A 57,671-nucleotide genomic window follows, 5' to 3' on the forward strand; every position below is an offset into this window, starting at 1 on the left:
CCCGAACAGGACCGTGAAACGACTTTGCGCCGATGATAGTGCTGCAACCAGTGTGAAAGTAGGTTATCGTCAGGCTAGTTATATGAAAAACCCCGCAGGGTGATCTCTGCGGGGTTTTTTTGCTTTGCGGTCAGATAATCATCTTCGCGGGTAGGGAAGTTAGCAAACGTAACTTTGGTTGAAAAGACACTCCCCCGGGCTAGACTGAATTGAAGTTTCCCATCAGAGGGCCTTGATCATGCTTACGCAAAGCGCAGTATTGTTGAAACGGTGTGCCGCCGTATTGCTGCTGGCAGCGGGACTTGGCGGCTGTGCCGTCTATGGTCCGCCTTACGCCGGATATGATCCCTACTACGGAGGCAACGGCTACTCCAGCTACGTCGGCCCTCCGGTCGAACTCAACCTTGGCTTGGGCTACTACAGCAGTCCGCGCTATTACCGAGGCGACCATGGTTGGCGAGACGGACGTGGATACCATCCACGCCGTGACTGGCGTGACGGCCGGGGGCGCGGCCGACATTGAAGTGCCCTCAGCTTTTCACCAGCCCGCTCTGCGGGCTTTTTCTTTATACAATTGTTTTATACTGCACAGTTTCCTACTTCAGGCACGCCCATGCGTTACCTCGCCGCTGTCGTCTTTGCCTTGGTTCCACCCTACGCTTGCGCCGCCGACACGCCCGCTGCAGCCGTGGCCGAGCTATGGCGGGCATCTAGTCACGCACCAGGTGTGGCGGCCGACGCCGACCGCCTGCAACGCCTGTTTCGTCCAGACGCGGTGGTAGCCGGTGGTGTCTATCGCCAGGACAAGCCGGTGTTCACTGCCATGAAGGCGACCGATTTCGTGGCCGGCCAGCGCCAGCCACGGCCGCACGGTTTCTACGAATGCGAAGTCGTGCGTGAAGTCAGGCAATACGACCGCTTCGCAACCGTGTACAGCGTCGTCGAAACGCGCCGCGATCCGCAGGCGGAAAAGGCCGACTACACGGGCGTGAACAGCATCCAGCTGTACCGTGACGAAGAAGGCTGGAAGATCGTGTCGCTCTATTACCATGTCGAGAAACCGGGCGTCCCGATTCCGCTGGACGCGGGCAAGAGCGGGGCCTGCCTGGCAGCGTGATGCTTCACACGCCTTCGCTGGTGACCGGCTCTGCTTCCTTGGCCTTGACCTGACCGCGGCTGATGCTGTCCCCGTCGTTGCTGCGCAGACGCCAGAAGATCCCCGAGGAGAGCAGGGTCAGCGCTGCCAGCGTCGCGAAGCCATGGTGCAGGGCTTGCGCCACCGCTTCCCGGTTGTCCTGCGCCACCGGTCCCAGGAACCAGGCGGTGACGATCGAACCGGCGGCCAGGCCGAAGCTCATCGACAGCTGCTGGAAGGAGCTCGACATCGTGCTGGCCATGCTCGAGTCGCCAGGCTCGATGTCGGCGTAGGCCAGGGTGTTCATGCTGGAGAACTGCAGCGAATTGAAGAAGCCCTGCGCCAGGCTGATCGCGACGATCACGTAGAAGGGCGTACCCGGCCCGACCAGCATGAACATGGCGATCGTCAGGCCGATGCAGACCGTGTTCGCGGTCAGGATGTTGCGGTAGCCGAAGCGGGCCAGCAGCCGCGGCGCGAACATCTTCATGCCCATCGCGGCCAGCGCGGCGGGCATCATCAAGAGACCCGACTGCCAGGCCGGCAGGCCCAGGCCCAGCTGGTAGAGCAGGGGCAGGAGGAAGGGCAGGCCGCCCACGCCCAGGCGCGTCAGGAAGCCGCCGGCCACCGAAATGCGGAAGGTGCGCACCTTGAACAGCGTCAGGCGCAGCAGCGGATGGCGGATACGCAGTGCGTGCCAGGCATACGCACCCAGCAGCCCGACCGAGAGCGCCAGCAGCAGCCCGGCCGTCAGCAGGTCGAGCGAATGCTCGCCGAACACTTCCAGCAGCCAGGAAAGGATGGCCGTGCCGCTGCTGAACAGGAGCAGGCCGAGCACGTCGAGCGGACGTCTTTCATGTCCCTGGTAATCCGGCATGTGCTTCCAGACCAGGTAGAGCGCGCCCAGGCCAACCGGTACGTTGACGAAGAAGATCACGCGCCAGGATGTCCAGTGGACGATCAGCCCGCCGACCGTCGGCCCCAGCAGCGGCCCGATCAACGCCGGAATGATCACGAAGTTCATCGCTCCCAGCAGCTCGTTCTTGGGAAAGGTGCGCACGATCGCCAGGCGGCCGACCGGCATCATCATGGCGCCGCCCAGCCCCTGCAGCAAACGCGCGGCGGTCATCATCTGCGCATCCAGCGACAGGCCGCACAGCACCGAGGCGATGGTAAAGACGGTGATGGCGATGAAGAAGACGCGCCGCGTGCCGAAGCGGTCCGCCATCCAGCCGCTGAGGGGGATGCCGACCGCCAGGCCGAGGATGTAGCTGGTGACCACCGATTTCAGGCTCAGCGGCGTGACCTGCAGGCTGGCCGCGATACTGGGAATGGCGGTGTTGACGATGGTGGCGTCGAGCTGCTCCATGAACAGGGCAGTCGCGACAAGCCACGGCAGATAGCGTTTGATGGTACTGGGATCGGTCAATCGTGCCTCATGAAACCGGCAGGCCAGGCGACCTGCCCTGGCCCGATTGTGTCATAAATCGCCACCATGCCACGCCCGGCACGAGGCGGTCAGAAGCGGTAAGCCGCCTTGGCCACGATCCAGTTGGCGCCCGCGTTCGGACTCTTGATGCTGGCGTTCGAATAATGCTGGAACTTCAGGCCGAAGTCCCACTTGGCGGTGGTGTAGCCGACACCGATGTGGTCGCCGAACTGGAAGGCGGTGGATAGTACCTTGTCCTCGTTCTTGTACAGGGTGGACAAGAGGTTGACGCCGACGCCGATCTCGCCGTACAGGCCGAGCTTGCTGTCGCTCTGGTAGCGGAACACCGGCGTAAAGCCGAGCACGACAATGTTCTTGTGGCGGCCCGGGACGTTCTCGTAGGCGCGCAGGCGCCACAGGGCCAGGTTGGTTTCCCAGTAGCCCGACAGGTGGTGGCCATTGCCGGCGAACCAGCGCCGCTCCCAGTCCTTCTGGACCGCGAGACGCAGCATGCGCTGCTGGGGATTGGTGCCGAACTCGAAGGACGCGGAATCGGCCCAGCCGCCAAGGGCCTGCGAGTGGGCGGCCGGGGCGCAGAAAACGGTCGCAAGCATAGTGGCAATGCCAGCAATGTTTTTCACAGTGGACATGTTGTTCTTTCTTAACAAAACCGAAATATTGTGCGGTGCGTTATTGTACTAGCGAGTACACATGGGCGTTGTTCGCCACCTTGCGCTGCCGCGACGGTATGATAGATGCCCCGCAGTGCGCACTTCCTATTCCACGATCCGCATGACCGAACCGACCAGCACCCCCTTGTACCCACTTGCCGCCCCGACCCAGCAGCAAGTGGCCCCCACCGTCTTGCCGCATGATCCTGTTGCCGAGCACATTGCCGCCCACCTCGGCCGGATCGACACCGTGTTCCACGACACGGTCGCGGATCCGGTGCAGGTCGATATCCATGTGATCCCGGCCAATGCGCACACGCCCTTCACGCGGCTGGTGACCTCGGGCATGAGCAGCCGTCCGATGCGCGTGCCGGAAGGCGCGCCGCCCTTCGCCGAACTGATGATGGCACTGCCCGCCGACTGGAAACTGGACGAGGCTTCGGTGCGCGACGAGCGCTGGTTCTGGCCGGTGGCCCTGCTGCGCCACCTGGCCCACTACCCGCACCAGCACGCGACCTGGCTCGGCCTTGGCCACACGCTGCCAAACGGCCATCCGGCCAAGCCGTATGCGCAGGGCGTCGGCTTCACCGGGGCCATCCTGCTGCCACCGGCGTCGGCGCCGGAAGCCTTCGCCGCCCTCGAACAGGAAGGCAAGGACATCTATTTCCATTGCGTGGTGCCGCTCTACGAAGCCGAGCTGGCCCTGGTCAAGCGCAAGGGCTTCCCGGCCCTGCTCGACGGCTTCAACGCCAAGGGGGTGACCGACCTGGTCGTCCCGGGCCGCAAGAACACCGTCAAGAAGTTCCTCGGCCTGTTCTGATGCACACGCTGGCCTTCCTCGGCATCGGCCTGATGGGAAGGCCAATGGCCACGCGCCTGGCCCAGGCCGGCTTCGGCCTGCGCGCCTGGAACCGCAACCCCGCCAGGGCGGAGGCGCTGCGCGCCAGCGGAGTGCAGCCGGTGGCGGACCTGGCCCAGGCGGTGCAGGGCGCGCAGTGCGTTCTCTCCATGCTCGAAGCGGGACCCGCGGTGGGAGAGGTGATGCGCGCCGCGCTGCCAGCACTGACGCCGGGTACGCTCTGGATCGACATGAGCTCGACGCGCCAGGACGAGGCGCTGGCTTTCCAGGCGCTGCTGGCGGAGGGCGGCTGCCGCTTCATCGATGCGCCGGTTTCGGGCGGCGTCGGCGGGGCCGAGGCCGGTACCCTGGCGATCATGGCGGGCGCCGCATCCGAGGATTTTGACCAAGTGGTCAACATCCTGGAGGCGCTGGGCCGGCCTCAGCGCGTCGGCCCCGTGGGCAGCGGCCAGGTGGCCAAGCTGTGCAACCAGCTGATCGTCGGCGCCACCCTGAACGTGGTGGCGGAAGCCCTGCTGCTGGCCCAGGCCGCCGGCGCCGACCCGGCGGCCGTGCGCGAAGCGATCCGCGGCGGCTTTGCCGGCAGCCGGATCCTGGACGTGCATGGGCAGCGCATGTTGGAGCGCAATTTCGTGCCGGGCGGCCAGGTCAAGACCCAGCTCAAGGACCTGCGCAACGTGCTGGCGGCCGCCGCCGGCGCTGGCCTGCATTTGCCGGTAACCGAACTGGTGACGCGGCAGTACGAGACGATCGAGGATGTGGTGCCAGCGGCGGACCATGCGGCCGCGCTGCTGGCACTGGAAGGGATGAATCCGGGCATCCGGCTCGGAAACATGACAGACCAGCTCCCGTAGGGTGGGCAGGTTCCTTGCCCACGCGTTCAGCCAGCAGCCAAACACCCGTCCACGCTACAAGGTCACGCCATCGGCAGGCGCATCTCCACCAGCCGCACCCAGTAGCTCGCCCCGATCGGCAGCAGCTTGTCGTTGAAGTCATAGCTCGTGTTGTGCAGCTGGCACGGCCCGAGCCCATGTCCGCCGCTGCGGTGCGCCCCATCGCCATTGCCGATGAAGACATAGCAGCCCGGCTTCTCGTGCAGCATGAAGGCGAAATCTTCCGCCCCCATGGTCGGCTCCACGTTCGTATCCACGCGCTCGGCCCCGGCCACCGCCCGCATCGCCTCGATGGCGAACGCAGTCTGCTCCGGATGGTTGACCAGCGGCGGGTAGTTGCGCTTGAAGCCGAAGTCCACCGAGGCATTGAACGCCGCCGCCACGCCCGTGGCGATTTCTTCCATGCGGCGCTGGATCAGGTCTAGCACGGCGGTCGAGAAGGTGCGCACGGTGCCCACCAGTTCCGCCGTGTCTGGAATGACATTGGTGGCGCTGCCCGCGTGGATCTGGGTGATCGACAGCACCGCCGATTCGAGCGGGTTCTTTTCGCGTGACACGATGGTCTGCCAGGCCTGCGCGATCTGTACCGCCACCATCACCGGGTCGATGCCGCGGTGCGGCTGGGCCGCGTGCGCCCCCTTGCCGCGCACCGTCACGCGAAACTCGTTACTGGAAGCCATCATCGGCCCCGGCACGACGCCGAAATGTCCTTCCGGGATGCCCGGCCAGTTGTGCATGCCGTACACCGCCTCCATCGGGAACTGGGTGAACAGGCCATCGTCCATCATGCGCCGTGCGCCGCCACCGCCTTCCTCGGCGGGCTGGAAGATCAGGTAGACGGTGCCGTCGAAGTTGCGGTGCTGCGCCAGGTGGCGGGCGGCGCCGAGCAGCATGGCCGTATGGCCGTCGTGGCCGCAGGCGTGCATCTTGCCCGGATGGCGCGAAGCATGGTCGAAGCCGTTGATCTCCTGCATGGGCAAGGCGTCCATGTCGGCGCGCAGCCCGATCGCGCGCGGCGAAGCACCGTTCTTGACAATGCCGACCACGCCGGTCACGCCCAGTCCACGCACGACCGGAATGCCCCATTCCGTCAGGCGCGCCGCGACCACGTCGGCGGTGCGCTGCTCTTCGTAGCACAGTTCCGGATGCGCATGCAGGTCGCGCCGGATCGCTTGCAGTTCCGCTTGATGCGAAAGGATCGGTTCCACGAGTTTCATCTGTCTCTCCCTTTTTTGTCATGCTTGCATTGCAGGCTTTGAATCATTGTAGCCTGCCTTAAACAGTCGATGAAAGAGGGGGCACGAAGGGCGGCGGAATCGGATAAAGTATTGGTTTGACGAAGTATTTTCCCCATTTTTTCCCGCCCATGCCAGTCACACAAGTCCGCGCCGCCTGCCCCCACGATTGCCCCGATACCTGCGCCATCCTCGTCACCGTCGACGATGGCGTGGCCACGGAAGTGAAAGGCGATCCGGAGCATCCGACCACCGCCGGCGTGCTGTGTACCAAGGTCTCGCGCTATGTCGAGCGTACCTACCACCCGGACCGGGTGCTGTACCCGATGCGCCGCGTCGGCCGCAAGGGAGAAGGGAAGTTCGAACGCATCAGCTGGAGCGAAGCGATCGACGAGATCGCCACGCGCCTGGGCGGCATCGCCGCGCGCGATCCGCAGGCCATCCTGCCCTACAGCTATGCCGGGACGATGGGCCTGGTGCAGGGCGATTCGATGTCCCTGCGCTTCTTCAACAAGCTGGGCGCTTCGCTGCTGGACCGCACCATCTGCGCCACGGCCGGCGCCACCGGCTACAGGTACACGGTGGGCGGCGCGATCGGCACCGACATCGAGCATTTCCAGGATGCCAAGCTGATCCTGATCTGGGGCGGCAATCCGATCGCGTCCAACCTGCACCTGTGGATGCGCGTGCAGGAAGCGAAGCGCCGCGGCGCGACACTGGTCGCGATCGATCCCTACCGCTCCCTGACGGCCGAGAAGTGCCACCAGCACATCGCCCTGCTGCCCGGCACCGACGCCGCGCTGGCGCTGGGCCTGATGCACGTGCTGATCCAGGAAGACCTGGTCGACCACGACTACGTGTCCAGGTACACGCTGGGCTACGAGGAGCTGCGGGAGCGCGCTCTGGAATGGACGCCCGAGCGCACCGCCGCGACCTGCGGCATCACGACGGACGAAGTGGTGGCGCTGGCGCGCCTCTACGGCCAGACGGCAAGGAGCGGCGAAGGTGCGGTGATCCGCATGAACTACGGCCTGCAGCGCGTGCACGGCGGCGGAATGGCGGTGCGCAACATCGCCTGCCTGCCGGCCCTGGTCGGGGCCTGGCGCCACAAGGCGGGCGGCGTGCAGCTGTCCACCTCCGGCTCGTTCCCGGCCAACCGGACGGCCCTGCAGCGACCGGACCTGCTGGGTGGGCGCAATGTGCGCACCATCAACATGACCACCATCGGCGATGACCTGCTCAGGGAGTCGTCGCCGGACTTCGGCCCGAAGATCGAAGCCGTGATCGTGTACAACGCCAACCCGCTGGCGATCGCTCCCGATTCCGCCAAAGTACAGCAGGGCTTCGAACGCGAAGACCTGTTCACCGTAGTGCTGGAACACTTCCAGACCGACAGCGCCGACTATGCCGACATCCTGCTGCCGGCCACCACCCAGCTCGAGCACGTCGATGCGCACCTGGCCTATGGCCACCTGTACATGATGGCCAACAATGCGGCGATCGCGCCGGTGGGCGAAGCCAAGCCGAATACCGAAGTCTTCCGCCTGCTGGCCGCGCGCATGGGTTTCGACGATCCCTGTTTCAGGGAGACCGACGATGAACTGGCTGCCCAGGCTTTTGATCGGCGCCACGAGCGCGCGGTGCACTTCGACTGGGAGTCGCTGAAGAAGCGGGGCTGGCAGAAACTGGAGATGCCGGAGGCGCCGTTCGCCGAAGGCGGCTTCCCGACCCCGTCCGGCAAGTGCGAGTTCTATTCGAGCAGCATGGCACGTGACGGGCTGGACCCGGTGCCCGCCTATATTCCTCCTTATGAATCGGCCGCTTCCAATCCCGAGCTGGCCAGGAAATATCCGCTGGCGATGATTTCTCCTCCGGCGAGGAACTTCCTCAACTCAACCTTTGTCAACGTACAAAGTTTGCGCGCAACAGAGGGCGAGCCGCACCTCGACATGCACCCGAACGATGCCGCCCGCCGCGGCATCCGGCACGGCGACATGGCGCGTATCTTCAACGACCGCGGCTCGTTCGTCGCCCGTGCACGCGTCACCGACAAGGCGCGCGAAGGGCTGGTGGTGGGCTTGTCGATCTGGTGGAAGAAACTCGCCAGCGACGGCAAGAACGCGAACGAAGTGACCAGCCAGCGCTTGACCGACATGGGCCGGGCGCCCACTTTCTACGACACCCTGGTGCAGGTCGAACAGGCCGCACCGCCGATGCGAGATGAACTCCACCACTAGACTGTCCCGGACCCTGGGGTCCATGTCCCTGCGCCACATCGTGGCCGCCGCTAGCGCGGCCCTGATGTTGTCAAGCTGCTCATCCCTTTCCTACTACACCCAGGCCGCCCAGGGCCAGCTCGAACTGCTGACGGATTCCCGTCCGATCGATGACTGGCTGGCCGATCCCGCAACGAAGCCGACCCTGCGCCACCGCCTGGAGGCGGCGCGCCAGATCCGCCGCTACGCGATCCAGGAGCTGAAGCTGCCCGACAATGGCAGCTATACCAATTTCACCAACCTGAAGCGCCCCTACGTGCTGTGGAACGTGGTGGCCACGCCCGAGCTGTCGCTGAAACCCATGCAGTGGTGCTTCCCGGTGGCCGGCTGCGTGAACTACCGCGGCTACTACAGCAAGGACCAGGCCCAGGCCTATGCGCGCGAGCTGCGCGCCCAGGGCCACGACGTGGAAGTCGGCGGCGTCAGCGCGTATTCGACCCTGGGCTGGTTCAGCGATCCCTTGATCTCGACCTTCATCCACTATCCGGATGCCGAGCTGGCGCGCCTGATCTTCCACGAACTGGCGCACCAGGTCGTGTACGCGCCGGGCGATTCGAAGTTCAACGAATCCTTCGCCACCGCGGTGGAGCAGGCCGGCGTCGAGGGCTGGCTGGAGCGCTTCGGCAACCCGGCCATGGTCGAGGCCTTTGAACGCTACACGGCGCGCAAGAAGGATTTCATGGCGCTGCTGGTACGCTACCGCGGCGAGCTGGAGAAACTCTATGCCGGCGCCGCCAGCCGCGAGGACAAGCGCGCGACCAAGGCACGCCTGTTCATTGCGCTGAAGGACGACTATCAGGTGCTCAAGGCGAACTGGGGCGGCTATGCGGGCTATGACCGCTTCTTTGCCGAGCCCTTGTCGAACGCCCACCTGGCCTCGATCGCCACCTATAACGACTTCGTGCCGGCCTTTCGCGCCCTGTTGCGCAAGGAGCGCAGCTGGCCCGCCTTTTACAAGGCCGTGAACCAGCTGGCCAGTCTGGACAAGGCCGACCGCCACCGTGTATTGACCAGGCTGGCGGCGCCGGCGCCGAGCGCGCCGCTGGTGGTGCAGCGCACCATGGGCGAGGTCGCCGATTTGGGGAAATAAGCCCGGATAGAGGACACGTTCCAATCGACTTAAAAGAACTTGCGCGCATTGCCGCTGCCCGATAGCATCACAAAAGGCGATAGCAAAGGCGCAAGCTTCGCGCGCCCCCACAACGATAACATTCGAGACAAAAAGGGCATCCGATGGACAAAATCTGGCTGAAGTCGTACCCCCCGAACGTACCAACCGAGATCAACCCGGACCAGTACGCGTCACTGGTGCACCTGCTGGAGGAATCCTTCAGCAAATATGCCAGCCGCAACGCCTACGTCTGCATGGACAAGTTCCTGACCTATGGCGAGCTGGATGCCTACTCGAAGAAGCTGGCCGGCTGGCTGCAGAGCCGTGGCATGGCGCGCGGCGCGCGCGTGGCGATCATGATGCCGAACGTGCTGCAGTACCCGATCGCGATCGCGGCCGTGCTGCGTGCCGGCTACACGGTGGTCAACGTCAATCCGCTGTACACGCCGCGCGAGCTCGAGCACCAGATCAAGGACTCGGGCAGCGAGGCGATTATCGTGCTCGAGAACTTCGCGCACACGGTGCAGCAGGTGATGGGCAAGACCCCGCTCAAGCATGTGGTGGTGGCGAGCATGGGCGAGATGCTCGGCGGCGCCAAGGGCATGCTGGTCAACTTCGTGGTGCGTAGCGTCAAGAAGATGGTGCCGGAATACTCGCTGCCGAACATGGTGCGCTTCAAGGACGCCCTGGCGCAGGGCGCGAAGATGCCGTTCAGCCGGGTCGAGCCGGCCTCGTCGGATGTCGCCTTCCTGCAGTACACCGGCGGCACCACCGGGGTATCGAAGGGCGCGACCCTGACGCACCGCAACGTGATCGCCAACGTGCTGCAGACCGAGGAATGGTCGAAACCGGCGATGGGGCAGTCCAGCGAACAGACCGTGATCGTGTGCGCGCTGCCGCTGTACCACATCTTCGCGCTGACGGCCTGCGCCATGTGGGGCATGCGTACCGGGGCGCTGAACATCCTGATCGTGAACCCGCGCGACATCCCAGGCTTCATCAAGGAGCTGCGCAAGTACAAGATCAACATGCTGCCGGCGGTGAACACGCTGTACAACGCCCTGGTGAACCACCCGGACATCGGCAGCGTGGACTTCTCGGGCCTGAAGGTCTCGAACGGCGGCGGCATGGCGGTGCAGAAGGCGGTCAACGACAAATGGAAGCAGGTCACGGGCACCGCGATCATCGAGGGCTACGGCCTGTCGGAGACCGCGCCGGTGGCTACCTGCAACCGCGCCGACGTGAAGGAATTCACCGGCACCATCGGCCTGCCGATCCCGTCCACCGACATCGCGATCCTGGACGACGAAGGCAAGCCGATGGGCATTGGCCAGATCGGCGAGATCGCGATCCGCGGCCCGCAGGTGATGGCCGGCTACTGGAACCGCCCGGACGAAACGGCCAAGGTCATGACGCCGGACGGTTTCTTCAAGTCGGGCGACGTCGGCATCATGGACGAGAACGGCTACGTGAAGATCGTCGACCGCAAGAAGGACATGATCCTGGTCTCGGGTTTCAACGTTTATCCGAACGAGCTGGAAGGCGTGATCGCCGGCCACCCGGGCGTGCTGGAATGCGCCGTGATCGGCGTGCCGGACGAGCATTCCGGCGAAGCGGTGAAGGTATTCGTGGTGCGCAAGGATCCGAACCTCACGGCCGAGCAGCTGATGGACTACTGCAAGCAGCAGTTCACTGGCTACAAGAAACCGAAGTACATCGAGTTTCGCGACGAGCTGCCGAAGACCAACGTCGGCAAGATCCTGCGGCGCGCATTGCGGGACGAGAAGCAGGCGGAAACCACCGCCTGATGGCAGCATGATGGCTGGCACGGTTGCCGGCCCGTCGAAGCCGCCCGCGTCCCGGGCGGCTTCGCGTTTTTTATGGACACAGCAAGAGAACACGGAAGGTGAGGCACGGATGGACAAGTTTTGGCTCAAGTCGTATGAGGAAGGCGTCGCTACGGAAATCGATCCGACCCAGTACCGCTCCCTGACGCACCTGCTAGAGGAGGCATTCCGCAAGCATGCCGACCGCAAGGCCTACGCATGCATGGGCAAGACCCTGACTTTCGCCGAACTGGACCGCCTGTCAAGCCGGATGGCCGCCTGGCTCCAGGCCAAGGGACTGAAACCCGGCGCGCGCGTGGCCATCATGCTGCCCAACGTGCTGCAGTATCCGGTAACCATGGCCGCCGTGCTGCGCGCCGGCTACGTGATCGTCAACGTCAATCCGCTGTACACGCCGCGCGAACTGCAGCACCAGCTGGTCGACTCGGGCGCCGAAGCGATCGTGGTGCTGGAGAACTTCGCGCACACGCTGGAGCAGGTCGTGCAGCACACCCAGGTCAAGCACGTGGTGGTGGCCAGCATGGGCGACCTGCTGGGCGGCGTGAAGGGCATGCTGGTCAACCTGGTGGTACGCAAGGTCAAGAAGATGGTGCCGGCCTGGTCGCTGCCGGGATCGGTAGGCTTCAAGCGCATGCTGTCGGACGCCGCAGGCGCCACCCTGAAGCCGGTCGCCATCGGCCACGACGACATCGCCTTCCTGCAGTACACCGGCGGCACCACCGGCGTGTCGAAGGGCGCGGTGCTGCTGCACCGGCACGTGATCGCCAACGTGCTGCAGAACGAAGCCTGGTTCGGCCCGACGCTGCGCAGGATGCCGGCCGGCGAGCAGCCCCAGTTCGTGTGCGCGCTGCCCCTGTACCACATCTATGCGCTGACCGTGTGTGCGCTGCTCGGCCTGCGCGTGGGCGGCATGAACCTCCTGATCCCGAACCCGCGCGACATCGCGGGCTTCGTGAAGGAACTGAAGGACTACCGCATCAACGTGTTCCCGGCCGTGAATACCCTGTACAACGGCCTGGTGAACAATCCCGACTTTGCCCAGCTCGACTTCTCGGGCCTGATGCTGTGCCCGGGCGGCGGCATGGCGGTGCAGAAGGCGGTGGCCGACAAGTGGCTGGCCATCACCGGCACCCCGATCGTCGAAGGCTACGGCCTGTCCGAGACGTCGCCGGTGGTTACCGCCAACCGCTGCGACATTACCGAGTTCACCGGCACCATCGGCCTGCCGCTGCCCTCGACCGAGATCCGCATCCTGGACGAAGCCGGCCAGGAAGTCCCGTTCGGCACCGCCGGCGAGATCGCCGTGCGCGGCCCGCAGGTGATGGCCGGCTACTGGCAGCGCGACGACGAGACGGCCAAGGTCATGACGCCGGACGGTTTCTTCAAGACCGGCGACGTCGGCATCATGGACGAGAAAGGCTACACCCGCATCGTCGACCGCAAGAAGGACATGATCCTGGTGTCGGGCTTCAACGTCTACCCGAACGAGATCGAAGGCGTGGTGGCGGCGATGCCGGGCGTGCTGGAAGTGGCCTGCGTGGGCGTGCCGGACAAGCATTCGGGCGAGGCGGTCAAGCTCTACATCGTGAAGAAGGACGCTGCCCTCACCAGCGACGACGTGGTGGCCTACTGCAAGGAACAGTTCACGGGCTACAAGCGGCCGAAGTACGTGGAGTTCCGCGAGACGCTGCCGAAGACCAACGTCGGCAAGATCCTGCGGCGCGAGCTGCGCGACGACAAACAGAACGCCTGAAGAGGACAGCATGAGCAAGGATACGAAGGAGGGCGGTGTGCGCCAGTTCATCAAGCTGGTGCTGCTGGTCGCGTTTTTCGCCTTCATCGGTGGCGTCCTCGCCGGGGCGATCGTGCGCGGCCTGGGCAGCATCGGCTATCCGCTCGGCGAGACGGGGCAGGCCGTGGTCCGCTGCGTCATGGTCGGGCTGGTTGTCGGCGCCGCGCTGCCGCTGGCGCGCCGCTTCGGTCTACGGCGCTAGCACCTAAGCGAGGCGCTCCGCGCCCGCCACCCCGTCGGCCACGCGGAACGCCGCCAGTTCCGCGATGGCCGACTTGGCGTTGCGGATATCGTCCAGTCCCATGAAGCGCGTCACGGTTTCCTTCGGCGTCAGCTCCAGCAGCATGTAGCCGCGCCTGTCGCTGCGCCCGTACAGCATGTGCGGGTTGTTCGCCACGTGCGCCTCGGTGCGCGCCTGTGGGCGCGAGTTCGAGGTGACCGAGGTGCCCACGAACTCGGTCGCCACCACCGGATTCTGCTTGGACGGCGGACGCGAAAAATCCGGCCGCAGCGCATTCGCGTAGAAGCAATGCACGTCGCCGCCCAGCACCAGCGGATTGCGGGCGCCCTGCCTGGCGATGGCGTCGAGCAGGCGCTTGCGCGCCACCGGGTAGCCATCCCAGCCGTCGGTCCAGAAGCGCCCGTCCTGCGGCGCCAGCACCGGCACGCTGCTCGACTGCGCCATCAGGGTCTGCTGGGCCAGGATGTTCCAGTGTGCGCGCGCCGTGGCCAGCCCCGACTCCAGCCAGGCTTCCTGCTCCGGCCCCAGCATGGTGCGGCGCGGATCGCGCAGCGCTGCGCAGGCGCGCGCGAACACGGCGTTCGAGCCGCCCCGGGCGGCGGACTTGGGACAGGCTTGCGGCGAGCGGTACTGGCGGTCGTCCAGCACGTGCAGCCGCGCCAGGCGGCCCCAGTCATAACGCTGGAACAGCGGCACGCTGGCAAAGCCGTCGCGCCTCACCTGCGGCAGGCGCAGCGGCATATGTTCGTAAAAGGCCTGGTAGGCGCTCGCGCGGCGCGTGGCGAAGTCCGGGGCCAGGCGCTCGTCGCGCAGGCCGGCATAGTCGTTGCCCACTTCATGATCGTCCCAGGTGACGATCCAGGGCGCCGCATGGTGGGCGGCCTGCAGGTCCGGATCGCTCTTGTATTGCGCATAGCGCTTGCGGTAGTCCGCTAGTGTGAACGATTCGTCCGTGCGCGCCACCCGCGCCGGATGGCGCAGGTGGTAGGGGCCCCACTCGTAGATGTAATCGCCCAGGAAGGCCACCAGATCGGGCGCGGCCTGGGCGATGTGGCGGTGCGCGGCGTAGCTGCCGAATTCCCAGTGCTGGCAGGAGGCGACAGCCAGCTTCAGGCGCGCGGGCAGTTCGTCGCGCGGCGGCGCGGTCCGGGTGCGGCCGACCGGGCTGACGGCGTCGCCCAGCATGAAGCGGTACCAGTACCAGCGGCCGGGCGCCAGGCCGGTCACGTCCACGTGGACGCTGTGCGCCAGGTGCGGCGTCGCCACCGCCGTGCCTTTTGCCGCGATGTCGCGGAAGGCTTCGTCGTGCGCGACTTCCCAGCGCACGCGCAGCGCTACCGGCGGCGTTTCTTCGGCCTTGAGCGGATCGGCAAGGATGCGGGTCCAGAGGATGACGGCATCCGGTAGCGGCGAGCCGGAGGCGACGCCAAGGCTGAAGGGGTAGGGGCCCTTGGTGGACGCGGCACAGGCGCCCAGGCTGGCGCCTGCCAGCACGCTCGACAGGCGCGCGGCGTCGAGCAGGAACAGCCGGCGCCCGCCCGGCATGCTTATTGGTGCGAGATGAGCGAATCGAGCGGTGGCAGCTGGCGCGGCTTGCGGTCCGGGCCGGTGGCGACATAGGTCAGCTGCGCTTCGGTCACCTTCACCACGTCCGACTGCAGGCGATTACGTTCGGCATAGACTTCGACGCACACCGTGATCGAGGTATTCCCGACCTTGACGATCTCGGCATAGAAGGACAGCAGGTCGCCCACGAACACCGGCTGCTTGAACAGGAAGGAATTCACGGCAATGGTCGCCACGCGGCCATTCGCGCGGCGGGTTGCCGGCAGCGAGCCGGCGACGTCGACCTGGGCCATGATCCAGCCGCCGAACACGTCCCCGTACACGTTCGCATCGGACGGCGCGGGCATCACCCGCAGTTCGGGCATCTTGCCCTGCGGCAGGCGGGTCGGAGCTGGCGGAGCGGTCGGGGCGGGATTCTGGGACGTGGTCATCTTGTTTTCTCGGTAAAAGCTACAATCGTCCCGAATTGAACCATAAATCCCCCAGCCCTGCCATGCGACGCACTTCCGCCAGTACCGTACCATTACCGCCCGATGCGAAGGGCGTGCCCCGCAACGACTGGGCCACCTTGCGTACCTTGTTTCCTTACCTGTGGGTCTACAAGTGGCGCGTGCTGGCCGCGCTCGGGGCGCTGATCGGCGCCAAGCTGGCCAACGTCGGCGTGCCGCTGGTGCTCAAGCAGCTGATCGACGGGCTCGCGATCGACCCCAAGGATCCGCATGCGCTGCTGGTGCTGCCGCTCGGCGCGCTGGTGGCCTATGGGCTGCTGCGCCTGTCGACCACCCTGTTTACCGAGTTGCGCGAGTTCCTGTTCGCGCGCGTGACCCAGCGCGCCGTCCGGACCATTGCACTGAAAGTGTTTCGCCACCTGCACGCACTGTCGCTGCGCTTCCACCTGAACCGCCAGACCGGCGGCATGACACGCGACATCGAACGCGGCACGCGCGGCGTGAATTCCCTGATCTCGTATTCGCTGTTCAACGTGCTGCCGACCCTGGTCGAGATCACGCTGGTGCTGGGCTACCTGGTGCTCAACTACGACGTCTGGTTCAGCATCATCACGGTGGTGGCGCTGGCCAGCTACATCGCCTTCACCGTGATCGTGACCGAATGGCGTACCCACTTCCGGCGCACGATGAACGAGCTCGATTCGAAGGCCAGCACCAAGGCCATCGATTCGCTGCTCAACTACGAGACCGTGAAATACTTCGGCAACGAGGAATACGAAGCGAAACGCTACGACCAGGGCCTGCAGAGCTTCGAGAACGCGGCGGTGCGTTCGCAGACCTCGCTGTCCTTCCTGAACACGGGCCAGTCGCTGATCATCGCCACCGCCGTCACCCTGATCCTGTGGCGCGCCACCGAGGGCGTGATCGCGGGCACCATGACCCTGGGCGACCTGGTGCTGGTGAACTCCTTCATGATCCAGCTGTACATCCCGCTGAATTTCCTGGGCGTGATCTACCGCGAGATCAAGCAGAGCCTGGCCGACATGGAGCGCCTGTTCTCGCTGCTCGACCAGAACCGCGAAGTGGCCGACAGCCCGCATGCCCGGCCTTTGGTGGCGCAGGGCGCGCGGGTCGAGTTTTCACACGTGGAGTTCAGCTACGAAACGAAGCGCCAGATCCTGTTCGATGTCGACTTCACGATTCCCGCCGGGACCACCACCGCGGTGGTGGGCCACAGCGGCTCGGGCAAGTCGACCCTGTCGCGCCTGCTGTTCCGCTTCTATGACGTGAACGGCGGGGCGATCCGCATCGATGGCCAGGACCTGCGCGACATCACGCAGGGGTCGCTGCGCGCCGCGATCGGCATCGTGCCGCAGGATACGGTGCTGTTCAACGACACGATCGAATACAACATCGCCTATGGCCGGCCGGGCGCTTCGATTGATGAGATCGTGGCGGCGGCGCGCGCGGCCTCGATCCACGATTTCATCGAAAGCCTGCCGGATGGCTATGCCAGCATGGTGGGTGAGCGCGGCCTGAAGCTGTCGGGCGGCGAGAAGCAGCGCGTGGCGATCGCACGGACCCTGCTGAAGAACCCGGCGATCCTGATCTTCGACGAGGCGACGTCGGCGCTGGATTCAAAGTCGGAGCAGGCGATCCAGGCCCAGTTGAAGGAGATCGCGAAGGACCGCACCACCCTGGTCATTGCGCACCGGCTGTCGACCATCGCGGATGCGCAGCAGATCATCGTGCTCGATCACGGGCGCATCGTGGAACGCGGCACGCACGGGTCCCTGCTCGCGGCGCGCGGGCTGTATGCGCAGATGTGGGAACGGCAGCTGGCGCGGCCGGATGAGGAGCTGGCGTCGCCGCCGCTGGAGATCGCGAAGTGATGCAGGATGCGGCCGCCGGTTGAACGCGTGGGCGGGCGACCCGCCCACCCTACGGTAGACCACTGCGCGTAGGGTGGACAGGTTCCCTGCCTACGCGGTCAACCAGCCGTCATCATCGGAAAATCAGTAGGTATAGAACATCCGCTGGATGTCCTTGGTGCTGCTCGTCCTGGTCAGCGCCAGCATCAACAGGATACGCGCCTTCTGCGGGCTCAGCGTATCGGCCACCACGAAGTCCAGCTGGTCGTCGTTCGCCTCGCCATTGCGCGCCACGATGCCCTGTCCCACGCGCGCCGCGCGCACGATCACGACCCCCTTTTCGCGCGCCGCGATGAGCGCCGGCTTGGTTTTCGCTGGCAGGCTGCCGTTGCCGACACCCGCATGCACCAGCCCTTTGGCGCCGCTTGCCACCAGCGCCTTCACCGCCACGTCGCCCACGTTGGCATACGCGTAGGCCACGTCGACCTGCGGCAGCACATCCAGCTTCGACACGTCGAACTCGGTGTCCGCCGTGTGCTTGCGCATGACCTCGCGGTAGAAATAGGGCTTGCCGCCCTGGATGTAGCCGATCATCCCCAGTTCCGTCGTGCGGAAGGTGTCGGCGGTGGTGGTGTTCGACTTGGTGACATCGCGCGCCGCGTGGATCTGGTCGTTCATCGCGACCAGCACGCCCTTGCCCACGGCGCTTGGGGAGCCGGCCAGGTTGACCGCGTTGTACAGGTTGATCGGACCGTCCGCCGACAGCGCGGTGGACGGGCGCATCGAACCGACCAGCACCACCGGCTTGCGGCTCTTGACCACCAGGTTCAGGAAATAGGCCGTCTCTTCCAGCGTGTCGGTGCCGTGGGTGATGACGATGCCGTCCACGTCCGGCTGGGCCAGCAGGGCATTGACGCGCTTGGCCAGCACCAGCCAGTGCTCGTTGCCCATGTTCTCGCTGGCGATCTGGAACACCTGCTCGCCGCTGACCTGGGCGACCTTGGCGATCTCCGGCACGGCCGCGATCAGCGCCTGCACGCCCACGGTGGCGGCCGTATAGCCGACCGTGGTGGTGCTGGTGGCGCCGGTGCCGGCGATGGTGCCGCCGGTGGCGAGGATGCTCACCCTGGGCAGCCTCGCGGTTTGCGCGTGGACCGCGGCGGTGAACAGGAACAGCATGGCGAACAGCGCCGCCGCAGCGTGCCGGGATTTTTGGAACATCGGACTCTCCTTGGAAAAACAAGGGGCGGCCGCGCATGGCGGGCCGCCCGTGACAGCTGAATTACGGCTTCTTGTAGACCACGCCGTCCTTCATGACGAACTTCACCTGCTCGAGCAGCTTCACGTCGCCCAGCGGATCGCCTTCGACGGCCACGATGTCGGCCGCGAAGCCTGGTTCCACCGAACCGAGGCGCTTGCCCTGGTCGAGCAGGGCGGCCGCGTGCAGGGTGGCCGAACGGATCGCTTCCACCGGCGTCATGCCGGCTTCGACCATGTAGCCGAATTCCTTGGCATTCTCGCCGTGCGGGAACACGCCGGCATCGGTGCCGAAGGCGATCTTCACGCCGGCCTTGTGGGCGCGCGCGAACGTGGCCTGCAATTGCGGGCCGATGGCGGCCGCCTTCGGGCGCACCAGGGCCGAATAGTAGTTCGGATCCCTGGCCTTGTCAGCCACGTAGCGGCCGGCCGAGATGGTCGGCACGTACCAGTGCCCGGTCTTCTTGAACAGCTGGATCACCTCGTCGTCCATCAGCGTGCCGTGCTCGATCGAATCGACGCCGGCGCGCAGGGCGCGCTTCATGCCTTCGGCGCCGTGGGCGTGGGCCGCTACGCGAAAGCCGTAATCCTTGGCCGTGCTGACGATGGCCTTCAGCTCGTCCTCGGTGTACTGCGAGTTCTGGCCGTTCGGGGCCTGGCTCAGGACGCCGCCGGTGGCGGTCACCTTGATCAGGTCTGCGCCTTCCTTGTAGCGCTGGCGCACGGCCTGGCGGCCCGCTTCGGGACTGTCGATCACACCCTGTTCCGGACCGGGCGCGCCCAGCTTCTCGCTCAGGAAGTGCGACAGGTTGTTGGTCGGGTCGGCGTGGCCGCCGGTGGTGGCGATCGACTTCCCGGCGGTGAACATGCGCGGGCCCGGCACTTCGCCGGCCGCGATGGCGCGCTTGAGCGAGACGTTCAGGCCGTCGGCCGCGCCCAGGTCGCGCACCGTGGTGAAACCCGCCATCAGGGTGCGCTGCGCATATTTCACGGAGCGGAAGGCCAGGTCCTGCGGGTCGGCGGTGAGGCGGTCGCGGTAGGCGTCCACCACCGGCGCGGTTTCGCTGGTGAGGTGCACGTGCATGTCGATCAGTCCCGGCAGGCAGGCGTGGCGCGACAGGTCGATCCGCTCGCCGCCCGCGGCGGCCTGCGCCGTCGGGCCGACCGATTTCACGACGCCGTTCTCCACCACGACGCTGACCCGTTCGCGCCAGGCGCCGCTCCTGACGTCCAGCAGGCGGCCGCAGTCGATGGTCTGGGTCGCCGCCTGGGCAGTGCCCATCATGCCGATCGCACCCAGCAGGCCTGCCATGTACAGCTGTTTCATGTCTCGCTCCTCGTTGTTGTCGTTATATGAAAAAGGCCCCCCATCGCTGGAAGGCCCCGGTGCTGCAATCGCTGCGGTCCCGCTGTCAGCGCAGCGGCGACACGGCCGGATCCTTGTTCGGATCGGCCAGGTCGCCTTCCCACTTCGCGACCACGGCGGTGGCGATGCCGTTGCCGATCACGTTGGTGGCCGAACGGGCCATGTCCAGGAAGTGGTCGATGCCCAGCAGGAGCAGCAGGCCGGCTTCCGGAATATTGAACTGGGCCAGGGTGGCGGCGATGACGACCAGCGAGGCGCGCGGCACGCCGGCCATGCCTTTCGAGGTCAGCATCAGGACCAGCATCATGGTGATCTGGGTCGCCATGTCGAGCTGGATGCCATAGGCCTGGGCGATGAACACGGCCGCGAAGGTGCAGTACATCATCGAGCCGTCCAGGTTGAACGAATAGCCGATCGGCAGCACGAAGGCGGCCAGGCGGTTCTTGACGCCGAAGCGCTCCAGGCCTTCCAGGGTTTTCGGGAAGGCCGCTTCCGACGAGGCGCAGGTGTAGGCCAGGATGGTCGGCTCCTTCAGTTCGGAGATCAGGCGCAGCACGCGGCGGCCAAGGAAGACGCCGCCGATCGCAATCAAGACCACCCACAGCAGGATGATCCCGAGGTAGAACTCGGCCATGAAGATGCCGTAGGTCGAAAGCACGCCCAGGCCGCTCTTGGCGATCACGCCGGCCACCGCCGCGAACACGGCGATCGGCGCGAAGTTCATCACGTAGCCGGTGACCTTCAGCATGATGTGGGCGATGCCGTCCACCGCATCGACCAGCGGGGTGGCACGCGCGCCCACGGCCGCTGCCGCGGTGCCGAAGAAGACCGAGAACACCACGATCTGCAGGATCTCGTTCTTGGCCATGCCGTCGAAGATCGAGGTCGGGATCAGGTGGCTGATGAAGTCTTTCAGGGTCAGGCTGGACGTGGTGATGCCCGACGATGCGCCCACCGGCGGCACCGCGCCCGACAGGGCCATGGCGTCGCCCGGACGGAACAGGTTCACCAGGATCAGGCCCAGCGACAGCGAGATGACGGAGGCGATCACGAACCAGCCCAGGGCCTTGACGCCGATGCGGCCCACTTCCTTGGCATCGCCCATCTTCGCAATGCCGACCACCAGGGTCGAGAACACGAGCGGCGCGATGATCATCTTGATCAGTCGCAGGAACATGGTCGTGATCAGCGACATCGTATCCGCAAAGCCGGCGGGATCGGCCAGCTTGATATTGGCGAAGTAGCCGACGACGATCCCCAGCACGAGGCCGACCAGGATGTAGGTTGTCAGGCGGTTCTTTTTATCCATAATGCTTCCTGTCTTGTGGACCTGTGCACGACCCGCGACAGGGGATGGCGCTGTCGCAAATCGCTTGATTGGGTATGCCGCTGGCTGGTAGAGCGTTCCGGGGGAAACGGCCAGATGGTTCTGGTAGGTAAAGCAAGTTCGGAAGTATCCTTGTCGCTAGAAATGCTGTCAAGCATGCTTACATTGCGAGCAACAGTGTACGCAAAGTCCTGGAAAGTGCCAGTTCGCCTGCTGCTTCGGCAAGCAAAACGGCGCCCCGCGGGGCGCCGTCATGTACTGCGCAAGCGTGCCGATCAGCTCTGCTTGGCCTGCTTGCGGCGGCGTGCGCCGGCCAGGCCCGCTGCGCCGAGGGCGAACAGGGCGATCGATGCCGGTTCCGGCACCGACACGTCCCAGCCGATCACATCGAACAGCAGCAGGTCCATGCTGCTGATGGCCAGCAGTTCGCCGCGCGCCGCGGTCGGGTCCAGGATGCCAATGCCAAGGTTGTCCTTCCAGTGGCTGGCCTGCTGGCCGTCGCCGTGGGTGCGGCCGAGCGAGAAGGTAGTCAGCGAGGTATTGCAGTTATCCAGCGAGAAGTACTTGGTGCGCGAGTCGGCAGCCCAGTCGATGTCAGCGCCAGCCGCCTTGCTTTCGGGCGAGCAGCGGAACACGTCGGCCGGCGCGATGTAGGTGAAGACCGCATCCGAAAAATTGCCCGCGCGGTTCAGGTCGAGGGTGTCAATGCCGCTGACAAAGCCGAGCGCGTGGCCGATCTCGTGGGTTGCCACGCCGATGAAGTCGAACATGCCCGCGGTGATGCCGTCGGTTGGATCGAAGTCCCAGGCGAACGCGGTGCTGAAGGAAATCGCGCCGTCCGAGCGCGTGTCGCTGTCCGGTACCAGGCCCAGGGCACGGGCGTTGGCCCAGGTCATGCGGATGGTGCTGTTGTTGGCGTCGCAGTCCTTGTCGACGAAGGTCTGGGCGCTGCCAGCACCCGCCGGGTTGACGTTGGTACCGTTCATCATGACGCTCATGCACGGACCTTTCGGCATGTTGGCGACGGCGATCTTGTCGGCGCTGCTCTTCGCATCGGCGATCATCGCTTCACGGAAGCCGGCGTAGCTGAGGGTGCCGCGGGTGGAGCCGGTCGAGCCTAGTACACCGGGATCGAGCAGGCGGAAGCCAATGTCGAGGTTGACCTGAACGTCATCGCGTAGTACCGACGACCAGCGCTTTGCGGCTTCCTTGAACCCCGCCAATGCACGGGCATCCATGTCGGCTGCATAGTTATAGTTGATCGTCAGCGCCTGGGCGGAACCGGCACAGGCCATGGCCAGCAGGGGGACGATTTTCAGGAGGGTTTTCAGGGTCTTCATTGGTCTCTCTTCCGTTTGCAAAATTGTTATTGTTGGGCGACGTGGCCGCCTAGCTATTGGCGTCCATCAACCTGCACTTTGGTAAAAGCAAAATTTAGGCCAGGAAATTAAGCCTTTGTTTATCAAGGGAAAATTTTTTCTAAATGCAATGGTGCAGCGCACACTGTAAATTTTTCCGTCAGTAAATACACGGTAGTTCCGCCAGTCCTGCACCATGCCCGGCCGCTCCGGTAAAATGCCGCATTCGCCATTCCTCATCCGAGAGCCGCCATGTCTGCCATTGAACTTCCCGACACCATCACCATCACCCGCCCGGACGACTGGCACCTGCACCTGCGCGATGGCGCGGCGCTGGCCAGCGTGCTGCCGCACAGTGCGCGCCAGTTCGCGCGCGCGATCGTGATGCCGAACCTGAAGCCGCCGGTGACCACCACGGCCGCTGCCGCCGCCTACCGCGAGCGCATCCTGGCAGCGCTGCCGGAGGGCATGCGCTTCGAGCCCTTGATGACCCTGTACCTGACCGACAATACCGATCCGGACGAGATCCGCCGCGCGATGGATTCCGGTTTCGTGCACGCGGTCAAGCTGTACCCGGCGGGCGCCACGACCAATTCGGATGCCGGCGTGACCGACCTCAGGAAGTGCTACAAGGCCCTGGAAGCGATGCAGGAAGTGGGCATGCCGCTGCTGGTGCATGGCGAAGTAACCGACAACGACATCGACCTGTTCGACCGCGAGGCCGTCTTCATCGAGCGCGTCATGCGTCCCCTGCGGCGCGACATGCCGGTGCTGAAGGTGGTGTTCGAACACATCACCACCAAGGAAGCGGCCCAGTACGTGGCCGAAGCCGAGGGCCCGATCGCCGCCACCATCACCGCCCACCACCTGCTGTACAACCGCAACGAGATCTTCCGCGGCGGCATCCGCCCGCACTATTACTGCCTGCCGGTGCTCAAGCGTGAAGAGCACCGCCTGGCGCTGGTGACGGCCGCTACCAGCGGCGACGAGCGCTTCTTCCTCGGCACCGATTCGGCGCCGCACGCGGTGCACACCAAATATGCCGCCTGCGGCTGCGCCGGCTGCTACACCGCGCTGCACGCGATGGAGCTGTATACGGAAGCCTTCGCCCAGGCCGGCGCGCTGGACAAGCTGGAAGCCTTCGCCAGCCTGAACGGCCCGGCCTTCTACGGCCTGCCGGTCAATGAAGGAACGGTCACGCTCAAGCGCGAAGCCTGGACCCTGCCGGAGAGCGTGCCCTTTGGCGAACACCAGCTGGTCCCGCTGAACGCTGGCGAGACCATCGGCTGGAAGATGGTGTAAGGCCGCATGCTGGCGCAGATCGACTGGTCGCGCCCGTGGTACGACACGGTGCGGCCGGCCTACCAGCGCCTGGTGCTGGCGGGCGAGGATTTTCTCGAGGCATTCAACCGCAGCGCGGATGCGCTCGGCCTGCGCAACCACCGTGGGCTGCCGCTGCGCTTCGTGCCCCAGGAAGCGCTGCCCGAGGGCCTGGCCTACGAGGAATTCATCGGCGCCACCGGCCAGGTGCCGACCCGCGACAACCTGCACGATTTCTTCAATGGCCTGGTGTGGCAGACTTTCCCGCTCATCAAGCGCCAACTGAACGCCCTGCAGGCAGCGCAGATCGCACAGGCCGGCGTCGGCAAATCGCGCGGGCCGGCACGCGATGCCGCCACCATCTTCGATGAGAACGCGGCGCTGCTGCTGGTGCGCGAGGGCGCGGCCGGCCGCGCGCTGGTGGACGCGCTGCGCGCACACGCGTGGCATGCGGCGCTGTACGAGCGGCGCGCCATGTTCGGTGCCGACCTGCGGCTCTGGCTGTTCGGCCACGCGCTGATGGAAAAGCTGGCGGCGCCGCGCAAGGCGATCACCGCCCATACCCGGGTGATGTTCGCGCCCGACGCGGTGCTGGAGCTGGCGCCGGACGCGCAGCGCGCCTGGCTCGACGCCCATGTGGCGCAGGCGCTGGCCGGCGAAGGCCTGGCCACCTCCGCCTTCACGCCGCTGCCGGTGCTCGGCGTACCGGGCTGGTGGCCGGGACAGGATCCGGACTTCTACGCCGACACGACGGTATTCCGGCCCAGGCGCCGCCCCTGAAGCTGGCGCGCAGGCACGGGAATGAAAGCGTTGGCGGCCTGTCCTGCGGCAGCACGGCGCATGCGGGCTGGATTGACAAGCCGCGGCGCCATGCGAATACTGTGGATTCGACCATTTCGCTGCGGAGCCTCCATGCGCGGTTTTTCCTTTGTTTTCCTGGCCGCCGGCCTGCTCGCGGCCGCTACTGCCTGGGCCGAACCGGTCCCGGCCGACAAGATGGCCTATGTCGGCAACTGGCACGGCAAGGACATGCAGCTGTCCCTGACAAAGGAAGGCAAGATCGTGTACCGGCGCGCAAAGCCGAACAGCCAGGTCGATCTCAGCATGGATCTCCAGGGCTTCAAGGGCAATGACTTCGACGCCGGCGTGCGCTTCATGAAGACCACCTTCGTGGTCAGCAAGCCGCCGCGGCGCGAGAACGGCAAATGGACGATGACGGTGGATGGCGTCGAGCTGACCCGGGACGCGTGACATGGAGCTGCGCGCCGCCACGCCCATCCTGCGCATCTTCGACGAAGCGAAGGCGCGCGCCTTCTATGCGGGCTTTCTCGGCTTCGCGGTCGACTGGGAGCACCGCTTCGAGCCCGGCCTGCCGCTCTACCTGCAAGTGTCGCGCGGCGGCTGTATCCTGCACCTGAGCGAACACCACGGCGACTGCTGTCCGGGCGCGGCGCTGCGCATCGAGACCGGCGACATCGACGCCTACCTGGCAGAGCTGAGGGCGAAGGACTACGGCTACGCCCGTCCGGAGATCGAGGACACGCCCTGGGGCTCGCGCGACATGGCGCTCACCGATCCGTTCGGGAACCGGCTCGTCTTTACCAGCGCATTGAGCACCTGAGTTGTTTGGATTTTCTGGAGTCCCGATGAACAATGAATCCCGCGTGGCCGTCCTGGTCGATTGCGATAACACGAATCCAGGCGCGGTCGAGTTCGCACTGCTGAATGTCGCCCGGTTTGGCCGTGTCGTAGTAAGGCGGGGCTATGGAAATCATGGGACGCTAACCAACAAATGGCGAGAGACCTTAGTCTCGCTTGCATTCACTCCATGCTTGCAGTTTCAATATGCAGCAGGAAAAAATACTGCCGACATGGCCTTGGCACTCGACGCGCTGGAAATCCTGTTTGACCAGCGTGCTGACTGCTTTTTCCTTGTCACCAGTGATTCCGATTTCGTCTACCTGTGCCGTAAGCTGCATGAACGTGGAGCGAGCGTCTACATCGTCGGGGAAGCGAAAACCCCAGACGCCCTGCGCAATGCAAGCGACCAGTTTTTCGAATGGCTGCCAACGCCGTTAGTAACCGAATCAAGCGCACAAAATGCGACACCGCGGCCAAAGGGAGAACCACCAGTTGTACGAAGGCGTCCAAGATTCGTCTCGGATGCGGTGGCCTTGCTGGCTAGCGACTCTCCCGAAGGGAAGGTTCACGTGAGTATGCTCGGGCAATACTTGCGTCGCACTAGACCGGAGTTTACCCCCGCAGGATTCGGCTATACCGGACTGCTCGACATGCTCAAGGCTTACGATTTACTTTCCCTGAAAAAGGAAGAAGGCGGCCATTACACCGTGCGTCCGGCAAATGGACAACCTCCAACAGGGGAGTCGGTCTCGAAATGAGCTTGTTGCGTCGATAGCGCTAGTGCTTTGAAATGGCCGCATCCAGCCGCCTGAACAGCTCGTGATGCAATGCGAGCGTGTGCTTCGCCATATGGCGGCGCGCATGCGCAATCTCCTGCAGTTCGCGCTGCGCCACCGTCTCTTCGCCCTGAGCCAGCGCCCACAGCGCGAGTTCCACCCGCGCCTCGATGCTGCCCGAGCGCTGCGCCACGGCCATCAACTGCGCACCCGCTTCGACCTGCTGTCCGGCCGCCGCATGGGCGCGGCCGAGCACCAGTCCAACATCGTCCGGCCGGAAGCCCGGCTGCCGGGCCTGCAGTGGCGCCAGCAGGCCGATCGCCGCTTGCGCCTGGCCGTTGGCCAGCCTTGCCTGCGCCGCGCCCAGGATGACTTCGGCGTCGCCTGCGAACGGCCCCTGCAGGCAGGCATCGTATTGCGCCACCGCTTCGGCCGCCTGGCCGTTTTCCAGCAGGGCGGCAGCCAGGCGCATCTGGTTGTGCGCGGTCGGCGTCAGGTCGAAGGCGGCGCGCGATTCGCGCACGGCGCGGCCCGGGTCGAGCGTTTTCTGCAGCGCGTGGCCCGCCACCCTGGCCTGGCGCTCGAGGCGCGAGTTCGGCAGGAACACCGCGGCGAAATACACGATGCTGCCGAGCAGGGGAAAGGCAAACAGGATCAGCAGCCAGAACATCGGCCGGCCCGTGCGCACGGCATGGACGGCGAAGAAGATGGCGACGATCAGGTGGAGTCCGAGTCCGAAGATGGGCATGGCGGTGGCGAGGTAGGGGCGATCCGCCACGATAGCGCGCTTTGGTGGCGCCATGTCTATCGGGTTGTCACGCCTTGCGCTGGACAGCCTTCAGACCTTGAGGAATTCCTCGCGCCCGCCCAGCCAGCGTGTCAGGTGGGCATCGACGATCGCCATGTAGTCGGGGCGCTCGCTGTTGTCCAGCAGGTACTGCGCCACCTCGCGCGCCTTGTCCACGATCCACTGGTCGGTTTCCAGGTCGGCGAAGCGCAGCATCGCCTCGCCCGACTGGCGCGCGCCCAGGAATTCGCCAGGGCCGCGGATTTCCAGGTCGCGCCGCGCGATCTCGAAACCGTCCGTCGTCTCGCGCATCGTCATCAGGCGCTGCTTGGCCACCTGGCCCAGCGGGCTCTGATAGAGCAGCAGGCACACGCTGGCCGCCGAGCCGCGCCCCACGCGGCCACGCAGCTGGTGCAGCTGCGACAGGCCGAAGCGCTCCGCATGCTCGATCACCATCAGGGAGGCGTTCGGCACGTCGACCCCGACCTCGATCACGGTGGTCGCCACCAGCACGTGGATCCTGCCTTCGATGAAGGCGTCCATGATCACCTGCTTCTCGGCCGGCTTCAGGCGCCCGTGCACCAGACCAACCTGCAAGTCCGGCAGGGCTTCGGCCAGGGTCTCGTAGGTCTCGGTGGCGGTCTGCAGCTGCAGCACCTCGGATTCCTCGATCAGCGGGCAGACCCAGTACACCTGGCGGCCTTCCTGCGCGGCCGCATGCACGCGCTCGATCACCTCAATGCGCCGGTTCTGGTCGATCGCGCGCGTCACGATCGGGCTGCGGCCCGGTGGCAGCTCGTCGATCACCGACACCTCCAGGTCGGCGTAATAGGTCATGGCCAAGGTGCGCGGGATCGGCGTGGCCGACATCATGAGCTGGTGCGGCACCAGGCCGTCGCTGCCCTTGTTGCGCAAGGTGAGGCGCTGGCCGACGCCGAAGCGGTGCTGCTCGTCGACGATCACCAGGCCCAGGCGCGCGAACTGCACCGTCTCCTGGATCAGGGCGTGGGTGCCGATCACCAGCTTCGCCTCGCCCGATTCGATCAGTTCCTTGGCCGCTTCCTTTTCCTTCTTTTTCAGGCTGCCGGTGAGCCAGGCGACCTTCACGCCGAGCGGCTCCATCCAGGCCGCGATCTTGCGAAAGTGCTGCTCGGCCAGGATCTCGGTGGGCGCCATCAGCGCCGCCTGGTAGCCGCTGTCGATGGCCTGGGCCGCGGCCAGCGCCGACACCACGGTCTTGCCGCTGCCGACGTCGCCCTGCAGCAGGCGCTGCATCGGGTAGCCCTCGCGCAGGTCGGCGCCGATCTCCTTCACCACGCGCTGCTGCGCGCCGGTGAGCTCGAAGGGCAGGGCGGCCAGGAAGGCGGCGGACAGTTCGCCTACCGCGCGCAGCTGCGGCGCGCCTTTTTCGCGCCGCGCGCGCTGGGCCCGTTTCAGGGACAGCTGCTGCGCCAGCAGCTCGTCGAACTTCATGCGGGTCCAGGCCGGGTGGCTGCGCTCGGTGAGCGCGTATTCGTCGACGTCGGCCGGCGGGTAGTGCAGCAGGCGCACCGCCGGCTCGAAGTCCCACAGCTGCAGGCGCGAGAGAAAGGCGTTGGGCAGGGTGTCGCGCCAGTCGACCCGCTTCATGGCGTCCGCGATCGCGCGCCGCATGACCGTCTGCGACAGGCCTTCGCCGGCCGGGTACACGGGCGTGAGCGAGGTCGGCAAGGGCGCGCCCTCGTTGATCACCTTGTAGGTTGGGTGGACCATCTCGGCTCCGAGGAAGCCGTGTTTCAGTTCACCCCGGGCGCGTACCCGCACGCCTTCCCCCAGCTGCTTGACCTGGCTGCCGTAGAAGTTCATGAAGCGCAGCTGCAGCTCGCCGGTCTCGTCCGCGATCTGCACCAGGAGCTGGCGCCGCGGCTTGTAGGTGATCTCGTTCCTGAGCACCACGCCCTCGACCTGCCAGGTCTGCAGGCCGCGCAGGCAGGCCTCGCGGATCGTCACTACCTTGGTCTCGTCCTCGTAGCGCATCGGCAGGTGCAGCACCAGGTCCATGTCGGTGCGCAGGCCGAGCCGGGCGAGCCTGGATTCTGTCGTTTTGGGAGCGGATGGGGTCTTTGGAGCGGGCATATTGCGGCATTCAGGCAGATGCTGGCGTAAAATAGAGGGTTCGCCGCACGCATTGCAGCCTCAGGGTTTCTTCTATTGTAAGGCTGCCAGCATCCATTTTTCCAGAATTGACAACAATGTACTCGCTTTCCGATTTCGATTTCGAGCTGCCGCCAGAGCGGATCGCGCAGCTGCCGCTGCTTGAGCGCAGCGCCTCGCGTCTCCTGCAGCTCGATGGCGACCAGATCACGGACCGCCACTTTGCGGACATCGCCGACCAGCTCCAGCCGGGCGACCTGCTGGTGATGAACAACACGCGCGTGCTCAAGGCGCGCTTCTTCGGTACCAAGGAAACCGGCGGCCAGGTCGAAGTGCTGGTCGAGCGGGTGCTGGACAAGCGCACGGTGCTGGCGCAGGTGCGCGCATCGAAGTCGCCCAAGCCGGGCAACCGCATCCGCCTGGCCGATGCCTTCGAGGTCACCGTCGGCGAACGCGCCGGCGAGTTCTTCATCCTGCAGATCGACGCGGGGGGCGACATCTTCGCACTGATCGAAGCCCACGGCCGCCTGCCGCTGCCGCCCTACATCGAGCACAATGCCGACGAGTTCGACGAGCAGCGCTACCAGACCGTGTATTCGAAGGAGCCCGGGGCGGTGGCCGCACCGACCGCCGGCCTGCACTTCGACCAGCCACTGCTGGACCGCCTGGCGGAAAAAGGGGTCAAGCTCGCCTATGTCACCCTGCACGTGGGCGCCGGCACCTTCCAGCCGGTGCGCGTGGAAGACCTGTCGGCGCACAAGATGCACTCGGAGTGGTACACCATTCCGCAGGAGACGGTCGATGCCGTGCGCGCCGCGAAGGCGGCCGGGCGCGACGTGATCGCGGTCGGCACCACCTCGCTGCGCGCGCTCGAATCGGCGTCGCAGTCGGGTGAACTTGTCGCTGGCAGCGACGACACGGCGCTGTTCATCACGCCCGGCTACAGCTTCAAGACGGTGACGCGCCTGATCACCAACTTCCACCTGCCGAAGTCGACCCTGATGATGCTGGTGTCGGCCTTCGCCGGCTACCACGAGATCCGCAAGGCCTACCAGCACGCGATCGCCAACGAATACCGCTTCTTCAGCTATGGCGACGCCATGCTGCTGACCACAAGGTCACGATAAATACGCACGACAAAGAACATGCTCGAATTTACCTTACTCAAAAAAGATACCAGCGGCCTGTCGCATGCGCGCCGCGGCCGCCTCAAGCTCAACCACGGCACCATCGAAACCCCGATCTTCATGCCGGTCGGGACCTATGGCTCGGTCAAGGCGATGGACCCGGTCGAGCTGAAGGAAGTAGGCTCGCAGATCATCCTCGGCAACACCTTCCACCTGTGGCTGCGCCCGGGCACGGCGGTGCTCGACAAGTTCGGCGGCCTGCACGGCTTCATGGGCTGGGATGGTCCGATCCTCACCGACTCGGGCGGCTTCCAGGTGTTTTCGCTGGGCGCGATGCGCAAGATCACGGAAGAGGGCGTGAAATTCGCCTCGCCGATCGATGGCTCGCGCCAGTTCCTGTCGCCGGAGGTGTCGATGCAGATCCAGCGCTCGCTGAACTCGGACATCGTGATGCAGTTCGACGAATGCACCCCGTACGAAATAGACGGGAGACCCGCGACGGCCGAAGAAGCGGCCAAATCGATGCGCATGTCGCTGCGCTGGGCCCAGCGCTCGATGAACGAGTTCAAGCGCGGCGAGAACCCGAATGCGCTGTTCGGCATTGTCCAGGGCGGCATGTACGAGCACCTGCGCGACGAATCCCTTAGCGGACTGGAAGACGTCGACTTCCCGGGCCTGGCCATCGGCGGCCTGTCGGTGGGCGAACCGAAGGAAGACATGCAGCGCATCCTGGCCCACGTCGGCCCGCGCCTTCCGGAGAACAAGCCGCACTACCTGATGGGCGTGGGCACCCCGGAAGACCTGGTCGAGGGCGTGGCCAACGGCGTCGACATGTTCGACTGCGTGATGCCGACCCGGAACGCACGCAATGGCTGGCTGTTCACGCGCTTCGGCGACGTCAAGATCAAGAACGCGCGCTACAAGGACGACATGGCGCCGCTCGACGAGAGCTGTGACTGCTACTGCTGCAGGAATTTTTCGCGCGCCTACCTGCACCACCTGCACCGTTCGAACGAGATTCTGGGCGCGCGCCTGAACACGATCCACAACCTGCATTTCTACCTGAAGATCATGCAGGAAATGCGCGACGCGATCGATGCCGACAAGTTCAACGAGTTCCGCATCCAGTTCCGTGCGGACCGCTCGCGCGGCGTGTAAGCTGGCACTTACTACCAGTGCCGCCGGCTGAATTGCGCATTGCGTAAGGTGGGCAGGTCCCCTGCCCACGCGTGCAGCCACCCGGCGGTGCTAGCAATGCCTGCCTTGGCGATTGCAAGGCAAGCGTATCCCGACGCATTAAATTTCCTGCAACATCTTGCAATTGGGAATTGCAAGCCTACATACCTCCACATTGTCCCTGGCCCCATGCCCGGTGCTAGAATACACCGCTTATTTTTTAATCCTCACAATCGGAGTTCTTGTGTTCATTTCCAACGCGTACGCGCAAACCACGACCGCAGCCGATCCTGGCCTGATGGGTAGCCTGACCACGTTCCTGCCGCTGATCCTGATGTTCGTGGTCATGTACTTCCTCATGATCCGTCCTCAGCAGAAGCGCCAGCGCGAACTGAAGGCGATGATGGATGCGTTGGCCAAGGGCGACGAAGTGGCGACCGCCGGCGGCATCCTCGGCCGCGTGGTGAAGGTGGCCGACACCTATGTGACGATCGAAGTCTCGGCCGGCACCGAACTCGTGGTCCAGAAGAACGCCGTGACCACGCTGCTGCCGAAAGGCACCCTGAAGGGCCTGTAATCCCAGTAGCACAATGCGGCGGCCGGGTGCCGCCGCGTGCCCAACATTCAATGCTGGAACACTATGAATCGCTATCCCGTCTGGAAATATCTATTGATCGCCGTCGCGCTCCTGCTGGGTGCGCTGTTCACGGCGCCGAACTACTTCGGCGAATCGCCGGCGCTGCAGATCACCACCGGTAAGACCACGGTCAATATCACCAGCGCCACCGTTGGCCTGGTCGAAGATGCCCTCAAGCGCAACGGTGTTCCGGCTACGGCCATCGCCCTGGAAGGCAGCGGCAACAGCACCGCGGTACGTGCGCGCTTCGCCAACACCGATGCCCAGTTCAAGGCCAAGCTCGCGCTCGAGCGCGACCTGAACCGCGACCACAACAACCCCGACTACATCGTCACCGTCAACCTGGCGAAGAATACCCCGGCCTGGATGGAATCGATCGGCGCCAAGCCGATGAACCTGGGCCTGGACCTGCGCGGCGGCGTGCACTTCCTGCTGCAGATCGACAGCAAGGCCGTGCTCGAGTCCAAGGTCAAGGGCCTGCAGGCGAGCGTGCGCAGCCAGCTGCGCGATGCGAATGTGCGCCACGCCGGCATCGAGCGCGTCGGCAACACCATCGAGGTGCGCTTCCGCGACGACGCCACCCGCGCCAGCGCCCGCTCCACGCTGGGCAAGCAGTCGCAGGACCTGCTGTTCGCCGATGCCGCCGACGGCACCGAGCTGAAACTGGTCGTCAGCCTCAAGCCGGAAGCGGTGCGCCGCACCGTGGAAGAGGGCGTGAAGCAGAACATCGCCACCCTGTCCAAGCGCATCAACGAACTGGGCACCACCGAGCCGTTGATCCAGCAGCAGGGCGCCGACCGCATCATCGTCCAGCTGCCGGGCGTGCAGGACGTGGCGCGCGCCAAGGATATCATCGGCCGCACCGCCACCCTGGAACTGCGCATGGTCGACTCGACCGTGACGCCGGGCACCGAGCTGAGCGCCGCCATCCCGCTGAACTCGGAACTGTTCACCGAAGGCCGCGGCGCCCCGGTCGTGGTGTCGAAGGACATCATCCTGACCGGCGACTACATCTCGAGCGCCGTCGCCAGCTTCGACTCCAACCAGCAGCCGGCCGTCTCGATCGACCTGAACGGCGACGGCGGCCGCCGCATGCGCATGGCCACCCGTGAAAACGTCGGCAAGCGCCTGGCGGTCCTGCTCAAGGAAAAAGGCGTGTACTCGGTGCCGACCGCGCCGACCATCAACCAGGAACTCGGTTCGACCTTCCAGATCACCGGCATCGGCAGCATCGAGGATGCCAACGAACTGGCGCTGCTGCTGCGCTCGGGCGCGCTGTCGGCCCCGATGGAGTTCATCGAGGAACGCGTGATCGGCCCGCAGCTGGGCGCCGAGAACATCGAGCGCGGCCTGCATTCGACCCTGTGGGGCTTCGTGGCGATCGCCGTGTTCATGATCGTCTATTACCACCTGGTGGGCGCGGTCAGCGCGATCGCGCTGGCGGCCAACGTACTGTTCCTGCTGGCCCTGCTGTCGATGCTGCAGGTGACACTGACCTTGCCGGGTATCGCCGCGATCGCGCTGACCCTCGGCATGGCGATCGACTCCAACGTGCTGGTCAATGAACGCATCCGCGAGGAATTGCGCTCGGGCGCCACGCCGCAGGTGGCGATCAATGCCGGCTACAAGCACGCCTGGGACACGATTTTCGACTCCAACGTCACCGCCCTGATCGTCGGCCTGGCGCTGCTGATCTTCGGTTCCGGTCCGGTGCGCGGCTTCGCCGTGGTGCACTGCCTGGGCATCCTGACCTCGATGTTCTCGGCCGTGTTCCTGTCGCGTGGCCTGATCAACCTCTGGTATGGCCGCAAGAAGAAACTGACGAGCATCTCGATCGGCACGGTCTGGAAGGAAGGCTTCACGCCTAGCAATCAAAACGCGACTCAGGGAGCGCAGGACTAAATCATGGAATTTTTCAAGATCAAACGGGACATCCCGTTCATGCGCCACGCCGTGATCCTCAATGTGATCTCGGTGCTGACCTTCGTGGCCGCCGTGTTCTTCCTGGTAACCAAGGGCCTGAACTGGTCGGTGGAGTTCACCGGCGGCACGGTGATGGAACTGCACTATCCGCATGCCGCGGACCAGGAAAAGATCCGCAACACGCTGCGCGGCATCGGCTACGAGGCACCGGAGGTGACCGGCTTCGGCACCGCCCAGAGCGTCCTGCTGCGCCTGCCGATCGTCGAAGGCCAGGACCAGGCCGGCACCTCGAGCCGCGTGTTCAACGCGGTCTGCGCGTCGGAGCAGGGCAAGCCGACGGTCGCCCAGGTCACCACCGACAAAGGCGAAACGGTCAGCCGTACCGCTTGCGTTACCGCGGACAACAAGGAACTGGTCAGCCTGCAGCGCGTCGAATTCGTCGGCCCCGCGGTCGGCGACGAACTGGCGCAGAACGGCCTGAACGCCCTGATCATGGTGGTGATCGGCGTGATCATCTACCTGTCGGTGCGCTTCGAGTGGAAGTTCGCCGTCTCGGCGATCATTGCCAACCTGCACGACGTGGTCATCATCCTCGGCTTCTTTGCCTTCTTCGAGTGGGAATTCTCGCTGACGGTGCTGGCGGCGATCCTGGCGGTGCTGGGCTATTCGGTCAACGAATCGGTCGTCATCTTCGACCGTATTCGCGAAATGTTCCGCAAGCAACGCAAGATGACGGTGCCGGAAGTGATCGACCACGCGATCACCTCCACCATTTCGCGTACCATCATCACCCACGGCTCGACCCAGATCATGGTGCTGTCGATGCTGCTGTTCGGCGGCCATGCCCTGCATTACTTCGCCATGGCGCTGACCATCGGCATCTGCTTCGGCATCTATTCGTCGGTGTTCGTGGCCGCGGCGCTGGCCATGTGGCTGGGTGTGAAGCGTGAAGACCTGATCAAGCCAGTGAAAGAAAAGGACGAGACCGACGGCGCCGTCGTCTAAGCTGTTCCATTCCTGCAATGCCGCCCCGGCCTCGGCCGCGGCGGCATTTTTCATGCGCAAATCAGGCTAATTTGATAGTTTCGGCATTTGTGTGAGTTGGCGCACAGAGCCGTACTTGAACGAACCCTATAGTGGAACCGTCTCTTTCAGGACATCCCTAGTTTTGGACTTCACCCGCTTCCATCCGAAGCGGGTTTTTTTTGCCTGGGTCCGCCTCACAGGTAGGCCGCCCACAAGGCGTTGGCAAAGCGTCCTGCGGGATCCACTCGGCGCTTGAGGCTGCGCAGCGCCGCTACTTCGGGATAAGCCTGCTCGAACTGGGCGCGCGTGGCATGGAGCTGGTAGGGCAGGTAATAGCGTCCGCCAAAGGGCAGTGCGGTATCGATCATCGCGCGGGTCCAGTCGCCGGCCGCGCGCTGGGCCGCCGCATGGGTGCGCTGCTTGTAGTACACGACAAAGGAAAATACCTCCTCCTTGGCCCAGGGCAGCAGGGACAGCCGGTCGGCCGGCGAATGGCGCACCGAAACGTTCAGCACCTGCGCGCGATGGCTGCGGATTACCTGCGCCATGGCGCGCGCATAGTCGGCGAAGTGGCGCACGGGAATGAAATACTCTTGTAGCACATAGGTCGACCAGCGGCGCGTGCGCGGTTCCAGCGCCGCGGCGTCGAGGCTGGCTTCGTGGTTGCGCCATTTGACCGCCGGGCGCGCCAGCAGCAGCGGATGGATCAGCTCGCTGCGCAGCAGTTCGCCATGCGGCAGCTCGGTCATCGCGAACAGCGCATTCTGCTCCAGGGCATACGACTGACCCTTCGGTACCAGGCGTGCAGGCTCGGTCAGCGGCTTGCGGCTGGTCCGCCAGGACACGGACACCGGTGTGTCGAAGTGCGGCGGCAGCAGGTCGGCATTGTGGAAGATGCAGTCGCCCCCTTGTGACAGGCGCGCGAAGTGGCCTGGATAGGCGTCCAGCGTCATTTCCTCGACGCTGCGCTCGATGCGGGTGTTGGACGCCAGTTCCAGCTCGACCTCGGTGATCACGCCGATCGCGCCATAGCCGCCCGCGGCGGCGCGAAACAGCTCGGCATGCTGGCTGCGGGTGGCTTCCACCACCGACCCATCCGCCAGTACCAGCTGCAGGGCGCGCACCGAGTTGACCACCGGGCCGTTGCCGAGGTAGCGGCCGTGCGCATTCACCGATACCGCGCCGCCGACCGTGAAGTTGGCGAAGCTTTGCATCGTATGTACGGCCAGCCCGAGCGGGTCGAGCGCATCCTGCAGGTCGCGCCAGCGCATGCCCGCCTGCACCCTGGCCCGTTTTTTCGCAGGATCGAGCCAGATCAACCGGTTCATGCCGCGCATGTCCAGGTGCAGTCCGCCGCGGATGGCGGTCTGCCCGCCCATGCTGTAGCGCGCGCCGCCGACTGCGATCCTGCCCGGCCAGTCGCGCACGGCCTGCACCACCTGCCGGGTTGACGTGGGAGCGAGGATGCGGGCGACTTCCACAGGGTACAGCCCGCTGACGTTGGATACCAGGGTGGAAGCGGCAAGCGCGGGCAGCGGTGACAGGCTCAGGAGGCCTGCCCCGGCCAGGGCCTGGGCGAGGAAACGGCGGCGTGATGGCGGCATGGCGTAAGCGGTCCTTGAAGACGGGAAAGCTGGAGCTTCCACCGAAGCGCTCGCCTTGCCAATGCCATCTTGCGCTGGTAGCAGGATGCGATACGCCAGGTAGTTCACGCCGACATCAAGACGCCCAGTGAAACAATGCGCGCCTTTTTGCTGATCCATTCTTGATAAGCTGATGCGCCTTCTTTCTCAAACCAGCGCATGACTTATCGAATCGCCATTTTGCTGTCCCTGCCTGTGCTCCTCGCTGCGTGCAGTACGGCCGCGCCGCCCCAGGCCACTGCAAGCGCGGCGTGCGCATACGATCGCCCCACGCTGCTCGGCCTCGACCAGGAACGCTTCGACCAGGACCATCAAGGAGGCTGGCGCGCGCTCGCTGCCAGGCCGGGCTGCAGTCTGGCGGCCGCCGACCTGCTGCGTGACTATCGGCAGGCACATGGCAAGCACGCCAGCCTGCTATTCTGGCATGAAGCGCAGCTGCGTGCTTCCGCAGGACAGCCGGAACAGGCCATCGTGCTGATGGAGCGCGCGAAGGAACCGGCCGAAGAGGACCTGTTTGGCTGGAACCCTTACGTCGATGCCAGCGTGGCTTTCCTGCGCCGTGACAGGCGGGCGTTCGAACAAGCCCATGCAGCACTGGCCGCTCTCCCGCCGCAAGGCCCCGTCCAGGATGGCTACATGGAGATCCGGATGGGGGACGGGAAGTCCGGCAAGGTCCGCTGGCCGCCGAATATCGACGTGGTCGAAGGGCTGGCGCAGTGCTTCGACCAAGCCTACGAGATTGCCTATTCCAATGCGTGCCGGCCGCAACAACGAAGCGGTGGCGGTACTAAGTGAGGCAGCGCACCGAGCACCGCCACCGGAAGCCCTATAGTGAAACCGTCTCTTTCAGGACATCCCTAGTTTTGGACTTCACCCGCTCCCCGGAGCGGGTTTTTTTTGCCTGTACGCCGGGAATGTGAGTCAGCGCACGGAAGCGGGCTGGTGCGCGCAATATAGTGGAAGCGTCTCTTTCAGGACATCCCTAGTTTTGGACTTTTGCCCGCTCCCTCGAGCGGGCATTTTTTTACCGGACGGTAAAAAATCAGAGCAGGGCGGCGGTCAGGCTCTTGACCTCGTCGGCCGATTCCGCCAGCACCTGGGCCAGCGTGCCTTCCCCGGTCGTGAAGTCGATGGTGGCGGCCGAATCGAGCGTGGTGGCGCCCGGGCGCGTATGCAAGGGAGAAGGGAAGGGGGCCAGGTCATTGGCCAGCAGCAAGGTGTCGCCCAGGGTTTCCGGCGGCAGCGCGCGCATGCCGTTCCACAGTGCCTCGATGGCGCCCATCACGGGCACCGGCACCCCGAGCTTGAGCAGCACGCCGCGGCCGATGGCGACTTCGCCATGCTCGATCCAGTCATCGGCGCCTTCATCACCCTCTTCGGTCATCAGGCCGGGAAAATCACCAGCGCGTGACAGCAGGTAGAAGCCGCCCACCTCGTGAACGATGCCGGCGAACAGCGCCGTCTCCGGATCGACGAAGGACACGCGGCGCGCGATCACCTGGGCCAGCGCCGCCACGTGGGCCGAGTGGATCCACAGCGCGTCGGCGCGGGCGCGCAGGTAGGGATGGCTGATCTTGCCCGCCAGCTGGCGCACGATGACCGAGGCGGCCAGCGCCCCCAGGGTACGGAAACCGACCCGTTGCACCGCCGCACGCACATTCGTCACGTCGTGCCCGGTGCGGTTGTAGGCCACCGAGTTGGCGATCGCCACGGTCCGCGCGGCGAGCAGGGGCTCGGCCTGCACCAGGCGGGCGGCGGTATCGGTGTGGCAGTCGGGTTCGTTCAGCGCGCGCTGCAGCTTCAGCGTCGCGTCGACATTCGTCGGAAAGCTGAGCTCGCCACGGCTGGCCTCGGCAGCGATGCTCTTGAGGGCGGAGAGTCGGTCCATCGGAAAATTATACCCCCATCACCCGGATGCATAGGAAAAAAATTGCCGTATGGAATTATTTTCCTGCCAATGCACTCAGGGCTCGCCGAAGATGGCGTCGCAGCCTTCCTTCTGTTCCTCGGTATCCTGCAGCTCGTCCACCAGGCCGAGGTCGAGCAGTTCCTCGCTCGCGTTCATGAAGCTGTTCAGCTTGGTGGCGCCGATGAGGCGGTAGATCTCGCCGGCTTCGTTGCGCACGCCGATCAGCATGGCTTCCTGGCGTACTTCGTCCAGCGGCGCGACATCCAGCAGGATGTTGCCGGTGATGTGTTTATCGAAATGGGCGGGCTTCTTGCCTTCGATGAGGGAGGTTTTCAAGGCTGTTCCTTTGCTTGGGTTGGAGGGGTTGGGAGGCTGCCGGCGGCGATCTGGTCGCGCAGTTGGCGCAGCGTGGCTTCCAGAGCGTCGAAATCCGCGTCGCCATAGTGCGCGAACAGGCGCCTGCCGTGCGCGACCACTTGCGGAAAGACCTCGCCGAAGACCCGTTCGCCGGCGGGCGTCAGGCGCACGAAGAACGAACGCTTGTCGTCGCTGCTGCGTTCGCGCAGCACCAGGCCTTTCTGTTCCAGGCGCTCGATCACGCCGGTCAGGGTACCCTTGGTGATCAGGGTACGTTCGCCCAGTTCCTTGTAGCTCATGCCGGCCGTATTGCCCAGCGTGGCAATGATATCGAACTGCGCGTGGGTCAGCCCGTGCTGGCGTACCGACTCGCCGGAAAAACGCTCGAAGCCCTGCATGCACTCGGCCAGCAGCCGGACGCTCTTTAGATATCGTTCTCCCATGGGGCAGGATTATAGCTGGCCGCCGCTGCTGGCCGCGATCCTTCAGGCCGCGCGCAAGTCCGGTATCATTACGGCCGATGCCTAGCGCCGGGCCGCCATGCCCGCTCCCCGAATGACACCGCCGATCCCGTCCGATGCAGCCTGCTGACCTGTCCCTCCTGGCACAGGAACGGCCGCTGCGCGTGCTCCTGGTGAACGCGGGCGAGCCGGACATGCTGACCTGGTCTGGCCTGGTCCAGCCGCTGCGCCTGGCGGCCAAGCTGCTCGGTCCCGACCTGCTGCACGTGGACGTGCGCAGTCCCGACAAGTTTGCAGCCGATTCACAGCGCCACTGGCACCTGGTGCTGCTGGTGGCCGACGAGGCCGAGGCGGCCCTGAGACCGGCCAACTGCCGCGCCCTGGTCGAGCGCTGCCGCGCCGCGCCCTATTGGGGCGGGGTCGGCGCCGGCGTCCTGTGGCTGGCCGATGCCGGCGCCCTGCACGGCGTGCGCACCGCGCTGCCCTGGGCCCTGTACCCGGACACCAATGCCCTGGCCGAGCAGGCCCTGTTCACCCCCAACCTCTACGAATTCGACCGCAACCGCCTCACCTGCTGCGGCGGCGCGGCCAGCATCGACTTCGCCCTGACCCTGGTCGAGCTGCTGTTCGGCGCGGCGGTCCAGGCCTCGGTGAAGGAAACCCTGTGCGTCGACCGGGTGCGCGGCAAGGACGAGCGCCAGCGGGTGGCCCTGCAGGCCCGCTTCGGCGCCCTGCAGCCGAAGCTGACCGAGGCCGTGGCCCTGATGGAAGCGAACATCGAGGAGCCGCTCTCCACCGACGAGATCGCGGGCCTGGCCGGCATCTCGCGGCGCCAGCTGGAGCGCCTGTTCAAGCAGTACCTGGGCAGCCTGCCCTCGCGCTACTACCTCGAACTGCGCCTGCAGCGCGCGCGCAAGCTGCTGCTCGAGACGAATTACTCGATCGTGCAGGTGGGACTGATGTGCGGCTTCTCGTCCGGCTCGCATTTCTCCACGGCCTTCGGCGCCCTGTTCGGGAACACGCCGCGCGAAGAGCGCCAGCGCAGGCTGGCCCAGTAGCGGTCACGCCCCGCCTTGCCATTCCCTCAATCTTTCTTCGACTAAAAACGAAAATCCCTGTCGCAGTTCTGCAAGAACTTGTGGGGATGCGTTCCTATAATGGCCCGAGCTGCGCGGCCCCTGGTCCGCGCATGAACGGTTAACGAAGCGCTTATCGATGAGGAAGAAGCCATGAACGCAAAGCTTGATTCGGGTGTCACCACGCGGCCTGTCACTCGGCAGACCTTCGACGAAGTCCTGGTCCCGACCTACGCCCCGGCCGCCATGGTGCCGGTGCGCGCCAAGGGCCTGGAAGTGTGGGACCAGGAAGGCAAGCGCTACCTCGACTTCACCTCCGGCATCGCCGTCTCCAGCCTGGGTCACTGCAACCCGGCCCTGGTCGATGCGCTGACCCAGCAGATCAACACCCTCTGGCACCTGGGCAACGGCTACACCAACGAGCCGGTGCTGCGCCTGGCTTCCAGCCTGGTCGAAGCCACCTTCGCCGACCGCGCCTTCTTCTGCAACTCGGGCGCCGAAGCCAATGAAGCGGCGCTGAAGCTGGCGCGCAAGTACGCGCACACCAAGTTCGGCGCGCACAAGTCGCGCATCGTGTCCTGCCTGTCGTCCTTCCACGGCCGCACCCTGTTCACCGTGTCGGTGGGTGGCCAGCCGAAGTACACCGAAGGCTTCGAGCCGCTGCCGCAGGAAATCAACCACATCCCGTATAACGACATCGAAGCCGCGCGCGCCGCGATTACCGACGACGTCGCCGCCGTGATCGTCGAGCCGATCCAGGGCGAGGGTGGCGTGATCCCGGGCGACCATGCCTACCTGCAGGCCCTGCGCGAACTGTGCGACCAGACCGGCGCGCTGCTGGTGTTCGACGAAGTGCAGTCGGGCGTGGGCCGCACCGGCGCCTTCTACGCCTACATGGATACCGGCGTCACCCCGGACATCCTGACCTCGGCCAAGGCCCTGGGCAACGGCTACCCGATCGGCGCCATGCTCACCACCGGCGAGATCGCCCAGCACTTCGGCGTCGGCTCGCACGGCACCACCTACGGCGGCAACCCGCTGGCGGCCACTGTCGCCCTGAAGGTGGTCGAGACCATCAACCAGCCGTCCTTCCTGGCGCGCGTGAAGGAAGCGAGCGCCAAGGTTTTCGCCAACCTGGAACAGCTCGCCAGCGACTATCCGCACGTGTTCGGCAAGCCGCGCGGCCTGGGCCTCCTGATCGGCCTGCCGGTGACCGGCGATTTCAGGGGTCGCGCCAAGGACTACACCAAAACCTGCGAAAAGCTCGGTCTGATGCTGCTGATCGCGGGCCCGGACGTGGTGCGCCTGGCCCCGGCGCTGGTGGTGTCGGACGAGCAGATCCTCGAAGCCGACCGCATCATGCGCGAGGCCGTCGAGGCCTTCATCGCCGGCTGATCCAGCGCCCGCATCCGGCCGGTCCGCCCCTTCCGGGCAGGGCCGGCCTTGCCGTTTGAGTTGAAAGGGAGTTCGCATGTATGTAGTTCGTCCGGTTGAACGCGCGGATATCGGCGCCCTCGAGGCGCTGGGCGCGGTGACGATTCCCGGCGTGCACACGCTGCCGCGCACGCGCGAAGCGATCGTCGCGGCGGTCGAGCGGTCGATCGCCTCGTTCGCCGCCCACGTCGACATCCCGAGCGAGGAGTCGTACCAGTTCGTGCTGGAAGACCTGCGCACGCGCGAGGTGGTCGGCACCTCGTCGATCCATGCCTCGGCCGGCTCGAACGGCACCTATTTCGCGTTTCGCAACGACGTGATCCAGCAGGTCTCGCGCGACCTGAACATCAGCCACAGCGTGCACGCGCTCACCTTGTGCTCCGAGCTCACCGCCTGTTCGCACCTGTCTGGCTTCTACATCCGCAACCGCGACAGCGCCGGCCCGGAAGCGGCCCTGCTGTCGCGCGCGCGCCTGCTGTACGCGGTGCTGGCGCCGCAGCGCTTCGGCGACCGCTTCTTCGTGCCGCTGGCCGGCGTCACCGACAGCGACGGACAATCGCCGTTCTGGAACGCGCTGGGCCGCAAGTTCTTCAAGATGGACTTCCTGGATGCCGAGCGCGTCATCGACGGCGCCCGTAACCGCACCCTGATCGTCGAACTGATGCCGCACTATCCGGTCTACGTGCCGCTGTTGCCGGGTGACGCCCAGGCCGCGCTGGGCCAGATCCACCCGAGCGGCCAGCTGGCTTTCCAGCTGCTGACCGGAGAAGGCTTCGAGGCCGACGAATACATCGACATTTTTGACGGCGGCCCGATCCTGCAGGCGCACCGCAAGGCGCTGCGTTCGTTCTGCGCCTCGCAGCTGCGCCAGGTGGAAAACGCCGCCAGCGCGCCGGCCGCGGAAGCACCGGTTGCCTATGCGGTCGCCACCACCGAACAGAATTTCCGCGCCGTGATCGCCAGCTGCCCGCCGGTCGAAGCGGCGCAGGCCATCCGCCTGCCGCGCGAGGCCCAGCAGGCGCTGGGCGTGAGCCCGGGCGACAGCGTCACCTGCGTGCGCATCTGAGAGAGGAACCGATGCTCGTAATCCGTGCAGTGAAAACCACCGACCTGGACGCCCTGATCGACATGGCGCGCCAGGCCGGCAGCGGCATGACCACGCTGAAGCCCGACCGCAAGATGCTGGGCGACCGCGTCGAGACCGCGGTGGCCTCGTTCAGCGAGAGCATCCCGCCCGAGAAGCGCGACTACATGTTCGTGCTCGAGCACACCGAGGATGGCAGCATCGCCGGCGTGTGCGCGATCAAGGGCGCGGTCGGCCTGACCGAACCCTTCTACAACTACCGAATCGGCACCCTAGTGCACTGCAGCCGCGAACTGAACGTGTTCACGCGCATGGAGACCCTGTACCTGTCGAACGACCTCACCGGCTCGTCCGAACTGTGCTCGCTGTTCCTGCTGCCGCAGTACCGCGCCGGCTTCAACGGCAAGTGGTTATCAAAAAGCCGCTTCCTGTTCATCGCCCAGTTCCAGCACCTGTTCACCGAGAAGATCATCGCCGAGATGCGCGGTTTCCAGGCCGAGGATGGCACCTCGCCCTTCTACGAAGGCCTGGGACGCCACTTCTTCAAGATGGACTTCGACCACGTCGACGGCCTCACCGCGCTCGGGAAGAAATCCTTCATCGCCGAGCTGATGCCGCGCCAGCCGCTGTACGTGGACTACCTGCCTGCCTCGGCGCGCGAAGTGATCGGCAAGGTCCATACCTCGACCCAGCCGGCGCGCAAGCTGCTGGAAAGGGAAGGCATGCACTACGAGGGCTACGTCGACATCTTCGACGCCGGCCCCGTGCTGCAGGGCCGCGTGTCCGAGCTGCGCGCGGTGCGCGACAGCGTGCTGGCGACGGCCGAGGAGGGCACCGCCGGCGGCGCGCAGGAAGACGAGACCGAACACCTGCTGGTGTCGAACACCAGGCTCACCGATTTCCGCATGATCCTGACCCGCGGCGTGCCCGGCGCCGGCCGCATCGCGCTGACGGCCCAGGAACTGTCGCAGCTGCGCGTGCAGGCCGGCGACGAGGTCCGCACGCTGCCCCTCAACACAAGGAAGAACGCGAATGCCTAATCTCTCGAACTACATCGGCGGCGAGTGGCTCGCCGGCAGCGGCCCCGAACTGGCCACCATCGACCCCTCCACCGGACGCCAGACCTGGACCAGCAATGCGTCCACGCCGGAAGACGTGATGCGCGCGGCGCATGCGGCACGCGCCGCCTTCGAAGCCTGGGCACTGGCGCCGCTGGACGAACGCGCCGCCGTCTGCACGCGTTTCCGCGACCTGCTCAAGGAACATGCCGAGGAGCTGGCCGGCATCATTGCCGAGGAAGTCGGCAAGCCCCTGTGGGAAGCGCGCACCGAGGTGGCCACCATGGCCAGCAAGATCGACATCTCGCTGCAGTCCTATGGCGCGCGCACCGGCGCGACCGAGGCGAAGGTGGCCGACGGCACCGCCGTGCTGCGCCACCGCCCGCACGGCGTGTTCGCCGTGTACGGCCCCTACAACTTCCCCGGCCACCTGCCGAACGGCCATATCGTGCCGGCCCTGATCGCCGGTAACACCGTGGTGTTCAAGCCGAGCGAATACGCGCCGCGCACCGCGGTCAAGACCGTGCAGCTGTGGGAAGCGGCCGGCCTGCCGAAAGGCGTGCTGAACCTGGTCAACGGCGGCCGCGACACCGGCGTCGCACTCGGCCAGCAGCCGGATATCGACGGCATCCTGTTCACCGGCAGCAGCCAGACCGGGATGGCCCTGCACCGCCAGTTCGGCGGCCAGACCGGCAAGATGCTGGCGCTGGAAATGGGCGGCAACAACCCGCTGGTGGTGTGGGACATCCCGCACGACCCGAAGGCGATCGACGCCGCCGTGCACCACACCGTGATGTCGGCCTTCATCTCGGCCGGCCAGCGCTGCACCTGCGCGCGCCGCCTGGTCATCCAGGACACGCCGCAGGCCCAGGCTTTCCTTGACCGTCTGGTCGAGATCGCCTCGACCCTGCAGCCCGGCCCTTCGACGGCGGAGCCGCAGCCCTTCATGGGCCCGGTGGTGTCGAGTGCCGTGGCCGCGCGCCTGGTGCAGGCCCAGGCCGACATGGCCGCCAAGGGCGGCAAGGTGCTGTTGCAGATGCGCCAGCTTGACCCGAACGCCGGTTTCGTCACCGCCGGCATCGTCGACACCACCGACGCGCAAGGCATCCCGGACGAAGAGTGGTTCGGCCCGCTGCTGCAGGTGATCCGCGTACCGGATTTCGATGCGGCCCTGCGCGTGGCCAACGCCACCGAATACGGCCTGGCCGCGGCGCTGCTGTCGCCCTCCGAGGCATTGTGGAAGCGCTTCTCGGTGCGCGCGCGCGCCGGCATCGTCAACTGGAACCGCCCGACCACCGGCGCGGCCAGCTCGGCCCCGTTCGGCGGCGTCGGCAAGTCGGGCAACCATCGCCCGAGCGCCTACTACGCGGCGGACTACTGCGCCTACCCGGTCGCCTCGATCGAGACGGCCGAACTCGAACTGCCGGCCAAGCTGTCGCCGGGACTGAGCTTCTAGATCATGCGCACTGCACGCGAATACAACTTCGACGGCCTGGTCGGCCCGTCCCACAACTACGCCGGCCTCTCGTTCGGCAACGTCGCCTCGTTCAGCAATGTGCGCAGCGCCTCGAACCCGCGCCAGGCCGCGTTGCAGGGCCTGGCCAAGATGCGGGCCCTGTCCGCGCGCGGTTTCGCCCAGGCCGTGATGCCGCCGCAGGCGCGCCCCAACCTGCGCCTGCTGCGCCGGATCGGTTTTTCCGGCACCGACGCCGACGTGCTGGCCAAGGCGATGCGCGAAGCGCCGGTGATCCTGGCCTGCGCCTATTCGGCGGCGCCGATGTGGACCGCCAACGCCGCCACCGTCAGCCCGTCGAGCGACACCCAGGACGGCCGCGTGCACTTCACGCCGGCCAACCTGAACAACAAGCTGCACCGCTCGGAAGAATACGTGCAGGCTACGCGCACCCTGCGCGCCGTGTTCGGCGACAGCAGCCGCTTCGTGGTGCACGACGCGCTGCCGCCGGTGCCCGCCTTCGGCGACGAGGGTGCCGCCAACCACACCCGTTTCGCCGCCGCGCATGGCGCCGCCGGCGTCGAATTCTTCGTGTATGGCCGCGCCGAGTTCGACCCGTCGGTACCGTTCCCGCGCAAGTACCCGGCGCGCCAGACACTGGAAGCCTCGCAGGCCGTGGCCCGCCTGCACGGCCTGGACCCGGCGCGCACCGTGTTCGCCTCGCAGAACCCGGACGTGATCGACCAGGGCGTGTTCCACAACGACGTGATCGCGGTCGGCAACGGCAACGTGCTGTTCTACCACGAGCAGGCGTTCGCCGACGAGGCGGGCACGCTCGACGCCTTGCGCGCCGCCCTGGACAGCGTCGGCAGCGAGCTGCTGCCGGTGCGCGTGGCCGGCGGCCAGGTGCCGGTGGCCGATGCCGTGGCCAGCTACCTGTTCAACAGCCAGCTGCTCAGCAAGCCGGACGGCCGCATGGCCCTGGTGGTGCCGCACGAATGCCGCGAGAACGACGCGGTGGCGCGCTACCTGGCCGGGATGGTCGCCGCCGGCGGGCCGATCAACGAGCTGCTGGAATTCGACCTGCGCCAGAGCATGCGCAATGGCGGCGGCCCGGCCTGCCTGCGCCTGCGCGTGGTGCTGACCGAGGAAGAAGCGGCCGCCATGCACGGCAACGTGATCATGACCGAAGCCCTGCACGCGCAGCTGTCCGGCTGGGTGGAAAAGCACTATCGCGACCGGATCGAGCCGAAGGACCTGGCCGATCCGCAGCTGGCGCTGGAATGCACGACCGCGCTCGAGGAGCTCGAGCGCATCCTGGGCCTGCCCGGCCTGTACGACCTGTCGTAAGGCCGCTCGGGCATGTTTTAATAGCAGATTGGCGCGCCCGCAGTCGGGGCGTGCACGGAATTCGGACGGGACACCCCCGTCCATATAAAGCCGGAGCGGCGCGAAGCCACAAGCCACAGCGCGCCCTGGCACACAAACTTTGGAGAAGCAAATGAAAGACATGTCTCAAGATTTGCGCAACCAGACGCTCGCGCTGGTCAACGCAAACCACGCCGCCGCTGGCGCCAACCCGCAGGTCGGCGCCTTGATCAGCGCGTGGCTCGGATCGCTCGACGACGAAGACCTGGCCGGCACCGCCCCCGAGAGCCTGGCGCCGGTGCTGTGGGAAGGCTTCTCGCAGCTGGCCCAGCGCAGCGGCGCGGGTTGCCAGATCGCGCAGATGAAATATTCCGACGGCCGCGGCGGCATGGCCACCGCGCTGCTGATCCTGAACGACGACATGCCTTACCTGGTCGATTCCTTCGTGATGGCCCTGCGCAAGGAGCGCCAGATCGCCTCCGGCGTGATGAACGCCGTGCTGCCGGTGCGCCGCGACGCCAGCGGCCTGGCCACCAGCGTCGGGGAAGCCGGCGCGCCGCTGGAATCGATCGTGCTCGTCCTGATGAGCGACGAGCTCGAATTCTCCGAACTCGATTCCCTGACCGCGCGCATCCGCATGGTCGCCAACGATGCAGCCGTCGTGCACCGCGACGCCGTCAAGATGGCCGACCGCATGACCGCGGTGGCCGCGGCAAGCGCCCAGTCGGGCAGCGCCGAAGGCCAGGAAGTGGCTGCCTTCCTTGAATGGGCCAAGAACGAAGGCTTCGAGCCTTTCGGCTACGCCTACTACATGGTGAAGGAAGGCGTGCGCGAACTGGAACGCGACATCCCGAGCCGCATCGGCGTGCTGGCCGACACCGCGCACCCGGTCTACGGCACCTGCCTGGCCAACATCCCGGGCGACTTCGAAACCCTGTCGCGCCGCGCCGACACCCTGTCGATCGTGAAGGCCGACGTCGAGGGCACCCTGCACCGCGACCAGCCGCTCGACTTCATCGGCGTGCGCAATACCGATGCGCAAGGGCGCATCCTGGGCGAGCACTGCTTCGTGGGCCTGTTCACCCGCGCCGCCACCTCGACCCCGCTGGCGCGCCTGCCCTTCGCGCGCGGCCGCGTGGCCAAGGTGCTGTCGATCGCCGGCGTGCGCCAGGAAGGCTTCCGCGCCGAGAAGTTCGTCGAGATCCTCGAATCGCTGCCGCGCACCGAAGCGCTGGAAGCCGATCCGGAATGGCTGGCCCAGGTGTGCAGCTCGGTCGTGTCGCTGTACAAGCAGCCGCGTCCGAAGGTGTTCGCGCGCCGCGACGTGTATGCGCGCCACCTGAACGTGCTGGTCTACCTGCCGCGCGAGCGCTACAGCGCCGCGGTCGCCGCCAGCCTGGCCTCGGCCCTGAAGGACAGCTCGGGCGCCGTTGAGGTGCGCGTACAGACCCTGGTGGCCGACGGCCCGCTGGCGCGCGTCTACCTGATCGCACACGCCGCCCGCTATCCGCTGGACCTGGAAACCGACATCCAGCAGCCGCTGCTGGCGGTGCTCGATGGCTGGCATGACCGCTTCGCCGCCCTCGGCAACGGCATCGAAGACCATGCCCGGCGCAGCAGCCTGCGCAAGCTGGGCGCCAACCTGCCGGTCAGCTTCGTGACCGCCACCGCGCCGGAAATCGCGTTCCGCGACCTGCAGGCCATGCTGAACAACGGCCACGACGGCCGCGTCAGCGTGCGCATCGAGCCGGGCGTGGGCGAGGCCAACGCCGCGCGCGACGCCTCGATCCGCCTGTATTCGGGCGAGACCGTGCCGTCGCTGTCGCGCATCCTGCCGGCCCTGCAGAACGCCGGCATCGCGGTCGACCGCGAGCAGACCTGGTCGTTTACCGGCGCCGACGGCGTGCGTCGCAATGTCACCGCGCTGGCGGTGGACGACGAGAGCGGCGCTAAGCTGGTCAAGGCCGGCATCGCACCGGTGGCCGAGGAACTGTTCACCGCGCTGTTCAACAACGAAGCCGAAGACGGCCGCATGAACGGCCTGACCATCGAAGGCGGCCTGTCGATGCGCGAAGTGCAGCTGGTGCGCGCCTACATCAGCTACTGGCGCCAGCTGGGCTCGAAGTTCTCGGTGCGCTACATGGCGGAAACCCTGCGCACCCAGCCGGCCCTGGTGAAGGAATTCGTCACCGGCTTCATCCAGCGCTTCGATCCGCAGCTGGGCGACACCGAGCATGCCGCCGGCACCGCCAAGCTGGCCGCCCTGAAAGCCGGCCTGTCGACCGTGAACCATGCCGACACCGAGGAAATCATGGCGGCCCTGGTCGACCTGGCCCTGGCCACCGTGCGCACCAACTACTTCCAGAACCTTGGTGAGAAGATCATTTTCAAGGTCGACACCAGCAACCTGGCGCTGGCCCCGGAACCGCGTCCGTACCGCGAAATCTATGTATTCTCGCGCCGCTTCGAAGGCGTGCACCTGCGCGGCGGCCCGGTCGCCCGCGGCGGCCTGCGCTGGTCGGACCGCATGGAAGACTACCGCACCGAAGTGCTGGGCCTGGTGAAGGCGCAGATGGTCAAGAACGCCGTCATCGTGCCGGCCGGCTCGAAGGGCGGCTTCGTGTGCAAGCAGATGCCGGCCAACGCCCCGCGCGAAGTCGTGGCGGCCGAAGGTGAAGCCTGCTACCGCGAGTTCATCGCCAGCCTGCTGGAAGTGACCGACAACCGCGTGCGTGGCGCCGTCGTCCCGCCGGAAAACACCGTGCGCCACGACCAGGACGATCCGTACCTGGTGGTGGCCGCCGACAAGGGCACCGCGACCTTCTCGGACATCGCCAACAGCATCGCCGTCAAGCGCGGCTTCTGGCTGGGCGACGCTTTTGCTTCGGGCGGCTCGAACGGCTATGACCACAAGAAGATGGGCATCACCGCCAAGGGCGCCTTCGAGGCGGTGAAGCGCCACTTCTACGAACTGGGCCACGACATGAACACCACTCCGGTGACCATGGTCGGCGTGGGCGACATGTCGGGCGACGTGTTCGGCAACGGCGTGCTGCTGTCGCGCCAGCTCAAGCTGGTGGCCGCCTTCGACCACCGCCACATCTTCCTGGACCCGAACCCGGACACCGAGGTCTCGTTCAAGGAACGCGAGCGCATGTTCGCGCTGCCGCGCTCCTCGTGGGAAGACTACGACAAGTCGCTGATCTCGCAGGGCGGCGGCGTGTTCTCGAGGACCAGCCGCTCGATCGAACTGAGCCCTGAAGTACGTTCCGCCCTCGACATCCAGGAAACCTCGCTGTCGCCGGAAGAGCTGATGCACCGCATCCTGCTGGCGCCGGTGGACCTGTTCTACAACGGCGGCATCGGTACCTACATCAAGTCGTCGAATGAAACCCACGCCCAGGTGAAGGACCGCGCCAACGACCGCATCCGCGTCAACGGCAACGAAATGCGCTGCAAGGTGGTGGGCGAGGGCGGCAACCTGGGCGCCACCCAGGCCGGCCGTATCGAGTTCGCCCTGGCGGGCGGCCGCATCTTCACCGATGCGATCGACAACTCGGCAGGCGTGGATTGCTCCGACCACGAAGTCAACATCAAGATCTGGCTGGACACCGAAGTCAACGCGGGCGAGCTGCCGGAAGCGGACCGCAACCGCATCCTGAACGAGATGACCGGCGCCGTGGAAGAGCTGGTCCTGCGCGACAACAGGCAGCAGACCCGCCTCCTGACCCGCGAAGCGCAGGCGCAGTCCACCGCCTCCGTGGTGGACGGCTACGCGGCCTTGATCACCAACCTGGAATCGGAAGGCGCGGTCAACCGCGAACTGGAACAGCTGCCGACCGACGCCGAACTGGCCCGCCGCAAGACGCTGGGCCAGGGCTTGACGACGCCGGAACTGGCGGTGGTCATCGCCAACGTCAAGAACCGCTTCAAGCGCACCCTGCTGGCGCTGCCGCTGGTCGAGGAGTCGTGGGCCGAATCGCTGCTGCGCCCATACTTCCCGGCGCAAATGGTCGCCACCCGCAACCCGCTGAACCACCCGCTGGCCAACGCCATCCTGGCCACCGTGCTGGCCAACGAAGCAGTGAACCGCTGCGGTCCGCTGATGCTGCGCGACCTGGCTGCCGAGCACCGCGTGGAGGAGACCGAGGTGGTCAAGGCCTGGGCGCGCGCCTGGTCGGCGCTGCACCTGGCGCCGGTGTTCGACGCGCTCGACGCCGATGCCCTGAGCGTGCCGCGCGACGTTTCGATGGCGGTCGACATGCGCACCCGTGCGCTGCTGCGCGCCGTGATCGAAGGCGTGCTCTCGCTGCCGGCCGGCACCGACGGCATGGCCGAGCTGTCGACGCTGTTCGGCCAGGCCGACCAGCTGCGCAGCCTGACCCCGACCCGTTCGGAAGCCGACGGCCACACCGGCCTGCCGGCCTCCTTCACCGCGGCCTGGAAGGCGGTCGAGACCATCGAGTCGCTGGCCACCTTCCTGTTCGCGGCGGTCTCGGTGCAGCGTCCGAGCGGCATGAGCCTGGCCCAGTTCCTGCAAGTCGGCATGGCCCTGCGCCAGCAGGCCGGCATCGACACGCTCGAGCGCGGCCTGAAGCTACCGGCCCAGAGCAAGGCCCAGGAACAGCTGCGCAACTACGCGATGCAGGCCCTGCGCCGCACCCAGCAGCGCCTGCTGCTGCAGGTGATCGAGCGTGCCGGCGCCGGCGGCGATCCGCTGGCGGCCGTCAAGGACGTCACCGAGGCGCGCGGCCTGAGCGGCTTCGCGCAGCCGGTCGAGCTGGAGCAGGCCATGCTGGACGTCTGGGCGCTGTCGGAAGGTTCGAGCCCGGACCGCCTGGCTGCCTGAGCCGATGAGCAGCGCCGCAAACCCTGCGCTGCCGGAAGCGGTGCGCGTGCTGGCCGAGGGCGACTTCGGCGCGGTCGCGCAGCGCTTCGCGGAGGCTGGCTTCACGGTCGCGTTGCCAGCGCCCGGCATCCTCACCGTGAAAGGCGCTGCGCATGCGCAGCGCCCGAGCGTGCTGGTGTCGGTGGGCGTGCATGGCGACGAGACCGGACCGATCGAGATGGTGGCCTGGCTCGTCGAAGCGTTGTCGCGCACGCCGCAAGCGCTGGCGGTGGACCTGATGCTGTGCGTCGGGAACATCGATGCCATCGCCCGCGGCCAGCGCTTCATCGACGCGGACCTGAACCGGATGTTCCGTGCGGACCGCGGGCCGCTGGCCGGTACCGCGGAGTCGGCGCGGGCCGATGCGCTGGTCGCCGCCACCTGCGCCTTCTTCGAAGCTGCGGGACCGCAGCGCTGGCACCTCGACCTGCACACGGCGATCAGGCCCTCGCACTATCCGATGTTCGCGATCGTGCCCGAGCTCATCCCCGACACGCCGCGCCAGGCGCTGCTCGGCTGGCTCGGCCAGGCGGCGATCGGCGCTGTCATCATGAACCCGAAGTCGGTCGGCACCTACAGCTACTACTCGAGCGAGCATCATGGCGCGGCCGGCACCACCGTGGAGCTGGGCCGGGTCGGCACGCTGGGACAGAACGACCTGGCGCAATTCGCTGACGCCTCGGCGGCACTGGACCGGCTGCTGCGCGGCCTGCCCGGTATTCCAGCCAAGGCGGCGCCGCACGTGTTCGCGACGGCGCGCCAGGTGATCAAGCTGTCCGATGCCTTCACGATGTCGGTCGGACGCGAGACCTGGAACTTCACGCCGATGAAGAAAGGCGAGGTGATCGCGACCGATGGCGACACCGTGTACCGCGTGGAGCATGACGAGGAACTGGTCGTGTTCCCGAATCCGGATGTGCGGATCGGCCTGCGCGCGGGGCTGATGGTCACGCGTATCGGCTGAGCATATGGACAAGGGGAAGCATTGCTTCCCCTTTTTTCCAGGCAAGCTCGCAGCATGGAACCCATCGCCACGCTAGACTGAAACCTTTGCCCCGAGCGGAGGTGTCATGAGCAGCATGCTTTTCTCCCCAATTACCCTGGGTCCCCTCGCACTGTCGAACCGCATCGCGATCGCGCCGATGTGCCAGTACTCGGCCGTTCTCGGCCTGCCGACCGACTGGCACATGATCCACCTGGGGAACCTCGCGCTGTCTGGCGCCGGCCTGCTCATCATCGAAGCGACCGCCGTTACGCCCGAGGGACGCATTTCCCCGGAAGATCTGGGCCTGTGGACCGATGCCCACCAGGAAGCGCTGGCGCCGGTCATTCGCGCCATGCGCCAGCATTCCCCGATCAAGATCGCGATCCAGCTGGCCCACGCCGGCCGCAAGGCCTCGACCGAGGTTCCGTGGGCGGGCGGCGCCCAGATACGGCCGGACCAGCCGCGCGGCTGGCAGACCGTGGCGCCTTCGCCGCTGGCCCATGCGGACGGCGAAGTGGCGCCGCTGGCGCTCGACGCAAACGGGCTGGCGCGTATCAGGGCCGGTTTCGTCGACGCGGCGCGGCGCGCGCATGCGCTGGGCCTGGACGGCATCGAGCTGCATGCCGCCCACGGCTACCTGATGCACCAGTTCCTGTCTCCGCTGTCGAACAGCCGCGGTGACGATTACGGCGGCTCCCTGGAAAACCGGATGCGCTTCCCGCTCGAGGTATTCGAGGCGGTGCGGGCCGCCGTGCCGCGCGCGATGGCGGTGGGCGTGCGCATCTCGGCCACCGACTGGGTCGCGGGCGGCTGGGAAATCGAACAGAGCCTGCGTTTCGCCCAGGAGCTGAAGGCGCGCGGCTGCGACTTCATCCACGTCTCGACCGGCGGCCTGTCGCCGCTTCAGGAAATCCCGCTCAAGCCCGGCTACCAGGTCGATTTCGCGCAGCGCATCAAGGGGGCGACCGGCATGCCGACCATCGGCGTGGGCCTGATCACGGAGGCGCAGCAGGCGGAAAGCATCCTGCAGCAGGGGCAGGCGGATGTGATCGGCCTGGCGCGCGCCATGCTGTACGACCCGCGCTGGCCCTGGCATGCGGCGGCCGAACTGGGCGCGCAGGTATTCGCGCCGCCCCAGTACTGGCGCTCGCAGCCGCGCGAATACAAGACGCTGTTCGCCGCCACGCGCACCGGCTGAGCGGTGCCGGCGGCGGTGTGCAGCCGCAACTCAGCCGCAGCTCAGCCGGTGTTTCCTGCAGCCTGTCGCATGGGCGGGGCGGCAGAAGAGGGGGCTTGCTAGAGTGGGTGAATCGACAACCACCTGAAGGAATCCCGTCATGCGCAAGCTCCTTGCCCTTGCTTCCCTTGCCGCCCTTGCCTCCACGCTGGGCGGCTGTGCCATCATCGTGACGCCCGGCGAGGGCGATGCGCGCATGTACTCGGTGTTCAGCGACGGCGCCGTCGAGGGCGACGGCATCGCGGCGCGTGACCAGCGCCAGGTGGCGGCGCATGGCGAACTGGAAGTGAACGGCCCGGTGCAGGTCGAGGTGCGCGTCGGTCCGGCGCCTTCGCTGCTGGTCGAAGCCGACGCCAACCTGCTGCCCTATATCCGCACCGAAGGCCGGGGCAATACGCTGAAGATCGCCTACGACCGCCAGCTGCGCAGCAAGACCCCGGTGCGCGTGGTGTACACGACCCCGCGCCTGAGCGCCGTGCGCGCCTCCGGCTCGGGCCAGGTCGCGGTACGCGAGCTGGCCGGCGCGCCGCTGGATGTGCGCAAGAGCGGTTCCGGGACGGTCGCCCTCTCGGGCAAGGTGGACAGCCTGCACGCGCGCGTCAGCGGCTCGGGCGTGCTCGATGCCGCTGCGCTGAGCAGCGCCAGCGCCGACCTCGGCCTGGCAGGCTCTGGCCGCATGCACATCGGTGCCATCCGCGGCGACTATGCGCGCGTGAGTGTCGCCGGTTCCGGCGTGCTGCAGGCCGGCGGCGCCGTGCGTTCGCTGAATGCGCGCGTGGCCGGCTCCGGCAGCCTCGACCTGGCTGCGCTGGCGACCCAGGATGCCGACCTGGCGGCGGACGGTTCGGGTGGGATTCGCGCCACCGTGAGGCAGTCGCTGGTGGCGCACGGCGGCGGCTCGGGCGGAATCCAGGTGTATGGACACCCGGCGCAGCGCAGCGTTACCGGCCGTAACGTGCAGCTGCTGGATTGATGTTGGTAGCGACCACGCGGTGATACGCGAACGGTGCTTCTTCGCAGCAGTGCTGGCGATCGTCGACCGCGTGGGCAGGGGACCTGCCCACGCTGCGAAAATCAGAGCAGGTTGTCCAGCAGGTCCGGCCCGAACACTTCGCGGTGCAGGCGGCCGGCCGGTGCACCCGCCGCCAGCAGCGCATTCCATTGCGCCTGCATGAAGGGCAGCGGACCGCACAGGTACACGTCGGTCTCGGTGCGCGGCCAGGACGGCAGGCGCGCCAGTTCCATCTTGCCCTTCAGGGCGCCTTCCGTTTCCGTCTCCTCGTAGAACGTCACCACGTGCAGGTGTGGCATGCGCGCCTTCGCGGCGGCGATGTCGGCCTGGTGCGCATGCTGGGCCGGGTTGCGGGCGGCGTGGGCGAAGATCACGCGGCGCTGCGGGTTGACCATCGCGATGCGGTTCAGGGCGGAAACCATCGGCGTGATGCCGACGCCGGCCGAGAGCAGCACCACCGGTTCGTTCGACTCGGTGTCCGGCAGGAAGTCGCCGAAGGGGTGGATCACGTTCAGCACGTCGCCCACGTGCACGTTGTCGTGCAGCCAGGTCGACACTGCGCCGGCCGGATGCGCACCGCCATCCTCGCGCTTGACGGAAATGCGCAGGCTGTCCTTGCCTGGCGCATCCGACAGGCTGTACTGGCGCAGCTGGCGGCGGCCATCGTTGAAATCGACCGCCACGCTCAGGTACTGGCCAGCCTTGAAGGGCGGCAGGGCGCCGCCGTCCAGCGGAACGAAGCGGATCGACACCACCTTGTCGCTCTCGCGCGCGACTTCGGTCACGCGCATCGCACGCGTTTCGCCCGGCTGCACGCCGGCTTGCTCGTACATCTTCGCTTCCGCATCGATCAGGAGGCGCGCCAGGGAGGTATAGGCTTCTTCCCACGCCTTGAGCAGCGGCTCGGTGGCGGCGTCGCCCAGCACGGTCTTGATCGCGCCCAGCAGGTGGTGGCCGACGATCGGATAGTGGTCGGCACGGATGCCCACCGCGGCATGCTTGTGCACGATGCGGCTCACGACCGGACCGAGGGCCGCGGCATTGCCGATGTTGGCGGCATAGGCGAACACCGCCGAGGCCAGTGACTGCTGCTGCACGCCGCTGGCCTGGTTCCCCATGTTGAACAGGTTTTTCAGCTCCGGATGGGCGTCGAACATGCTGCGGTAGAAGGTGGTGGTGATGGCCAGGCCGTGCTCGCGCAGGACGGGAACGGAAGCGTCGATGTAGGGGCGGGAAGCGCTCGAGATCATGGTGGTTATCCTTTAATGATGCATTAATTATACATGTTTAATGCCAAAAAAATGGTCCGGACTGGCAGGGCGAGTGCAGTGCGGACGCGCTCATTGTAGCAAAAGATACTGCCGGAATGCATCTTTAATCAAACAAATTTATTGGGGTGATGCAAAACCCCTATAATCGCTGGTTTGATTGGTGCTTTATTAAGAGTGCCGACATGAGACAACCAAAGGACCTGCCGTGAATCTGACCCTGGGCCAAAAGCTGATCCGTACTAAACAGGCTGAACAGGCTGAACGCCACCATGACGACGCGCATGGCGGCGGCCTGCAGCGTTCCCTCGGCCTGTTTCCGCTGACCATGATCGGGGTCGGGGCCACCATCGGTACCGGCATCTTCTTCACGATGGTGGAAGCGGTGCCGAAGGCCGGCCCGGCCGTGATCCTGTCCTTCCTGCTGGCCGCGCTGACCGCCGGCCTGACCGCGCTGTGCTATGCCGAACTGGCGGGCCGGGTGCCGGCCGCCGGTTCCTCGTATTCCTTCGCCTACGCCACCGTGGGCGAGTTCGCCGCCTTCATCGTGGCCGCCTGCCTGCTGCTCGAATACGGCCTGGCCGGCAGCGCGGTGGCGATCGGCTGGTCCGACTACCTGAACAACTTCCTGATGAACGCCTTCGGCTGGGAGATTCCGGCCCACCTGCGCTCGCCGATGTTCGTATCAAGCCACCATAACGTCCACTTCAGTCCCGGCAACTTCAACCTGCCGCCGGTAATCCTGATCGCCATGTGCTGCATCATGCTGATCCGCGGCACCAAGGAGTCGGCCACGACCAATGCCATCATGGTGCTGGTCAAGCTGGCGATCCTGGTGTTCTTCGCCATCATCGCCTTCACCGGCTTCGACGCCGCCAACTTCACGCCCTTCTTCAGCCCCGACCCGGACAGCGGCTACGTCGGCATGGCCGGCGTGACCGCCGCCGCCGGCACCGTGTTCTTCTCCTTCATCGGCCTGGACACCATCGCCACCGCCGGCGAGGAAGTGAACAACCCGCGCCGCAACGTGCCGATCGGGATCCTGACGGCGCTCCTGATCGTGACCGTGTTCTACCTGCTGGTGGCGGTGGCGGCAGTGGGCGCCCAGCCGGCCCGCATGTTCGCCGGCCAGGAAGCCGGCCTGTCGGTGATCCTGCAGAACGTGACCGGCAAGGCCTGGCCGGCGCTGGTGTTGTCGGCGGGCGCGGT

The 57,671-nt window shown here is 66.0% G+C and carries 47 protein-coding genes (1 of these 47 running past the window's edge); 31 read left to right on the top strand and 16 right to left on the bottom strand.

Going from position 1 to position 57,671, the window contains the following annotated elements; genetic code table 11:
- Window positions 1-613 precede the first annotated feature (613 nt).
- Window positions 614-1,117 (top strand): nuclear transport factor 2 family protein, encoded by a 504-nt coding sequence (locus tag LE190_RS11965; RefSeq protein ID WP_225238912.1) that lies wholly within the window; start codon window positions 614-616, stop codon window positions 1,115-1,117.
- A gap of 4 nt (window positions 1,118-1,121) precedes the next feature.
- Here the strand turns inward: LE190_RS11965 and LE190_RS11970 are convergent, their stop codons facing one another.
- The gene (locus LE190_RS11970) at window positions 1,122-2,564 is read right to left on the bottom strand and encodes a DHA2 family efflux MFS transporter permease subunit (RefSeq protein WP_225238913.1); all 1,443 of its coding nucleotides are present in this window, start codon (window positions 2,562-2,564) and stop codon (window positions 1,122-1,124) included.
- Between the two features lie 89 nt (window positions 2,565-2,653).
- Window positions 2,654-3,178: an acyloxyacyl hydrolase gene (locus LE190_RS11975; protein WP_225238914.1), complete on the bottom strand. Its 525-nt coding sequence runs from the start codon at window positions 3,176-3,178 to the stop codon at window positions 2,654-2,656.
- A gap of 178 nt (window positions 3,179-3,356) precedes the next feature.
- Here LE190_RS11975 and LE190_RS11980 point away from each other — a divergent pair, with 178 nt between their 5' ends.
- Window positions 3,357-4,055: a suppressor of fused domain protein gene (locus LE190_RS11980; protein WP_225238915.1), complete on the top strand. Its 699-nt coding sequence runs from the start codon at window positions 3,357-3,359 to the stop codon at window positions 4,053-4,055.
- Window positions 4,055-4,948 carry an NAD(P)-dependent oxidoreductase gene (locus tag LE190_RS11985; RefSeq protein WP_225238916.1) on the top strand — a complete coding sequence of 298 codons (894 nt, stop codon included), beginning with the start codon at window positions 4,055-4,057 and terminating at the stop codon, window positions 4,946-4,948. Before LE190_RS11980 ends, LE190_RS11985 begins: the two co-directional genes overlap by 1 nt.
- Window positions 4,949-5,010: 62 nt before the next feature.
- Here the strand turns inward: LE190_RS11985 and LE190_RS11990 are convergent, their stop codons facing one another.
- The gene (locus LE190_RS11990) at window positions 5,011-6,204 is read right to left on the bottom strand and encodes a M20 aminoacylase family protein (protein WP_225238917.1); all 1,194 of its coding nucleotides are present in this window, start codon (window positions 6,202-6,204) and stop codon (window positions 5,011-5,013) included.
- 149 nt (window positions 6,205-6,353) lie between these two features.
- On the opposite strand from LE190_RS11990, the gene LE190_RS11995 reads away from it, so the two are divergent.
- The 5 genes from LE190_RS11995 (at window position 6,354) to LE190_RS12015 (ending at window position 13,450) form a co-directional block, all read left to right on the top strand.
- On the top strand, window positions 6,354-8,459 hold the full coding sequence (locus LE190_RS11995; protein ID WP_225238918.1) for a molybdopterin-containing oxidoreductase family protein: 2,106 nt from the start codon (window positions 6,354-6,356) through the stop codon (window positions 8,457-8,459).
- Between the two features lie 22 nt (window positions 8,460-8,481).
- A complete protein-coding gene (locus tag LE190_RS12000) occupies window positions 8,482-9,588 on the top strand; it encodes an aminopeptidase (RefSeq protein WP_225238919.1) in 1,107 nt (368 codons plus the stop codon).
- A 143-nt stretch (window positions 9,589-9,731) separates the two neighbouring features.
- Window positions 9,732-11,417 carry a long-chain-fatty-acid--CoA ligase gene (locus LE190_RS12005; protein WP_225238920.1) on the top strand — a complete coding sequence of 562 codons (1,686 nt, stop codon included), beginning with the start codon at window positions 9,732-9,734 and terminating at the stop codon, window positions 11,415-11,417.
- Between the two features lie 109 nt (window positions 11,418-11,526).
- Window positions 11,527-13,209 (top strand): long-chain-fatty-acid--CoA ligase, encoded by a 1,683-nt coding sequence (locus LE190_RS12010; RefSeq protein ID WP_225238921.1) that lies wholly within the window; start codon window positions 11,527-11,529, stop codon window positions 13,207-13,209.
- A gap of 10 nt (window positions 13,210-13,219) precedes the next feature.
- Window positions 13,220-13,450, top strand: coding sequence for a hypothetical protein (locus tag LE190_RS12015; protein WP_225238922.1), 231 nt, complete (start codon window positions 13,220-13,222; stop codon window positions 13,448-13,450).
- A gap of 3 nt (window positions 13,451-13,453) precedes the next feature.
- Here the strand turns inward: LE190_RS12015 and LE190_RS12020 are convergent, their stop codons facing one another.
- Window positions 13,454-15,034: an alkaline phosphatase D family protein gene (locus LE190_RS12020; protein ID WP_225238923.1), complete on the bottom strand. Its 1,581-nt coding sequence runs from the start codon at window positions 15,032-15,034 to the stop codon at window positions 13,454-13,456.
- 2 nt (window positions 15,035-15,036) lie between these two features.
- Window positions 15,037-15,486 (bottom strand): acyl-CoA thioesterase, encoded by a 450-nt coding sequence (locus tag LE190_RS12025; protein ID WP_225238924.1) that lies wholly within the window; start codon window positions 15,484-15,486, stop codon window positions 15,037-15,039.
- 62 nt (window positions 15,487-15,548) lie between these two features.
- Between LE190_RS12025 and LE190_RS12030 the strand changes: the two genes are divergently transcribed.
- On the top strand, window positions 15,549-17,396 hold the full coding sequence (locus tag LE190_RS12030) for an ABCB family ABC transporter ATP-binding protein/permease (protein ID WP_225238925.1): 1,848 nt from the start codon (window positions 15,549-15,551) through the stop codon (window positions 17,394-17,396).
- Window positions 17,397-17,519: 123 nt separating this feature from the next.
- Here the strand turns inward: LE190_RS12030 and LE190_RS12035 are convergent, their stop codons facing one another.
- From LE190_RS12035 to LE190_RS12050, 4 genes are all read right to left on the bottom strand, one after another.
- Window positions 17,520-18,554 (bottom strand): type II asparaginase, encoded by a 1,035-nt coding sequence (locus LE190_RS12035; RefSeq protein ID WP_225239151.1) that lies wholly within the window; start codon window positions 18,552-18,554, stop codon window positions 17,520-17,522.
- Between the two features lie 103 nt (window positions 18,555-18,657).
- Window positions 18,658-19,959 (bottom strand): metal-dependent hydrolase family protein, encoded by a 1,302-nt coding sequence (locus LE190_RS12040; RefSeq protein WP_225238926.1) that lies wholly within the window; start codon window positions 19,957-19,959, stop codon window positions 18,658-18,660.
- An 85-nt stretch (window positions 19,960-20,044) separates the two neighbouring features.
- Window positions 20,045-21,307 carry a dicarboxylate/amino acid:cation symporter gene (locus LE190_RS12045; RefSeq protein ID WP_225238927.1) on the bottom strand — a complete coding sequence of 421 codons (1,263 nt, stop codon included), beginning with the start codon at window positions 21,305-21,307 and terminating at the stop codon, window positions 20,045-20,047.
- Between the two features lie 293 nt (window positions 21,308-21,600).
- Entirely contained in the window at window positions 21,601-22,665 is a 1,065-nt protein-coding gene (locus LE190_RS12050; protein WP_225238928.1) for an NF038122 family metalloprotease, read from the bottom strand.
- Window positions 22,666-22,935: 270 nt separating this feature from the next.
- Here LE190_RS12050 and pyrC point away from each other — a divergent pair, with 270 nt between their 5' ends.
- The 5 genes from pyrC (at window position 22,936) to LE190_RS12075 (ending at window position 26,402) form a co-directional block, all read left to right on the top strand.
- Window positions 22,936-23,985: a dihydroorotase gene (pyrC, locus tag LE190_RS12055; RefSeq protein WP_225238929.1), complete on the top strand. Its 1,050-nt coding sequence runs from the start codon at window positions 22,936-22,938 to the stop codon at window positions 23,983-23,985.
- Between the two features lie 6 nt (window positions 23,986-23,991).
- Window positions 23,992-24,783 carry a DUF3025 domain-containing protein gene (locus LE190_RS12060; RefSeq protein ID WP_225238930.1) on the top strand — a complete coding sequence of 264 codons (792 nt, stop codon included), beginning with the start codon at window positions 23,992-23,994 and terminating at the stop codon, window positions 24,781-24,783.
- Window positions 24,784-24,915: 132 nt separating this feature from the next.
- A complete protein-coding gene (locus tag LE190_RS12065; RefSeq protein ID WP_225238931.1) occupies window positions 24,916-25,254 on the top strand; it encodes a hypothetical protein in 339 nt (112 codons plus the stop codon).
- A 1-nt stretch (window position 25,255) separates the two neighbouring features.
- On the top strand, window positions 25,256-25,624 hold the full coding sequence (locus LE190_RS12070; RefSeq protein ID WP_225238932.1) for a glyoxalase superfamily protein: 369 nt from the start codon (window positions 25,256-25,258) through the stop codon (window positions 25,622-25,624).
- 25 nt (window positions 25,625-25,649) lie between these two features.
- Entirely contained in the window at window positions 25,650-26,402 is a 753-nt protein-coding gene (locus tag LE190_RS12075) for an NYN domain-containing protein (RefSeq protein WP_225238933.1), read from the top strand.
- Window positions 26,403-26,421: 19 nt separating this feature from the next.
- On the opposite strand, the gene LE190_RS12080 is transcribed toward LE190_RS12075, so the two are convergent.
- A complete protein-coding gene (locus LE190_RS12080) occupies window positions 26,422-27,222 on the bottom strand; it encodes a hypothetical protein (RefSeq protein WP_225238934.1) in 801 nt (266 codons plus the stop codon).
- A gap of 36 nt (window positions 27,223-27,258) precedes the next feature.
- Window positions 27,259-29,322 carry an ATP-dependent DNA helicase RecG gene (gene recG, locus LE190_RS12085; protein WP_225238935.1) on the bottom strand — a complete coding sequence of 688 codons (2,064 nt, stop codon included), beginning with the start codon at window positions 29,320-29,322 and terminating at the stop codon, window positions 27,259-27,261.
- A 116-nt stretch (window positions 29,323-29,438) separates the two neighbouring features.
- On the opposite strand from recG, the gene queA reads away from it, so the two are divergent.
- The 5 genes from queA to secF all read left to right on the top strand — a co-directional run bounded on the left by queA (window position 29,439) and on the right by secF (window position 35,208).
- Window positions 29,439-30,467 (top strand): tRNA preQ1(34) S-adenosylmethionine ribosyltransferase-isomerase QueA, encoded by a 1,029-nt coding sequence (queA, locus tag LE190_RS12090; RefSeq protein WP_225238936.1) that lies wholly within the window; start codon window positions 29,439-29,441, stop codon window positions 30,465-30,467.
- An 18-nt stretch (window positions 30,468-30,485) separates the two neighbouring features.
- Window positions 30,486-31,625 carry a tRNA guanosine(34) transglycosylase Tgt gene (gene tgt / locus LE190_RS12095; RefSeq protein WP_225238937.1) on the top strand — a complete coding sequence of 380 codons (1,140 nt, stop codon included), beginning with the start codon at window positions 30,486-30,488 and terminating at the stop codon, window positions 31,623-31,625.
- A 262-nt stretch (window positions 31,626-31,887) separates the two neighbouring features.
- Window positions 31,888-32,220 carry a preprotein translocase subunit YajC gene (yajC, locus tag LE190_RS12100; RefSeq protein WP_225238938.1) on the top strand — a complete coding sequence of 111 codons (333 nt, stop codon included), beginning with the start codon at window positions 31,888-31,890 and terminating at the stop codon, window positions 32,218-32,220.
- A gap of 63 nt (window positions 32,221-32,283) precedes the next feature.
- The gene (secD, locus tag LE190_RS12105) at window positions 32,284-34,182 is read left to right on the top strand and encodes a protein translocase subunit SecD (protein WP_225238939.1); all 1,899 of its coding nucleotides are present in this window, start codon (window positions 32,284-32,286) and stop codon (window positions 34,180-34,182) included.
- 3 nt (window positions 34,183-34,185) lie between these two features.
- On the top strand, window positions 34,186-35,208 hold the full coding sequence (gene secF / locus LE190_RS12110; protein WP_225238940.1) for a protein translocase subunit SecF: 1,023 nt from the start codon (window positions 34,186-34,188) through the stop codon (window positions 35,206-35,208).
- 215 nt (window positions 35,209-35,423) lie between these two features.
- Here the strand turns inward: secF and LE190_RS12115 are convergent, their stop codons facing one another.
- Window positions 35,424-36,833: an FAD-binding oxidoreductase gene (locus tag LE190_RS12115; RefSeq protein ID WP_225238941.1), complete on the bottom strand. Its 1,410-nt coding sequence runs from the start codon at window positions 36,831-36,833 to the stop codon at window positions 35,424-35,426.
- 198 nt (window positions 36,834-37,031) lie between these two features.
- Here LE190_RS12115 and LE190_RS12120 point away from each other — a divergent pair, with 198 nt between their 5' ends.
- Window positions 37,032-37,667, top strand: coding sequence for a hypothetical protein (locus LE190_RS12120; RefSeq protein ID WP_225238942.1), 636 nt, complete (start codon window positions 37,032-37,034; stop codon window positions 37,665-37,667).
- A gap of 247 nt (window positions 37,668-37,914) precedes the next feature.
- Here LE190_RS12120 and LE190_RS12125 read toward each other — a convergent pair whose 3' ends face one another.
- From LE190_RS12125 to LE190_RS12135, 3 genes are all read right to left on the bottom strand, one after another.
- A complete protein-coding gene (locus LE190_RS12125; protein WP_225238943.1) occupies window positions 37,915-38,760 on the bottom strand; it encodes an HDOD domain-containing protein in 846 nt (281 codons plus the stop codon).
- 75 nt (window positions 38,761-38,835) lie between these two features.
- Entirely contained in the window at window positions 38,836-39,117 is a 282-nt protein-coding gene (locus LE190_RS12130; RefSeq protein WP_225238944.1) for a hypothetical protein, read from the bottom strand.
- The gene (locus tag LE190_RS12135; RefSeq protein WP_225238945.1) at window positions 39,114-39,581 is read right to left on the bottom strand and encodes a MarR family winged helix-turn-helix transcriptional regulator; all 468 of its coding nucleotides are present in this window, start codon (window positions 39,579-39,581) and stop codon (window positions 39,114-39,116) included. Before LE190_RS12135 ends, LE190_RS12130 begins: the two co-directional genes overlap by 4 nt.
- Window positions 39,582-39,715: 134 nt before the next feature.
- On the opposite strand from LE190_RS12135, the gene LE190_RS12140 reads away from it, so the two are divergent.
- The 10 genes from LE190_RS12140 (at window position 39,716) to LE190_RS12185 (ending at window position 55,155) form a co-directional block, all read left to right on the top strand.
- Entirely contained in the window at window positions 39,716-40,657 is a 942-nt protein-coding gene (locus LE190_RS12140) for a GlxA family transcriptional regulator (protein WP_225238946.1), read from the top strand.
- Between the two features lie 171 nt (window positions 40,658-40,828).
- Complete coding sequence (astC, locus tag LE190_RS12145; RefSeq protein ID WP_225238947.1) at window positions 40,829-42,070, top strand: acetylornithine/succinylornithine family transaminase; 1,242 nt, start codon at window positions 40,829-40,831, stop codon at window positions 42,068-42,070.
- Window positions 42,071-42,146: 76 nt separating this feature from the next.
- Window positions 42,147-43,175 (top strand): arginine N-succinyltransferase, encoded by a 1,029-nt coding sequence (locus LE190_RS12150; protein ID WP_225238948.1) that lies wholly within the window; start codon window positions 42,147-42,149, stop codon window positions 43,173-43,175.
- An 11-nt stretch (window positions 43,176-43,186) separates the two neighbouring features.
- The gene (astA, locus tag LE190_RS12155) at window positions 43,187-44,233 is read left to right on the top strand and encodes an arginine N-succinyltransferase (RefSeq protein WP_225238949.1); all 1,047 of its coding nucleotides are present in this window, start codon (window positions 43,187-43,189) and stop codon (window positions 44,231-44,233) included.
- Window positions 44,226-45,707: a succinylglutamate-semialdehyde dehydrogenase gene (gene astD, locus LE190_RS12160; RefSeq protein WP_225238950.1), complete on the top strand. Its 1,482-nt coding sequence runs from the start codon at window positions 44,226-44,228 to the stop codon at window positions 45,705-45,707. The genes astA and astD overlap by 8 nt, the downstream gene beginning before the upstream one ends.
- A gap of 3 nt (window positions 45,708-45,710) precedes the next feature.
- On the top strand, window positions 45,711-47,054 hold the full coding sequence (astB, locus tag LE190_RS12165; RefSeq protein ID WP_225238951.1) for an N-succinylarginine dihydrolase: 1,344 nt from the start codon (window positions 45,711-45,713) through the stop codon (window positions 47,052-47,054).
- A gap of 151 nt (window positions 47,055-47,205) precedes the next feature.
- Window positions 47,206-51,921 carry an NAD-glutamate dehydrogenase domain-containing protein gene (locus LE190_RS12170; protein WP_225238952.1) on the top strand — a complete coding sequence of 1,572 codons (4,716 nt, stop codon included), beginning with the start codon at window positions 47,206-47,208 and terminating at the stop codon, window positions 51,919-51,921.
- Window positions 51,922-51,925: 4 nt separating this feature from the next.
- Window positions 51,926-52,924, top strand: a complete 999-nt coding sequence (locus LE190_RS12175; protein ID WP_225238953.1) for a succinylglutamate desuccinylase — start codon at window positions 51,926-51,928, stop codon at window positions 52,922-52,924.
- Between the two features lie 106 nt (window positions 52,925-53,030).
- The gene (locus LE190_RS12180) at window positions 53,031-54,143 is read left to right on the top strand and encodes an NADH:flavin oxidoreductase/NADH oxidase (RefSeq protein WP_225238954.1); all 1,113 of its coding nucleotides are present in this window, start codon (window positions 53,031-53,033) and stop codon (window positions 54,141-54,143) included.
- Between the two features lie 139 nt (window positions 54,144-54,282).
- On the top strand, window positions 54,283-55,155 hold the full coding sequence (locus tag LE190_RS12185) for a head GIN domain-containing protein (RefSeq protein ID WP_225238955.1): 873 nt from the start codon (window positions 54,283-54,285) through the stop codon (window positions 55,153-55,155).
- 101 nt (window positions 55,156-55,256) lie between these two features.
- Here the strand turns inward: LE190_RS12185 and hmpA are convergent, their stop codons facing one another.
- Window positions 55,257-56,444 carry an NO-inducible flavohemoprotein gene (gene hmpA, locus LE190_RS12190; protein WP_225238956.1) on the bottom strand — a complete coding sequence of 396 codons (1,188 nt, stop codon included), beginning with the start codon at window positions 56,442-56,444 and terminating at the stop codon, window positions 55,257-55,259.
- Window positions 56,445-56,670: 226 nt separating this feature from the next.
- Here hmpA and LE190_RS12195 point away from each other — a divergent pair, with 226 nt between their 5' ends.
- A protein-coding gene (locus LE190_RS12195; protein WP_225238957.1) for an APC family permease crosses the window boundary here: on the top strand, window positions 56,671-57,671 show its 5' portion. 469 nt of this gene lie beyond the right edge of the window; 1,001 of the gene's 1,470 nt are visible here — the first part of the coding sequence; its start codon is at window positions 56,671-56,673; the stop codon falls past the right edge of the window.

Source organism: Massilia hydrophila, from assembly GCF_020208145.1.
Classification (GTDB): Bacteria; Pseudomonadota; Gammaproteobacteria; order Burkholderiales; family Burkholderiaceae_D; genus Telluria; species Telluria hydrophila.

Excerpts from the sequence above, each read along its gene's own strand:
- tgt (WP_225238937.1), top strand. The coding sequence starts at position 30,486 with ATGCTCGAATTTACCTTACTCAAAAAAGATACCAGCGGCCTGTCGCAT.
- LE190_RS12030 (WP_225238925.1), top strand. The coding sequence starts at position 15,549 with ATGCGACGCACTTCCGCCAGTACCGTACCATTACCGCCCGATGCGAAG.
- LE190_RS12150 (WP_225238948.1), top strand. The coding sequence starts at position 42,147 with ATGTATGTAGTTCGTCCGGTTGAACGCGCGGATATCGGCGCCCTCGAG.
- LE190_RS12180 (WP_225238954.1), top strand. The coding sequence starts at position 53,031 with ATGAGCAGCATGCTTTTCTCCCCAATTACCCTGGGTCCCCTCGCACTG.
- recG (WP_225238935.1), bottom strand. The coding sequence starts at position 29,322 with ATGCCCGCTCCAAAGACCCCATCCGCTCCCAAAACGACAGAATCCAGG.
- astC (WP_225238947.1), top strand. The coding sequence starts at position 40,829 with ATGAACGCAAAGCTTGATTCGGGTGTCACCACGCGGCCTGTCACTCGG.
- LE190_RS12140 (WP_225238946.1), top strand. The coding sequence starts at position 39,716 with ATGCAGCCTGCTGACCTGTCCCTCCTGGCACAGGAACGGCCGCTGCGC.
- astD (WP_225238950.1), top strand. The coding sequence starts at position 44,226 with ATGCCTAATCTCTCGAACTACATCGGCGGCGAGTGGCTCGCCGGCAGC.
- LE190_RS12010 (WP_225238921.1), top strand. The coding sequence starts at position 11,527 with ATGGACAAGTTTTGGCTCAAGTCGTATGAGGAAGGCGTCGCTACGGAA.
- LE190_RS11990 (WP_225238917.1), bottom strand. The coding sequence starts at position 6,204 with ATGAAACTCGTGGAACCGATCCTTTCGCATCAAGCGGAACTGCAAGCG.
- secD (WP_225238939.1), top strand. The coding sequence starts at position 32,284 with ATGAATCGCTATCCCGTCTGGAAATATCTATTGATCGCCGTCGCGCTC.
- astA (WP_225238949.1), top strand. The coding sequence starts at position 43,187 with ATGCTCGTAATCCGTGCAGTGAAAACCACCGACCTGGACGCCCTGATC.
- LE190_RS12175 (WP_225238953.1), top strand. The coding sequence starts at position 51,926 with ATGAGCAGCGCCGCAAACCCTGCGCTGCCGGAAGCGGTGCGCGTGCTG.
- secF (WP_225238940.1), top strand. The coding sequence starts at position 34,186 with ATGGAATTTTTCAAGATCAAACGGGACATCCCGTTCATGCGCCACGCC.
- LE190_RS12060 (WP_225238930.1), top strand. The coding sequence starts at position 23,992 with ATGCTGGCGCAGATCGACTGGTCGCGCCCGTGGTACGACACGGTGCGG.
- LE190_RS12070 (WP_225238932.1), top strand. The coding sequence starts at position 25,256 with ATGGAGCTGCGCGCCGCCACGCCCATCCTGCGCATCTTCGACGAAGCG.
- queA (WP_225238936.1), top strand. The coding sequence starts at position 29,439 with ATGTACTCGCTTTCCGATTTCGATTTCGAGCTGCCGCCAGAGCGGATC.
- LE190_RS12120 (WP_225238942.1), top strand. The coding sequence starts at position 37,032 with ATGACTTATCGAATCGCCATTTTGCTGTCCCTGCCTGTGCTCCTCGCT.
- LE190_RS12135 (WP_225238945.1), bottom strand. The coding sequence starts at position 39,581 with ATGGGAGAACGATATCTAAAGAGCGTCCGGCTGCTGGCCGAGTGCATG.
- LE190_RS12185 (WP_225238955.1), top strand. The coding sequence starts at position 54,283 with ATGCGCAAGCTCCTTGCCCTTGCTTCCCTTGCCGCCCTTGCCTCCACG.
- LE190_RS12000 (WP_225238919.1), top strand. The coding sequence starts at position 8,482 with ATGTCCCTGCGCCACATCGTGGCCGCCGCTAGCGCGGCCCTGATGTTG.
- LE190_RS12115 (WP_225238941.1), bottom strand. The coding sequence starts at position 36,833 with ATGCCGCCATCACGCCGCCGTTTCCTCGCCCAGGCCCTGGCCGGGGCA.
- LE190_RS11995 (WP_225238918.1), top strand. The coding sequence starts at position 6,354 with ATGCCAGTCACACAAGTCCGCGCCGCCTGCCCCCACGATTGCCCCGAT.
- astB (WP_225238951.1), top strand. The coding sequence starts at position 45,711 with ATGCGCACTGCACGCGAATACAACTTCGACGGCCTGGTCGGCCCGTCC.
- LE190_RS12045 (WP_225238927.1), bottom strand. The coding sequence starts at position 21,307 with ATGGATAAAAAGAACCGCCTGACAACCTACATCCTGGTCGGCCTCGTG.
- pyrC (WP_225238929.1), top strand. The coding sequence starts at position 22,936 with ATGTCTGCCATTGAACTTCCCGACACCATCACCATCACCCGCCCGGAC.
- LE190_RS12005 (WP_225238920.1), top strand. The coding sequence starts at position 9,732 with ATGGACAAAATCTGGCTGAAGTCGTACCCCCCGAACGTACCAACCGAG.
- LE190_RS11965 (WP_225238912.1), top strand. The coding sequence starts at position 614 with ATGCGTTACCTCGCCGCTGTCGTCTTTGCCTTGGTTCCACCCTACGCT.
- LE190_RS11980 (WP_225238915.1), top strand. The coding sequence starts at position 3,357 with ATGACCGAACCGACCAGCACCCCCTTGTACCCACTTGCCGCCCCGACC.
- LE190_RS12075 (WP_225238933.1), top strand. The coding sequence starts at position 25,650 with ATGAACAATGAATCCCGCGTGGCCGTCCTGGTCGATTGCGATAACACG.
- LE190_RS12035 (WP_225239151.1), bottom strand. The coding sequence starts at position 18,554 with ATGCTGTTCCTGTTCACCGCCGCGGTCCACGCGCAAACCGCGAGGCTG.
- hmpA (WP_225238956.1), bottom strand. The coding sequence starts at position 56,444 with ATGATCTCGAGCGCTTCCCGCCCCTACATCGACGCTTCCGTTCCCGTC.
- LE190_RS12170 (WP_225238952.1), top strand. The coding sequence starts at position 47,206 with ATGAAAGACATGTCTCAAGATTTGCGCAACCAGACGCTCGCGCTGGTC.
- LE190_RS12050 (WP_225238928.1), bottom strand. The coding sequence starts at position 22,665 with ATGAAGACCCTGAAAACCCTCCTGAAAATCGTCCCCCTGCTGGCCATG.
- LE190_RS12065 (WP_225238931.1), top strand. The coding sequence starts at position 24,916 with ATGCGCGGTTTTTCCTTTGTTTTCCTGGCCGCCGGCCTGCTCGCGGCC.
- LE190_RS11975 (WP_225238914.1), bottom strand. The coding sequence starts at position 3,178 with ATGCTTGCGACCGTTTTCTGCGCCCCGGCCGCCCACTCGCAGGCCCTT.
- LE190_RS11985 (WP_225238916.1), top strand. The coding sequence starts at position 4,055 with ATGCACACGCTGGCCTTCCTCGGCATCGGCCTGATGGGAAGGCCAATG.
- LE190_RS12125 (WP_225238943.1), bottom strand. The coding sequence starts at position 38,760 with ATGGACCGACTCTCCGCCCTCAAGAGCATCGCTGCCGAGGCCAGCCGT.
- LE190_RS12040 (WP_225238926.1), bottom strand. The coding sequence starts at position 19,959 with ATGAAACAGCTGTACATGGCAGGCCTGCTGGGTGCGATCGGCATGATG.
- LE190_RS12080 (WP_225238934.1), bottom strand. The coding sequence starts at position 27,222 with ATGGCGCCACCAAAGCGCGCTATCGTGGCGGATCGCCCCTACCTCGCC.
- LE190_RS12020 (WP_225238923.1), bottom strand. The coding sequence starts at position 15,034 with ATGCCGGGCGGGCGCCGGCTGTTCCTGCTCGACGCCGCGCGCCTGTCG.
- LE190_RS12015 (WP_225238922.1), top strand. The coding sequence starts at position 13,220 with ATGAGCAAGGATACGAAGGAGGGCGGTGTGCGCCAGTTCATCAAGCTG.
- LE190_RS12025 (WP_225238924.1), bottom strand. The coding sequence starts at position 15,486 with ATGACCACGTCCCAGAATCCCGCCCCGACCGCTCCGCCAGCTCCGACC.